At 60.3% G+C, this 57,671-nt stretch carries 42 protein-coding genes and 1 tRNA gene (1 of these 43 running past the window's edge); 14 read left to right on the forward strand and 29 right to left on the reverse strand.

Annotation, left to right across the window (positions count from 1 at the left end; genetic code table 11):
- Positions 1–273: 273 nt before the first annotated feature.
- The 10 genes from ACTQV3_RS03480 to ACTQV3_RS03525 all read right to left on the reverse strand — a co-directional run bounded on the left by ACTQV3_RS03480 (position 274) and on the right by ACTQV3_RS03525 (position 11,858).
- Positions 274–741, reverse strand: a complete 468-nt coding sequence (locus ACTQV3_RS03480; protein WP_427719507.1) for a YfcE family phosphodiesterase — start codon at positions 739–741, stop codon at positions 274–276.
- A 94-nt stretch (positions 742–835) separates the two neighbouring features.
- On the reverse strand, positions 836–1,552 hold the full coding sequence (locus ACTQV3_RS03485; protein WP_441067355.1) for a LytR/AlgR family response regulator transcription factor: 717 nt from the start codon (positions 1,550–1,552) through the stop codon (positions 836–838).
- Between the two features lie 72 nt (positions 1,553–1,624).
- Positions 1,625–2,968 carry a histidine kinase gene (locus tag ACTQV3_RS03490; RefSeq protein WP_427794496.1) on the reverse strand — a complete coding sequence of 448 codons (1,344 nt, stop codon included), beginning with the start codon at positions 2,966–2,968 and terminating at the stop codon, positions 1,625–1,627.
- On the reverse strand, positions 2,965–4,152 hold the full coding sequence (locus ACTQV3_RS03495; protein WP_441067357.1) for a glycosyltransferase: 1,188 nt from the start codon (positions 4,150–4,152) through the stop codon (positions 2,965–2,967). Before ACTQV3_RS03495 ends, ACTQV3_RS03490 begins: the two co-directional genes overlap by 4 nt.
- Positions 4,153–4,322: 170 nt before the next feature.
- Positions 4,323–5,582 (reverse strand): MFS transporter, encoded by a 1,260-nt coding sequence (locus tag ACTQV3_RS03500; protein WP_427728898.1) that lies wholly within the window; start codon positions 5,580–5,582, stop codon positions 4,323–4,325.
- Positions 5,583–5,683: 101 nt separating this feature from the next.
- Positions 5,684–6,628: a zinc dependent phospholipase C family protein gene (locus ACTQV3_RS03505; RefSeq protein ID WP_441067359.1), complete on the reverse strand. Its 945-nt coding sequence runs from the start codon at positions 6,626–6,628 to the stop codon at positions 5,684–5,686.
- Between the two features lie 92 nt (positions 6,629–6,720).
- Positions 6,721–7,455 carry a LytR/AlgR family response regulator transcription factor gene (locus ACTQV3_RS03510; protein WP_427728894.1) on the reverse strand — a complete coding sequence of 245 codons (735 nt, stop codon included), beginning with the start codon at positions 7,453–7,455 and terminating at the stop codon, positions 6,721–6,723.
- A gap of 39 nt (positions 7,456–7,494) precedes the next feature.
- Positions 7,495–8,880, reverse strand: coding sequence for a sensor histidine kinase (locus ACTQV3_RS03515; RefSeq protein ID WP_441041729.1), 1,386 nt, complete (start codon positions 8,878–8,880; stop codon positions 7,495–7,497).
- A 117-nt stretch (positions 8,881–8,997) separates the two neighbouring features.
- On the reverse strand, positions 8,998–10,275 hold the full coding sequence (locus ACTQV3_RS03520) for an amidohydrolase family protein (RefSeq protein WP_441067361.1): 1,278 nt from the start codon (positions 10,273–10,275) through the stop codon (positions 8,998–9,000).
- A gap of 131 nt (positions 10,276–10,406) precedes the next feature.
- Positions 10,407–11,858 (reverse strand): APC family permease, encoded by a 1,452-nt coding sequence (locus tag ACTQV3_RS03525; RefSeq protein ID WP_441031882.1) that lies wholly within the window; start codon positions 11,856–11,858, stop codon positions 10,407–10,409.
- A 723-nt stretch (positions 11,859–12,581) separates the two neighbouring features.
- Here ACTQV3_RS03525 and ACTQV3_RS03530 point away from each other — a divergent pair.
- A complete protein-coding gene (locus ACTQV3_RS03530) occupies positions 12,582–13,214 on the forward strand; it encodes a C39 family peptidase (protein WP_441067363.1) in 633 nt (210 codons plus the stop codon).
- Between the two features lie 311 nt (positions 13,215–13,525).
- On the opposite strand, the gene arcC is transcribed toward ACTQV3_RS03530, so the two are convergent.
- Positions 13,526–14,488, reverse strand: coding sequence for a carbamate kinase (gene arcC / locus ACTQV3_RS03535; RefSeq protein WP_006235166.1), 963 nt, complete (start codon positions 14,486–14,488; stop codon positions 13,526–13,528).
- Between the two features lie 602 nt (positions 14,489–15,090).
- On the opposite strand from arcC, the gene ACTQV3_RS03540 reads away from it, so the two are divergent.
- The 3 genes from ACTQV3_RS03540 to ACTQV3_RS03550 all read left to right on the forward strand — a co-directional run bounded on the left by ACTQV3_RS03540 (position 15,091) and on the right by ACTQV3_RS03550 (position 17,638).
- Positions 15,091–15,507 (forward strand): DUF3830 family protein, encoded by a 417-nt coding sequence (locus tag ACTQV3_RS03540; protein ID WP_154518619.1) that lies wholly within the window; start codon positions 15,091–15,093, stop codon positions 15,505–15,507.
- A 2-nt stretch (positions 15,508–15,509) separates the two neighbouring features.
- Entirely contained in the window at positions 15,510–16,034 is a 525-nt protein-coding gene (locus tag ACTQV3_RS03545; protein ID WP_368138240.1) for a hypothetical protein, read from the forward strand.
- Positions 16,035–16,306: 272 nt separating this feature from the next.
- Positions 16,307–17,638, forward strand: a complete 1,332-nt coding sequence (locus ACTQV3_RS03550) for an ATP-binding protein (RefSeq protein ID WP_441535750.1) — start codon at positions 16,307–16,309, stop codon at positions 17,636–17,638.
- A gap of 371 nt (positions 17,639–18,009) precedes the next feature.
- On the opposite strand, the gene nifJ is transcribed toward ACTQV3_RS03550, so the two are convergent.
- The 4 genes from nifJ to ACTQV3_RS03570 form a co-directional block, all read right to left on the reverse strand.
- The gene (nifJ, locus tag ACTQV3_RS03555; RefSeq protein ID WP_441067367.1) at positions 18,010–21,549 is read right to left on the reverse strand and encodes a pyruvate:ferredoxin (flavodoxin) oxidoreductase; all 3,540 of its coding nucleotides are present in this window, start codon (positions 21,547–21,549) and stop codon (positions 18,010–18,012) included.
- 477 nt (positions 21,550–22,026) lie between these two features.
- Positions 22,027–22,965 carry an FHA domain-containing protein gene (locus ACTQV3_RS03560; protein ID WP_441067369.1) on the reverse strand — a complete coding sequence of 313 codons (939 nt, stop codon included), beginning with the start codon at positions 22,963–22,965 and terminating at the stop codon, positions 22,027–22,029.
- Between the two features lie 3 nt (positions 22,966–22,968).
- A complete protein-coding gene (locus ACTQV3_RS03565; RefSeq protein WP_441067371.1) occupies positions 22,969–24,810 on the reverse strand; it encodes a serine/threonine protein kinase in 1,842 nt (613 codons plus the stop codon).
- Positions 24,807–25,709, reverse strand: coding sequence for a hypothetical protein (locus ACTQV3_RS03570; protein WP_441067373.1), 903 nt, complete (start codon positions 25,707–25,709; stop codon positions 24,807–24,809). The genes ACTQV3_RS03565 and ACTQV3_RS03570 overlap by 4 nt, the downstream gene beginning before the upstream one ends.
- 164 nt (positions 25,710–25,873) lie before the next feature.
- Between ACTQV3_RS03570 and ACTQV3_RS03575 the strand changes: the two genes are divergently transcribed.
- The gene (locus ACTQV3_RS03575; RefSeq protein ID WP_079268190.1) at positions 25,874–26,314 is read left to right on the forward strand and encodes a GNAT family N-acetyltransferase; all 441 of its coding nucleotides are present in this window, start codon (positions 25,874–25,876) and stop codon (positions 26,312–26,314) included.
- Positions 26,315–26,762: 448 nt separating this feature from the next.
- Here the strand turns inward: ACTQV3_RS03575 and recR are convergent, their stop codons facing one another.
- The 3 genes from recR to dnaX form a co-directional block, all read right to left on the reverse strand.
- A complete protein-coding gene (gene recR, locus ACTQV3_RS03580) occupies positions 26,763–27,359 on the reverse strand; it encodes a recombination mediator RecR (protein ID WP_099432550.1) in 597 nt (198 codons plus the stop codon).
- 13 nt (positions 27,360–27,372) lie between these two features.
- Positions 27,373–27,693 (reverse strand): YbaB/EbfC family nucleoid-associated protein, encoded by a 321-nt coding sequence (locus ACTQV3_RS03585; protein ID WP_427719331.1) that lies wholly within the window; start codon positions 27,691–27,693, stop codon positions 27,373–27,375.
- A gap of 221 nt (positions 27,694–27,914) precedes the next feature.
- The gene (gene dnaX / locus ACTQV3_RS03590; protein ID WP_441067375.1) at positions 27,915–30,410 is read right to left on the reverse strand and encodes a DNA polymerase III subunit gamma/tau; all 2,496 of its coding nucleotides are present in this window, start codon (positions 30,408–30,410) and stop codon (positions 27,915–27,917) included.
- Positions 30,411–30,525: 115 nt separating this feature from the next.
- On the opposite strand from dnaX, the gene ACTQV3_RS03595 reads away from it, so the two are divergent.
- From ACTQV3_RS03595 to pknB, 7 genes are all read left to right on the forward strand, one after another.
- On the forward strand, positions 30,526–31,251 hold the full coding sequence (locus ACTQV3_RS03595; RefSeq protein WP_427719328.1) for a hypothetical protein: 726 nt from the start codon (positions 30,526–30,528) through the stop codon (positions 31,249–31,251).
- A 144-nt stretch (positions 31,252–31,395) separates the two neighbouring features.
- The gene (locus ACTQV3_RS03600) at positions 31,396–33,249 is read left to right on the forward strand and encodes a serine/threonine-protein kinase (RefSeq protein ID WP_427794091.1); all 1,854 of its coding nucleotides are present in this window, start codon (positions 31,396–31,398) and stop codon (positions 33,247–33,249) included.
- Positions 33,246–34,253, forward strand: a complete 1,008-nt coding sequence (locus tag ACTQV3_RS03605) for an FhaA domain-containing protein (protein WP_427719325.1) — start codon at positions 33,246–33,248, stop codon at positions 34,251–34,253. The genes ACTQV3_RS03600 and ACTQV3_RS03605 overlap by 4 nt, the downstream gene beginning before the upstream one ends.
- Positions 34,254–34,259: 6 nt before the next feature.
- A complete protein-coding gene (locus tag ACTQV3_RS03610) occupies positions 34,260–34,676 on the forward strand; it encodes an FHA domain-containing protein (RefSeq protein WP_055250779.1) in 417 nt (138 codons plus the stop codon).
- Positions 34,673–36,451, forward strand: coding sequence for a Stp1/IreP family PP2C-type Ser/Thr phosphatase (locus ACTQV3_RS03615; RefSeq protein ID WP_441535751.1), 1,779 nt, complete (start codon positions 34,673–34,675; stop codon positions 36,449–36,451). Before ACTQV3_RS03610 ends, ACTQV3_RS03615 begins: the two co-directional genes overlap by 4 nt.
- Before the next feature lie 16 nt (positions 36,452–36,467).
- Entirely contained in the window at positions 36,468–39,338 is a 2,871-nt protein-coding gene (locus tag ACTQV3_RS03620; protein WP_441067379.1) for an FtsW/RodA/SpoVE family cell cycle protein, read from the forward strand.
- Positions 39,339–39,471: 133 nt separating this feature from the next.
- Positions 39,472–41,421 carry a Stk1 family PASTA domain-containing Ser/Thr kinase gene (gene pknB / locus ACTQV3_RS03625; RefSeq protein WP_427795137.1) on the forward strand — a complete coding sequence of 650 codons (1,950 nt, stop codon included), beginning with the start codon at positions 39,472–39,474 and terminating at the stop codon, positions 41,419–41,421.
- A 595-nt stretch (positions 41,422–42,016) separates the two neighbouring features.
- Here the strand turns inward: pknB and ACTQV3_RS03630 are convergent.
- The 11 genes from ACTQV3_RS03630 to ACTQV3_RS03680 all read right to left on the reverse strand — a co-directional run bounded on the left by ACTQV3_RS03630 (position 42,017) and on the right by ACTQV3_RS03680 (position 55,770).
- Positions 42,017–42,934, reverse strand: a complete 918-nt coding sequence (locus ACTQV3_RS03630) for a toll/interleukin-1 receptor domain-containing protein (RefSeq protein WP_441067381.1) — start codon at positions 42,932–42,934, stop codon at positions 42,017–42,019.
- Positions 42,935–42,958: 24 nt separating this feature from the next.
- Positions 42,959–44,728, reverse strand: coding sequence for a GmrSD restriction endonuclease domain-containing protein (locus ACTQV3_RS03635; RefSeq protein ID WP_441067383.1), 1,770 nt, complete (start codon positions 44,726–44,728; stop codon positions 42,959–42,961).
- On the reverse strand, positions 44,721–45,164 hold the full coding sequence (locus tag ACTQV3_RS03640; protein WP_441067385.1) for a hypothetical protein: 444 nt from the start codon (positions 45,162–45,164) through the stop codon (positions 44,721–44,723). The genes ACTQV3_RS03635 and ACTQV3_RS03640 overlap by 8 nt, the downstream gene beginning before the upstream one ends.
- Positions 45,161–47,992 carry a DNA methyltransferase gene (locus ACTQV3_RS03645; RefSeq protein WP_441535752.1) on the reverse strand — a complete coding sequence of 944 codons (2,832 nt, stop codon included), beginning with the start codon at positions 47,990–47,992 and terminating at the stop codon, positions 45,161–45,163. The genes ACTQV3_RS03640 and ACTQV3_RS03645 overlap by 4 nt, the downstream gene beginning before the upstream one ends.
- A gap of 510 nt (positions 47,993–48,502) precedes the next feature.
- A tRNA-Arg gene (locus tag ACTQV3_RS03650) sits at positions 48,503–48,578 on the reverse strand.
- Between the two features lie 135 nt (positions 48,579–48,713).
- Positions 48,714–49,112, reverse strand: coding sequence for a DUF956 family protein (locus ACTQV3_RS03655; protein WP_117646410.1), 399 nt, complete (start codon positions 49,110–49,112; stop codon positions 48,714–48,716).
- Positions 49,113–49,232: 120 nt separating this feature from the next.
- Positions 49,233–50,153: a PTS system mannose/fructose/sorbose family transporter subunit IID gene (locus ACTQV3_RS03660; protein WP_154518429.1), complete on the reverse strand. Its 921-nt coding sequence runs from the start codon at positions 50,151–50,153 to the stop codon at positions 49,233–49,235.
- 16 nt (positions 50,154–50,169) lie between these two features.
- Positions 50,170–50,988, reverse strand: coding sequence for a PTS mannose/fructose/sorbose transporter subunit IIC (locus tag ACTQV3_RS03665; protein ID WP_441067398.1), 819 nt, complete (start codon positions 50,986–50,988; stop codon positions 50,170–50,172).
- 18 nt (positions 50,989–51,006) lie between these two features.
- Positions 51,007–51,996 (reverse strand): PTS sugar transporter subunit IIB, encoded by a 990-nt coding sequence (locus ACTQV3_RS03670; RefSeq protein ID WP_154518426.1) that lies wholly within the window; start codon positions 51,994–51,996, stop codon positions 51,007–51,009.
- Positions 51,997–52,374: 378 nt separating this feature from the next.
- Complete coding sequence (locus tag ACTQV3_RS03675) at positions 52,375–52,794, reverse strand: hydrogenase maturation nickel metallochaperone HypA/HybF (protein ID WP_441067400.1); 420 nt, start codon at positions 52,792–52,794, stop codon at positions 52,375–52,377.
- A 198-nt stretch (positions 52,795–52,992) separates the two neighbouring features.
- On the reverse strand, positions 52,993–55,770 hold the full coding sequence (locus ACTQV3_RS03680) for an FAD-dependent oxidoreductase (protein ID WP_441067402.1): 2,778 nt from the start codon (positions 55,768–55,770) through the stop codon (positions 52,993–52,995).
- 189 nt (positions 55,771–55,959) lie between these two features.
- Between ACTQV3_RS03680 and ACTQV3_RS03685 the strand changes: the two genes are divergently transcribed.
- Both ACTQV3_RS03685 and ACTQV3_RS03690 read left to right on the forward strand, forming a co-directional pair.
- Complete coding sequence (locus tag ACTQV3_RS03685) at positions 55,960–56,622, forward strand: TetR/AcrR family transcriptional regulator (RefSeq protein WP_441067404.1); 663 nt, start codon at positions 55,960–55,962, stop codon at positions 56,620–56,622.
- Positions 56,623–56,684: 62 nt separating this feature from the next.
- Positions 56,685–57,671 carry the 5' portion of a DUF5692 family protein gene (locus ACTQV3_RS03690; RefSeq protein ID WP_154518417.1) on the forward strand. Its footprint extends 21 nt past the window's final position, so only the first 987 of its 1,008 coding nucleotides appear in the window; its start codon is at positions 56,685–56,687; its stop codon lies off the right edge, out of view.

Consider the following 57,671-nt stretch of genomic DNA (forward strand, 5'->3'; position numbering starts at 1 on the left):
GGGTTAAGTTTGCTGCTCTACAGTCCTGCGCAAGACGGAAAGCACATTAAGTGCTTTCCTTTGCGTGCGGAACTCGCGACAAACTTAACCCGCGCCAGCCGGCCCCGGAGACCCTCCCTGCCGTCACTATGTTCGAAGACTTTGTTGCTCGCCGCTTCGCGGCTCGGGACCCCCGTGCTCCTCGGCGGGGTTGCCTGATGGTTGTTGTTGAACTTCGGCCTTTGGCTCAAAGAAAAACGGGGGATGCAATCTGCATCCCCCGTTTTTTTGCGTTTACTCTAGGTCAATAAATTTGGTGCTGAGAATCTTGCCGTCCTTGACGAGCATTCTGGCCATGGTGGGGCCCCGGGTGCCCCTGGGGTAGCTGGCGCTGCCTGGGTTGAGGACCAAGCAGCGGCCCACCTGGGCCTCTTTGGTTACGTGAGTGTGACCGTTGATGGCTACGTCCACGGATCCCACCGGGAGGTCTTCGCGGTAGTGGGCTACGGCAAACTTAAGGCCCTCGTAGCTAAAGAGCGCCAGACGGTCCACTTCGGGGCCGTAATCACGGTAGTAGTCGTTATTGCCCAGAACCGCTCGCACAGGGGCAATGGTTCGCAGATGTTCGTAGTCCATCTCCGACGTAAGATCGCCGGCATGGATAATCAGGTCCGCGCCGCTCAACTCATCTAAAAGCGCGGGCGACAGATAACCGTGGGTGTCCGAGATGATGTCGATACGCTTGGCGCTTGCACTGTTCATGGGATCCCTTCCGCAAAACGATTTGGTGCATTCATACAAAAAGCCCCGCGGCTCCGCAGACGATTTTGGTCTACAGGGCTGCGGGGCCGGTGTGCTAGAGGCTCAGGGCCTTCTTGAGCGGTACGACGCGACGGCGCGAAACCGGTACGCGTTCGTCGACGCCCGTAATGCCCAGCTGGATAGCGCCCGAGGGAACCGTCTCGACGTCGGTAACACACGCCAGGTTAACGATATAGCGGCGGTGAACGCGGAAGAAGCCAAAATCACAGAGCTTGGCCTCGAACTGTGCCAGCGAGGTCGTCGACAAAAAACGGTCGTCGACGGTATAGATACAGGAGTAATCGTCCTTGGCCATAATGAAGCGAATGTCGTCCACGGGGATGAGCACCTTGCGGCCGCCCTTCTCCACCGGGATGCGCTCGATGGTCACCTTGCTGTCCGCAACGGGCTTCGTGCGCTGCATGACCTTCTCGATTGCACGATCCAGGCGGGCTTCCTCTACCGGCTTCATCAGATAGTCGACGGCATCCACATCAAACGCCTCAACCGCATGATCGCTGTACGCGGTCACAAACACGATCGCCGGCGGATTCTTAAGCTTATGCAGCGCCTCGGCAAGTTGCAGACCCGAAGCGCCAGGCATCGAAATATCGAGGAACACGGCATCAACGCGACTCTCCATAAGCATCTCGATGGCGGAGCGAACGCTCGACGCTTCTGTGATCGTGCCGATCTTGCCCGTCTGCTCGAGCAAGAAGCGAAGTTCCGAACGGGCCGGGGCCTCATCATCCACAATCATCGCACGCAGCATGGGGATAAAACCTTTCGTCAACTAACTACGTCGGGCATACGCCAACCGGCGTTAAGCCCGTGACCAATTATTCTACTCTTGAATGTCGAAGATGCTCTCCGACAAATCGAGATGTAGGAGCACTTTAGCGCCCTTACCCGGCGCCGATTCGACGCGCGTATAGGAGTGCGGCCCATAAAAGCGATGAATGCGCTCCGAAATATTGTGCATGGCAACGCCGGCGCCGCCACCCTGCGGGGAGCTGGCGTCGGGGCGGGCAGAGCGCTCGTCAAACAGTCTGGCAGCGATGCCCTCGTCCATGCCCACACCGTCATCGGCCACCGAAATCAAAATCGCATCGTCACCATCCCTGCGCACCGTCACGTCAATCTTCAGCGCACTGGCATCACCCATGCCGTGACGCACGGCGTTCTCGACAATCGGTTGGATCACAAATGCCGGAACCAGCGTGTCCTCGACGTCCTCGGACACGTCAAAGGTCGCCAGCACGCGATCCTCGCCAAAGCGCGCCTTCTCAAACGTCAGGTAGCGCTTGGTCTGTGCGACCTCGCGCGACACGGGAATGAGCGAGCCCGAATTGTCGAGCGTTGCGCGATAGAACGAGGAGAACTCGCGCAGCAGCTCGCGGGCGCGCAGCGGGTCGGTACGCGTAAACGATGCGATGGTGTTGAGCGTGTTGAACAAGAAGTGCGGGTTAATCTGCGCCTGCAGGGCACGCACCTCGGCACGGGCCGTGAGCTCCTTTTGCACCTCGAGCTCGTGAATGGCGAGCTGCGTGGACAGGATTTCGGCAAAACCCGAGGCGAGCGCATACTGGGTACGGTCGACGGCACGCGGGGTCTTGTAATAGAACTTGAGCGTGCCGACGGTGCGGTCGCCCACCTTGATGGGTGCGATGATGCCAGCGGGGACCTGGTTGTGTGAGCCATCCGAACCCACCACGTCCACCACGCGGTTGAACGACTGGACGATACCGTGTTCGATGACGTAGCGCGTGGCGAGCGTATGAATGGGAGAATTGGGCAGCAGCTTTTCCTCAAACTCGCCCGCGCAGGCCAGTACGTTGCTCTCGTCGGTAACGGCAACTGTCATGGCGCGTGTCTCGGGCAAAATGCGCTGGCACACCAGACGTGCTGACTCCTGCGTCAGACCGCCTTTAATGTCCTCGAGCATGGCCGAGGCCACCGAGAGCGTCTCCTCGGTGTACTGCGAGCGAACCGAATCGGGATTGAGCGTCAAAAAGATAAAGATACACAGGAAGATGCATAGCAGCGTACAGGCGACCACGGTCGCGATTGGCTCGATTCCAGTCGCCAGGGCAAAAACAAAGTACACCAGCACACAAATGGCGCAGGATACGGCAATGATGCGAAAGATTGACATTGAACTATCGCGCTGGGCGCGGCGGTCGATCATTCAGTCCCCTCCAGGATGCTGGTCAGCTGGGCGTCACGCCAGAGCCCATCCATAATCTTGGGCCAGAAGCTCTGGAAACGCAGGTAGCTTGCGGCGTTTTGGCGTGCGTAGGTCCTGGCCTCGTCAATACCGTGGCGCCAAATGCGTAGGTATCCCTCGTGCTCGCGGGTAAACATGCTGCGGACCATGGCAGTCTTACGCACGCGATCGTCAAGCTCGCGCGAAATCCACGGGCCCGGATAGGGCATGAGAGACGCGGCTGTAACGGGAACGAGCTCTTTCTGATGCGCGGCAAACGTTAGCTTGGCACGTTCGTAGTACCAACGGTACACGTCCTGCATAAAGCGCGGCGAGCGTTTCTCGGACTCGGGCGGCAGATGGCGCACGGTCCACTCGTTATCAAACCATACGTCGTAGCCAAACATGCGCATATTAAAGAGGTAGTCCAGGTCCTCGCCACGAGTGATAAACGGGTCAAATGCCACGCGGGTAAAGGCGCGGGCATGGAGGGCCATAAGGCCGCCGCACACATAGTTTGAACGCGAAATACGGGTGCCCGAGAGCGCCTTTTTCATCCAGCGATTGAACTCAATACGCTTGGTCCACCAACGGTGGCAGATGCCCACCTTGTCCGTGGGGGCCAGCGGCGATCCGTCTCGATCGTAAAAGTAGCCGCTCTTAACCAAGATTGGCAGGCCCTGACGCGTCTGCTGCCCCAACGCGTAAGTCGCGCGTTTCATAAAGTCGGCATCGATGACAGTCTCGTCGTCATCCAAAAAGATGACGGCATCGTGACCCAGCACGGCGGCACAGGCAAGTCCCATATTGCGGATGGCGCCATAGCCGCGCAGGCTCACGCATTCTCCCGAACCCTTGGGCGCAATCTGCGCTACGCGGTCGGCGATACGCGATGCCTGGGTATTGGTGACTACGGTAACTTTGAGCGTAGGGTGCGCCTCGACGATTTCGCGTACGCGCTTCGACACATCCGCCGTGGCCGAGATGGGACAGACCACCAAAAGGATGATTCGCGGAATATCGCGTACCTGCTCGAGCGAAGCAAGACAGTGATCGAGCTCGGGATTGGCGGCGTTGAGATTCGTCGAGTGGTCATAGACACCGGGAGCGTTTGCATGGGCATCATCGCCCGCCCAATATGTTGGAATCACAACCGTGGCGTTCATGCCTTCCCTCCCTGCAACACAAAAACGAGGCGCCGCCAAACACAGGCGACGCCCCGCGACCTAGCTGATTCCATCATACCCACTTGGGCAAATCATTGCTCGCAAGTCGCAATGTTTATTGCGGATAACCCCAAAAGAGTACCGCAGACAGGCACAATAGCCGCTCGCTCCTATGCGGCATGCTCTGCCGCTCGAGTCATGCGAGACAGGCGGGCCAGCAGCATAAAGCCAACGACCAGCAGCACAGCAATGGAAAGAACGCCCAGCGACGGGTTGCCGGTCAGCGAGGTGACGACCGACACCAGAAAGGTGCCCATAACGCTTGCATAGCGCCCAAAGATGTCAAAGAAGCCGTAGTACTCGTTGGACTTTTCCTTGGGGATGATGCGGCCAAAGTAGCTACGGCTGAGTGCCTGCACGCCACCCTGGAACAGGCCGACCATAATGGCAAGCACCCAGAATTCAAAGGCGGTCTTGAGGAAAAACGCGGCGAACAGCACAATGCCCATGTAGGCGGCGACCGCCACCAGGATCATGTTGAGCGTGCCCACGCGTCCGGCGAGCTTGCCGTAGATGATGGCGGACGGAAAGGCCACGAACTGTGTAACGAGCAGGGCCAGTACCAGCTGGGTCGAGTCGATGCCCAGAGCCGAACCGTAGCTGGTTGCCATGGAAATGACCGTGTGCACACCGTCGATGTAGAAGAAGAACGCGATCATGTAGACCAGCACGGTCTTGTTGTGGGCGATCTCGCGCATGGTGTGTACGACCTCGGAGAACACGCCGCCCACGATGTGGCCGATGGTGTCCTCGGGACCGCGCTCGCGACCGTACTTTTGCTTATAGGTGCGAATGAGCGGCAGGGTAAAGATGAGCCACCAGGCACCAGTGATGACAAACGACAGACGCGTTGCCAGCATGGTGGGGACGCCAAGAGCGGGACCACCCATGATAAGCGCCAGGCAGATGATAAACGGCACAGTGGAACCGATGTAGCCCCAGGCATAGCCCGAGCTGGACACGGCGTCCATGCGCTCGTCAGTGGTAATGTCGGGCAGCATGGCGTCATAGAACGTCATAGAAGAGTTAAGGCCGATGGTGCACAGCACGTACACGGCCAAAAATGCCATGGCAGACATTGGGATAGCCTGCGCCAGGCAAAGCACCAAGCCCGTGAGGAAGAAGCCCAAGAAAAACTTGATCTTGTTGCCGGCGTAATCGGCAAGTGCGCCCAGAATGGGCATGAGCATGGCAATGACCAGCGAGGCAATCGTCTGCGCGCTACCCCAAGCGACCACCAGGTCGGCCGAGGAAGCACCGGTATTGATGGCGTTAAAGTAGATGGGCACCACCGAAGTGTTGAGCAACACGAGGGCCGAATTGCCCACATCGTACATAACCCAGTTACGCTCGAGCTTGGTGTATTTCATGGACAGGGACCCTTCGTATTCGCCCGATATGCAGTCAGTTCATCGTACCCCAATTGCACAGAGGCACCGGTAAGGATTCGGCAAAGGGACACGCACGAACCCTACTCCTCGCGGTCGAACTCTTCGTCAGCGCCGAGCACGCGACCGCTGTAATTGACGTGGTTGGTCACGGCCTCCATATCGCCGGTCTCGATAAAGCGGGTGACCGTGCACTCGTAATCGACCAGCGCGCGGTCAAAGACCTCGGGGAAGCTCTCGTTCGAGACCTCATCGGTAAAGGGATTCTTCCACGTCAGATGGCCCAGATTGCCGGTGCGCTCGGGCGGCTCGGTCGTCACGCGGTGAGCAAGGCCATCGAGCAGGGAGTAGTCGTGTACTAGGCCCTCGACCAGGGCAATTGCACGCGTCTTGACCGAGCCCGCCGGTTCAATGGCGCGATAGAGCAGCTGCATGTCGGCAACGGCGGCACCGTACTCCCCCGCTGGGATATAGATACCGTACACACGCCCGGCAACATAGCTCATCAGCACGCCGGCCACGCGATTGATGCGGTCGGTGGTGACAATCTCGCCCGCCGGCGGATAGTCCTCGACCGTGGCCCCGTCGCGCTTGAGCTGCAGCATCAACACGTCCAGGTCACTTTCGAGCACCGCATGGACCTGGCTGCCCGAATCCCCCAGCTCGGGATCGGACTCGACAATGCCAAACTGCTGCTCGTAGACAAAGGGGTGGGCATTACGGTCGAGCACGTAGTGCGACAGCAGGCCCAGCGCAAAGGCGCGGCCCAAGTTGGCATCGCGCGGGAGCAGATGGGACACGCCGTCGCGCAGGCACGAGAACTGGCGCGACATGCGCGAGCGATGCATGGCCTGCGCCAGCAGCGTGCAGTCGGAAACGCGCGGCGTCAGGATGTGGAAGAAAAACGGGTCGGGACCCTGGTTGCCCAGGATAAAGGCAATGCGTTCCTCGTCGGACGTAATGACGCCCTGCGGCAGACGATCGATGCTTTCCTCGCCAAACAGATGATGCGTAATAAGCGCAGGCATAATGATCCTTTCGATTTCATTCGATGTCACCCATTATGCCCACCGCGCGGCCATGCCAAACCCGCGTCGGCAAACGATGGCATGCGGACCGTCTACACAAGCCCCAGGCGCGCCTTAACCTCGGCAGCGCGACGACGGGACACGGGCACCGTCGAGGTTACGCGATCGAGCCTGAGTTCCATAAGACCCGTAGAACCGATCTCGACATTGTGCACGTCTTCCAAATTGACCAGATAGCTGCGGTGGACACGGATAAAGCCCTCGGAGGCCAGGCGCCGCTCGAGCGATGAAATCGACTCATTGATCAGATATGTTCCCTCGGCGCAGACGGCGTTGCAAAAATCGGCGCGCGCCTCAAAGTAGCAGACATCCGCCACGGGAATGAACACCTTTTTACCCCCACGATCCACCGTCAGGCGCAAAGGCTGGTGCGGAGCATGGACGACACGGCGTGCGCCCAGGGCGGTCTCGATCTTATCGAGCGCCTTTGACAGGCGAGCATCCTCGACCGGCTTTACGATGTAATCGACGGCATCGAGGTTATAGGCATCGGCCGCATACTCGGCAAATGCCGTCACAAACACCACGACCGGCGGTGTCTTTAGGTTCTGAAGCGTCTCGGCAAGCTCAATTCCCGAGCGACCGGGCATGGTAATGTCTAAAAACAGCACGTCGGGCTTGTTCGACAGAATCGATTCCACGGCTTCGGTGACATTGCCCGCCTCGGCAATCTGGCCCACACGCGCATCCTTTTCCAACAGATAACGTAGCTCAGCCCTAATTGGAGGCTCGTCATCAACCACCAAGATATTCCAGCCTTCGGACATATGCGCTTCCCCTCTTTTTTCTCTCAATCCAACCGCGTGCTACACCGTTAGCGGCGCCGGCTCATGCGGCTCGCCGTTCAACTCAACGATGACCTGCGTTCCCACGCCCTCCTGGGACTTCACGCGCATGCCAGAATCTTCTCCGTAAAAGAAATGGATGCGCTGAAGCACGTTGAAGAGCGCCAGGCCGCAGCCTCGCTTGACGGAGCCGTCGGCGGTAATGCTTTCGGGCTCCTCTCGGCGATGCTGCTCAAACAGATGCGCGCAGACTTCTTCGCTCATACCGATGCCGTCATCTTCGACGATGATCTCCAAGCCGTCATCGGTCTCAAAAGCCCTAACACGAATGGAAAGCGGCTCGGTCTCGCGCTGCGCATGCTTGATGCAGTTTTCGAGCAGCGGCTGCAAGATAAACGGCGGCACCAGGCTGTCGCGCACCTCAAAGTCGATGTCGACCGAAACGCGCAGACGGCCGTCGCCATACCGGGCCTGCATAAGATTGATATAACGGGTGCCCTGTTCCACCTCGTGCTCGAGCGTGGTGAGCGTATCGGAGTCAGAAAGCGTCTGACGATAGTAGTTGGAAAAGTCGATCAGCAGCGATCGTGCCTTGTCGGGCTCGGTTCGAACGAGCGAAACGATCGTGCTAATGGTATTGAATAGAAAATGCGGATCGACCTGCGACTGCAGAGCGCGGAGCTCAACGCGGGCCGTGAGCTCATCTTGGCGCTCGAGCTCAAAGCTGGCGAGCTGCGTGGAAATGAGATCGGCGAAACCCGAGGCAAGCGCCGTCTGGCGCATATCGATGCTGCTCAGGCGGGGGTAATACAGCTCGAGTGTGCCCACGCAATGACCACGCACGCTAAGCGGCGCGACAATACCGGCACGCAGACGGGGAAAATAGCCGCCCGTCTCATTGGAGGCATCACGCGAAAACACGCTCTGCTCGCCCGTCTCAATCACGTTGAGCGTGGTCTTGAGCACTACCGGGGTTCCGGCAGGGCACTTTGCCGAGTCCTCGCCCCAGCTTGCCAGCACCTGCCTGCCGTCAGTAAAGCAGATCGCAGAAGCGATGGTCTCGGACAGGATGATTTTAGAGGCACCCAGGGCCGCTTCGGGCGTAAGGCCGCGCGACGTGTAGGCAAATATTTTTGATGCGATGGCGAGCGTGCGGTCGGTTGCGCTCGATGTGAGGTCATCGGGGACCACAAAGACATACGAGAAGAAGAAGCACAGCATGACCAGGCCGGCAATAACGACAACGCCTGGAACGGGATTGGGATTATCGGTTAAATCCCAGATAAGCAGCAAGATAAGCGCCGGAACGACAACACCGAGTAGGATGGCCTGAACCACATGCTGGGCCGTACGAAAGACCTTGGTAGAGTTGTAACTCTTGCCCAGATTCAGCCTGTTTAAATCCACCGTCATCCCCTCTTGTCCGTAGTACCGATAGCAATAAAGAGGGCCGCAAGCGACCCTCTCCATTGCATTATGCAATCAAAAACTGTGTTTTACATCCAGCCATCGACAAACGGTAGCTTAGGCGCTGTACTTGTTTGGCTCGCCGAAGGTGCCGGCCTCGACAATCCAGCCGTCCTTCATGATGACGTCCATGTTGTCGGTGTTGAGCACGTGGATGTCGGCGGCGACGTCACCGTTGACGACCAGCAGGTCGGCGCACTTGCCGGCCTCGATGGAACCGGTCTCGTCCTCGATGTGGCACATCTTGGCACCGTTGAGGGTGGCGCAGGTGATGGTCTCGACCGGGGTGAAGCCGATCTTGTCGACGAACTCGTACATCTCCTCGATGGAGCAGGTGCCGTACGGGGTGACGAAGGAGAAGGAGTCGGAGCCGATCGTCATGACGACGCCGCGCTTCTTGGCCTCGCGCAGGCAGTCATAGTTGCGCTGCAGCTCCTTCTCGACCAGGGTACCCTCGTACTTGTCGTGCAGCTCGGGGACGTAGACGGGAGGATAGGTGGCGTACCAGGTGGGCAGGAAGGCGATCGTCGGGGTGAAGAAGGTGCCCTGCTCGGCCATGAGGTCCATGGTGCGCTCATCGATATCGAAGCCGTGAATCAGCTGCTCGCAGCCAAAGCGAACGGAATCGTAGGCGGCGGCGTGGTTGTTGTAGCAGTGGCTCCACACGGGGATACCGACCATCTTGGCCTCTTCGACCACGGCCTGGATCTCCTCGGAGCAATAGTGCTGGTCGCGACCGGAGTCCCAGCGCCAGATGCCGCCACCGGTAGCCCAGATCTTGATGGCATCGGGGTTCTCGCGCAGGCGACGACGGACGGCCTTGCGCAGATCCCAAGGACCGTCGACCTGGTCGCCCCAGGGATGGGATTCCTTGTTGAGCTCCTGGGTGCAGTGGTGGGAGTCACCGTGACCGGCAACACGGCAGAAGCCGAGGCCGGTGGCCAGAACGCGCGGGCCCTTAAAGACGCCCTTGTCGATGCAGTCGCGAATCTGGATACCAAAGCGGCCGATCTCGCAGACGGTGGTGAGGCCGTGGGTGAGGCAGTCGTAGGCCTGCTTGACGGCGACGGCCTGCTTCTCGAGGAGCGGCTGCATGACCCAATCGGTGTCATCGTCGGTCAGGTTGCCCGAGAAGTGCAGGTGGGTGTCGATCAGGCCGGGAAGGACAGTCTTGCCGGCGGCGTCGATAACCTCAACGCCCTCGGGAAGGTCCTGCATAACACCGGCGTACTCGATCTTGCCGTTATCGTTGACGAGAACGAGGGAGTTCTCGACCGGCTCGGCACCGGTACCGTCGATGAGCTTGCCGCCAACGATTGCATACTTAGTGGACATGGTTCCTCCTTATGGATCCATATAGTGGGTGAGGCCGTGTTGGGTTAAGGCCTCACAAAGCTACCCAAGTGATGCCGGGTTCGGTACGCGGGAGAGAGGGCACCGCGCACCCAATCCGCCCCGGCTCGGCGTTACTTTTTACGGGAATTGGTGAAAGCCATGAGAGCCAGGCCAATAGCCAACCAGCCGATCACGATGCTCCACTCCACCATGTTGAGGGAGGCGGGAGAGAACGGAATCACGAGCAGGCCGATGATGATGGCGCAGGCAGCGATGGCGAGGCTGATGCCAAACTTGCCGCCGGGCACCTCGTAGGGACGAGGTAGGTCGGGCTCGGTGAAGCGCATGCGCAGGCAGGCAAGAGCGACCATGCCGCAAGAGAAGATGAAGGCGAGAGCCGACACATTGGTCAGAGGGATGAGCATGTTCTTGCCCAGGAACGGACCGACGACGGTGATGATGGCCAGAACGACGCAGGCGAGCTTGGGAGCGCCGGAATTGGGATCGACCTCCGCAAACTTCTCGGGCAGCTGGCCCTTGCGGCCCATGGCGAGCATAATGCGGCTCGTGGCGCCGTAGAAGGAGTTCATCGGGCCCATGGGTCCAAGCGTGGCGATGACGAGCATGGCCAGGTACAGGAGCATGTTGATGCCCTTAAGACAGGCAAGCGCGGGAACCGGGCTCTTAACAAACTCATGCCAGTCAAGGATAGTGCCGAACGAGTAAATGCAGACCATGTAGAAGCCGCCGGCGGCCAGCAGGGCCAGGGAGATGATCTTGCCGAACTTGTTCCAGTTAAGGCCCTCGGCTGCTTCCTCAGCCTGCTGAGGAATGGTGTCGAAACCGGCGTAGAAGAACGGGGTCAGAACCAGGACCGACACGATACCGGCGAACAGGCTGGTGCCCTCGGTGGCGGCCTTACCGCCGCCAGCACCGGCGACCTGGGAGAACACAGGCATGGCGTTGTTCGGCGAGCCGGTGAACAGCGAGACGCCCATGGCGAGTAGCATGCCGCAGAGCAGGGCCTTGGTCAGGAAGGCTTGGAGCTTGGCGGCCGAGCTGGCACCGCGGAAATTGAGGAAGATGACGTAGACTGCAAAGCCGAGCGCGATCAGCGTCGGGAACAGGTAAACGTCGGCGCCCAGGATGGTGTAGAGCTTGATGGCGCGCAGCCACTCAAGACCGGGCAGGCTACCGAACATCTCGGACACGAGAGTCGAAATGGCAATGGCCTCCCACGGGCACAGGATGCCGTTGCCCAGGGCCAGGAGCCAACCGGTAATGTAGCTCATTGTACGGCCAAAGCTACGATCGACATACTCGACGATGCCGCCCGAGATGGGGATAGCAGCCGTAAGCTCACCGAAAACAGCTCCGACGGGCACGAGGAAGATTGCACCCAAGAGGAATGCGATCATAGCGGGAACGGGACCGCCGCCCACGACCATCCAGTCGCCGACCTGCAGAACCCAACCGGTACCGATGATGGCACCGAAACCGATGGTGAAGAAGTTCCAGAGCGAAAGCGTTTTCTTCATGCCGCCGGTATCCTCGACTGCAACTTCTGCGTTCTTGTCCGCCATTGTTCCCCTCCTTTCCTTTCTGACGCCCCTTGGCGTCACCCCTTGCACGGCCTGTTTTGCCGCGCACTTTTTATTTCATGGCTTTAAGATACGGCCTTGGCACAGCAACGCCACTCGTAGCTCGACCGAAGGCAGAACTGCAAAACGAGCGGCGCCGTTTTTGGGACGAACGGCGAGGGGCGCCACTCAGTGCGGGCGTCCGTTTTGATGACGCGACTCAATCGCTCGCGGAGGGCGTCGCTTTATGACGCCAGGCTCGCTCCCGTCCATGCCGCTTACCGAGGTTTTGGTGTATGTCCTCATTTGCTGCACGTCTTTTTTGTAGGATGGACGGGTTATACATGAGACGAGGCGGTGCAAATGGCATACGAATACAACGGCGGCGAACGACAGCGAAACGTTCGCCTTGCCGGGCGTACCACGCCAGCATCCAGGAGTGTTTCTGACAACGACGGGCCGCAGCGTCCGCAGGATCGCCCCTTGTCGTCTATGCCGCAGAATACCAGCACGCGTCAAGCGGATCGCCCACGCTCGGGCACCCGTCAACGCCGGGCCGAAGTGCCTCGGCGGCAGAAAATCGATCGGCGAAAGTCTGACAACCACATCAGCCGTTTCTTTTCGAAGCCCCGCGGCGGACGCGGCGCAAAGCAGCCACGGCCGCTGGGACGCGGCCGGGCCGCCAATCCGCAGATTCATCGTCTCTGTCTTGCCCTGTGCTCCATCATGGCATGTCTGGCCTTTGTGTATCTGGGGTCGTGTGCCTCGCATGGCTCTGCCGGCCTAGAGCCCACCGCCGAGGAAAAGCTCCTCAAAGCCCCAGTCGCACCCGGCTACTCGTTTGCTTTTTCGACCCCACGTTCGCAGTGGAGTGCCGGCACCATGCCGCATATCTACCAGATCGACCCCGCATGGTCGGAGCTGCCCTACGCCGGTGGAACCATCCGCCAAAACGGCTGCGGACCCACCTGCCTCACCATGATCTACATCTTTAAAACGGGGCGCACCGATATGACGCCGGTCGATATGTGCGCCCTTTCCGAGGCGGGCAACTATGCCCCCACCGGTGCCACCGAGTGGTCGTTTATGACGAGCGGCGCCGCGCAGCTGGGGCTTAACGGGACGCAGCTCTACAACGACCGAGACTCGATGGCCCAGGCCTTGCGCTCGGGTGCTCCCGTAATCGCCGTCGTGCGTCCCGGCATGTTTACCAACGTGGGTCATTACATCGTCCTCTACGGCATTGACGACGCCGACCAAATCGGTGTCTACGATCCCAATTCGCCCAGCCGTAGCGCCCGCCGTTGGGGCATCGTAGAAGTCCTCAACGAAATCGAAACCATGTGGGCCTACTACTAGTCATTGGGGACAGACTTAAATGGCCAATACTAGTCATTGGGGACAGACTTAAATGACCAGCCATTAAATGACTAGCCACTGGGGACGGTCTTTGCAGACGACCGCTCGCGCTGCCGAAAAGGACTGTCCCAAGATGCCGGCAGAAAAGGAACGTCCCCAAGTGCCGGGTTTCCGCGGTCTTCAGCGCTTCTCATGAACAGTCACCTCAATAGCAAAAGCCCCGCAGTCGGAGCGGACTGCGGGGCTCATGAAGAGAGGCTAGTTTGTGGGCGCTTTGCCTGGCGCCCACAAGAGAGGCAACAGAGTAGAGGCTACTCGTGGATGCGGGTACCGGAGAGGCCGGCCATGGTCTCGGCGGCCTTGTCCAGGGCGCCGATAATGCAGGTGCGGCCCTTGCGGGAACGGGCGAACTTGATGGCAGCGCGGACCTTGGGCTCCATGGAACCCTTACCGAACTGGCCCTCGTCGGCCAGGCGCTCGGCCTCGTCGGCGGTGAGGTCCTCGAGCTCCTCCTGGTTGGGCTTGCCAAAGTTGATGGCGACATGCTCAACGGCGGTCAGCAGGAACAGAACGTCGGCGTCGCAGTCCTCGGCCAGCAGCTCGCCGCCCAGGTCCTTGTCGATGACGGCGGGAACGCCCTTGTAGCAACCCTTGTTCTCGTAGTCGCGGACGACGGGAATGCCGCCGCCACCGCAGGCGATGACGATGAACTCGTTGTCGAGCAGGTTGAGGATGGAGTCGGCCTCGACGATCTTCTTGGGATCGGGGGAGGCGACGACGCGGCGCCAGCCGCGGCCGGAATCCTCGACGAAGACCTTGGAGGGATCCTCGGCCATGAACTCCTTGGCCTGCTCCTCGGTGTAGAAGGGGCCGATCGGCTTGGTCGGGTTCTTGAACGCGGGATCGTCGGGATCGCACTCGATCTGGGTGACGACGGTGGCGGCGTGCCAACGCTTATAGCGCTTGTGCATCTCGCGGCCGATGCCCTGCTGCAGGTGATAACCAATGTAGCCCTGGGACATGGCGCCGCACTCGGGCAGCGGCATCTCGGGGGTGCCGATGGCGTCGTGGGCAGCGGCGAAGGCATTCTGGATCATGCCGACCTGCGGGCCGTTGCCGTGGGTGATGATGATCTCGTTACCCTGCTCGATGAGACCAAGGAGTGCGTGGGCGGTGTTGCTCACGGCCTCGATCTGCTCGACGGGGTTGTTGCCGAGGGCGTTGCCGCCAAGGGCGACGACAATACGATCGGGCTTGCCAAGAGGCTTAGACATTGCTGGAATCCTTTCTGTAAAAGGCCTACATCCCATTAATAACCCACGTCCGTGCAATACGCGAGTTTATTAAGGTTTATATTCTCTTTATCGCTCATTTTATTCATTTTGAAAACAGTTGAACGGTGAACGGTCGTTTTTACCCGTTCAGCGTAAAGATGCCCAGCTCAAGCATATCTAAGCTATTTACGTGCGACTTTATTTTGATATAGCAGGGATTAGACCAGATTATACAAACTATATCTTTGCTAAACACAAAACAGACAGCGCAATATCTTACTCGCACTATACGAGATTCTATACATTTATAAGACGAGTATGCAGCCCTGCAATAACATGGCGTTTTTCATCCAACTTAAGGAATAGACAAGTGTTCATACCGCGCGTCGGCCGGCAGCCGGCGAGCCGTCTCGTCGATTGCCGCTTCCAGAAATTCAAAAACTGATATTGCGCGCGCAATTACGGCATGGTACTTTAGCGAAGAACAGCGCGGGCTGGGGCGACAGAGATCTGTCGTGAAGTTTGGGTTCGGCGACCCCACTGCTGTCTTCTCCTTATCCGCCAGCGAACCCCTTGAGCGACGGATTGAGGAGGTCCTTACTATGACAAAAATGCTCAAGATCACGCTGAATGGCGAGACGTTTCTCGCCGACATGCTCTGGGACAAGGCTCCCGAGGCGTGCAAGCTGTTCGAATCGTCCTGTCCGGTCGAGTCACGTATCTTTTCGGCCAAGATCTGCGATGCCGAGGTAACCTATCCCGTATCGGGCCCCATCGCCAATTACGAGCACATCGAGAACCCCGTCTTTCACGAGCCAGCGGGCGCCGTGAGCTGGTATGGCGGCTGGTCGTCAATTTGCATCTTCTTTGACGTGTGCGAGCCCTTTGGCACCTGCAACATGTTCGCCCGCATCTGCGAAGCCGACCGCGAGCGCTTTGCCGCCGCCTGCCGCAATGTCTGGGACAACCAGGGCATGTACATTAAAAACGAAATCGTCGAGATCGAAACGGAGGCCTAAAGATGATGGATATCAACACCCTGCTCGCACTCGACCTTGCCGAGTACACCACTGCACTTGAGGCCCTCGCTGACCAAATGATGCTCGAAGAACCCCGTGACATCGACTACATGCGCCGCCGCAAGCTCGACACCGGCCGCGAATTCGCCGTCTGGAACTTCACCGTCGGCTACTGTATGAACGCCGCCGACGCTCTCTCCCTCCTGCGAGCCCAGGCCAACGAAAACGCCAACGACGGCACCGCCGACCTCGCAACGATCAACAACAGCGCCGCGCGCCTGTGCGACTGGTTCTCGGGCGCCTTTGACGTCACCGGCAAAATGGATGACACTACGGCAATCCTCGCCCACAGCCGCGACCTCTACGCCCAGGTAGAGACTCACGAACAGTTCGCGGCCCTCACCCGTGCCACTGAGCGCTATCTGGTCCAGCTCCAATTTTGGGTCGACCGCCAGATTCCCTGGCCGGCTATTAGCGACCTCGTCCACGGCTACCGCCTACGCACAGAGAGCGGCGAGACAAGGTAAAAACAGCCAGGTAGCACCAACATAGTCCCACCACGGGACCCAAAGTAAGAATCAGAGGGCTGGAGACGCACGCAACAGCGTCCCCAGCCCCTTCGCAAAGTAGAGCGCTGTTTCAGTGGCTTTGAGACCTTATCGGACCTTTGCTATCTTCCAATTTTTGTATATTTACGACGTTATTATCTGCCAATTTTTGTATGATTTTAGGCGATTCTATCTGTCAATTTTTGTCATTTGGGGGTTTAATGCTACGCCGTAAGGTCACTGATAGGCTTTTGAGCTGGAAGAATAACTCCAATAAGGCATTACTTGTTACTGGTGCGCGTCAGATCGGCAAGAGCTATGCGATTCGCGCGTTTGGAAAAAGCAACTACGCTTCGTATTTTGAGGTCAATTTACTACTCGATATCGAAGCAAGGAATGCACTTGTTGGCGCAAAGAACTCCGTTGACTTTATCAACCGCGTAGCCCTTCTTGCGGATGCGCCGCTTGTTGAGGGCGATACGCTTGTCTTTGTCGATGAGATTCAGGAGTATCCGCAGATCGTTACACTCATGAAGGCGTTGGTCGAGGATGGGCGCTTTAGCTATGTCTTCTCGGGGTCTATGCTTGGGACTGAGTTTAAGGGGATCTCTTCTTTTCCGGTGGGGTATGTAGAGCACATTGTTATGCGCCCGATGGATTTTGAAGAGTTTTGTTGGGCAAACAGCGTTAGCGAGAATGTGCTTGCAGGCATTCGCAGCTGCCTTGTCGAGAAACATTCTGTCGAAAACTATATTCATGAGGCGATGCTCAAGAACTATAGAGCTTATATCGTTTGCGGCGGCATGCCGGAGGTCGTTCAGAATTATATTGATTCGGGTTATTCGCTCGTGAGCACACGTGAGCTTCAAACTCAGTTGGTCGATCAGTACAAAAGCGATATCTCAAAATATGCATCGACTCGAGCGTTTAACGTTCGGTCGATTTTTGAGCAAATTCCCGTTCAGCTTGAGGCGGAGTCTCATCGCTTTGTTGTTTCGTCTCTGGGTGAGGGAGCTCGCCTTAAAAAATATGAGCAGGATTTCCTGTGGCTTGTTAACGCAGGTGTTGGATTGATGGTCGCCAGGGTGATGGAGCCACGGAGTCCTCTCAAGAGGACGGAGAAAACGACAGCCTTCAAACTATACGAGTCTGATACAGGCATGCTCTCATCGCGATACCCCGGTAGCACTGCACGCGCTGTCTATCTTGATATGAAAACTCCCAACCTTGGTGGTCTCTATGAGAACGTGGTCGCGCAGGAACTCGTTGCCCTCGGGGCGGATGCATGGTACTACCAAACGCGTGAGGTCGGTGAAGTTGACTTTGTGATCGAAGGCGCCCACGGGCATGTTGTCCCAATCGAGGTCAAATCGGGCAAGAAAGTTCGAGCGCATGCGGCCCTCGATCGTCTGATGAGTGTAGGCGAGTACAAAATTCCCGAGGCCGTTGTACTGAGCCACGAGAATCTCAGCAAAGAGGGCAAGGTTCTGTACGTTCCAATCTACATGACGTTTTGTCTCGATGAGTTTATGGAAAAGGATGACCCCAATAACGATTTCTCGTTCGCACCCATATCTCTCTAGCCATTTGAATCCGCAATCCAGCCCCGCCCACGCATCAATGCATTTCCCAAGGTGCTGCGCGTTTCGCGGCAAAGCCGCGAAAAAGCAAAGGGATAAGAAGCGGCAACAGCCAAAACCTCCATCCATCCCCAAAGTGGCGCGAGGTTTCGCGGCAAAGCCGCGAAACAGCGAAGGGGACAAAAGACCCCCTCAGCCACGTCCTTCATTCAGCCCCACAATCCGAGGACGTAGTCGTAGCAGGATCTGAGGGCTAACCTTCGCGGACATTCCGCAGGACGAAAGAACCCCCGCCGCACGTAGTGCGCAGCGGGGGTTCTTTCATGTCCGAGGACATCCGCGAAGGTTAGCCCTCAGATCCTGCGGTGGGAGACCTAGGCCTCGTTGTACACCGTCTTGAGCTTCAGCAGGTGAGCGTAGCGGTCCATAGCGGCCTGCTCGTTCTCCTTGAAGAGCTCCTCGGCGCGCTCGGGGAAGGAACGCGTCAGCGAAGCGTAACGGGCCTCGTTCATCAGGAACTCCTGATAGCCGCCCGCGGGCTCCTTGGAATCGAGCGAGAACTTCTTGCCGGCAGCAGCCTCGGGGTTGAAGCGGAAGAGGTTCCAGTAACCGCACTCGACAGCCTTCTTCATCTCGGCCTGGCAGTTCTGCATGCCGCCCTTCTTGATGGAGTGCATCTCGCAGGGGCTGTAGCCGATGATGAGGGACGGGCCGTCGTAGGCCTCGGCCTCGTGGATGGCCTTGAGAGTCTGAGCCGGGTTGGCGCCCATGGCGACCTGCGCCACGTAGACGTAACCATAGCTCATAGCGATCTCGGCCAGAGACTTCTTCTTGGTCACCTTGCCGGCAGCGGCGAACTGAGCAACCTGGCCCAGGTTCGAGGCCTTGGAGGCCTGACCGCCGGTGTTGGAGTAGACCTCGGTGTCGAAGACGAAGACATTGACGTTGTGGCCAGAAGCCAGGACGTGGTCCAGACCACCGAAGCCGATGTCGTAGGCCCAACCGTCGCCACCGAAGATCCAGAAGGACTTCTTGGTGAGGTAAGCCTTGTCGGCGAGGATCGCCTTGGAAGCGTCGCAGCCGCACTTCTCGAGCTCGGCAACGTAGGCGGCGGCAGCAGTCTTGGAGGCCTCGGCGTCGTTGACGGAGTCGATCCAAGCCTGACCGGCGGCCTTGAGCTCGTCAGACGGACCGTCTGCGGCGATGAGCTCCTGGGTGGCGGCGATCAGCTTATTCTGGACGGCCTCGTAACCGATGGCCATGCCCAGACCGTGCTCAGCATTGTCCTCGAACAGGGAGTTGTTCCACGCCGGGCCGTGACCGTCCTTGTCCTTGCAGTAAGGAGCGGTGGCAGCGGGGTTGCCCCAAATGGAGGAGCAGCCGGTGGCGTTGGAGATGAACATGCGGTCGCCGGCGACCTGGGTCACCAGACGTGCATAAGCGGTCTCGGCGCAGCCGGCGCAGGAGCCGGAGAACTCCAGGTAGGGCTGCTTAAACTGGCTGCCCTTGACGTTGGCCGCGATGAGCTCCTTCTTCTCGGAGACGTTCTTGACCATGTAGTCCCAAACGGGCTGCTGATCCATCTCCTGCTCGGTGGGAGCCATCTCGAGGGCGCCCTTGGGGCAGACCTTGACGCAGTTGGTGCAGCCCATGCAGTCGAGCGGGGACACAGCCATGGTGAACTTCATGCCCTTGGCCTTGGGACCCATGGCGTCGAGCGTACGGGTAGCCTCGGGCGCAGCGGCAGCCTCGTCCTCGGTCATCGCGAACGGACGGATGGTGGCATGCGGGCACACATAGGCGCACTGGTTGCACTGGATGCACTTGGTCTCGTCCCAGTGAGGAACGACCACGGCGACGCCGCGCTTCTCGTATGCGGAGGCGCCCAGCTCAAACTGGCCGTCGGCACAATCGACAAAGGCAGAAACGGGCAGGCTGTCGCCATCCATGCGATCGATGGGCTCGAGCAGGTTCTTGACCTGCTGGGCGATAGCGGACTTGGTCTCCTCGGAAAGCTCGACAGGAGCGGCGTCCTCGGCGGTAGCCCAGTCGGCCGGAACCTCGAACTTACGGAAGGCGGTAGCGCCGGCATCGATGGCCTTGTGGTTGGCGTCGACGATGGCCTGGCCCTTCTTCATGTAGGACTTGGTAGCCGCGTCCTTCATGTACTGCAGGGCGTCCTCGGCGGGCAGGACCTTGGCCAGCGCGAAGAAGGCGGACTGGAGCACCGTGTTGGTGCGCTTGCCCATGCCGACCTTGGCAGCCAGGTCGATAGCGTCGATCAGGTAGACGTTGACGTTGTTGTTCGCGATGTAGCGCTTGGCCACGGCAGGCATGTGCTCGGCGAACTCCTCATCGCTCCACTGGCAGTTGACCAGGAAGGTGCCGCCCGGCTTGACGTCGCGGACCATCTTGAAGCCCTTGACGATGTAGCTGGGGTTGTGGCAAGCGACAAAGTCGGCCTTGGTCACGTAGTACGGCGAGCGGATCGGGGAATCACCAAAGCGCAGGTGCGAGACGGTAACGCCGCCGGTTTTCTTGGAGTCGTACTGGAAGTAGGCCTGAACGTACTTGTCGGTGTGGTCGCCGATGATCTTAATCGAGTTCTTGTTGGCGCCGACGGTACCGTCGCCACCCAGACCCCAGAACTTGCACTCGATGGTGCCGGGAGCTGCGGTGTTGGGCGCATCCTCGGCCTCGGGCAGGCTCAGGTTGGTCACGTCATCGACAATGCCGATGGTGAACTCGCGCTTGGGCTCGTCCTTCTTGAGCTCCTCGAAGACGGCAAACGCGGACGCGGGAGGCGTGTCCTTGCTGCCCAGGCCGTAACGGCCGCCGACGACCTTGATACCCGTCTTGCCGGCCTCGTAGAGAGCGGAGACGACGTCCTGGTAGAGCGGCTCGCCGATGGAACCCGGCTCCTTGGTGCGGTCCATGACGGCGATCTTCTGGACGGTCTCGGGGAGAACGTCCACGAAGTGCTTGATGGAGAACGGACGGAACAGGCGAACCTTGACCAGGCCGACCTTCTCACCGTGAGCGTTGAGGTAGTCGATGACTTCCTCGAGCACGTCGCAGAAGGAGCCCATGCACACGACGACGCGATCGGCATCGGGAGCGCCGTAGTAGTTGAACAGGCCGTAATCGGTGCCGAGCTTCTCGTTGATCTTCTTCATGTAGCCCTCGACGACGGCAGGGAGCTCGTCGTAGACCTTATTGCAGGCCTCGCGGTTCTGGAAGAAGATGTCGCCGTTCTCATGGCTGCCGCGGGTGTGCGGGTGCTCAGGGTTGAGCGCGTGGTCGCGGAAAGCCTGGACGGCGTCCATGTCGCACATCTCGGCAAGATCCTTGTAGTCCCACATGGCGACCTTCTGGATCTCGTGGCTGGTGCGGAAGCCGTCGAAGAAGTTGAGGAACGGGGTCTTACCCTCGATGGCGGCAAGGTGAGCCACCGGCGAGAGGTCCATGACCTCCTGGACGTTGCCCTCGGCGAGCATGGCGAAACCGGTCTGGCGGCAGGCCATGACGTCGGAGTGATCGCCAAAGATGTTCAGGGCGTGGGAAGCGACGCAACGCGCGGAGACGTGGAAGACGCCCGGGAGCTGCTCGCCCGCGATCTTGTACATGTTCGGGATCATCAGGAGCAGGCCCTGAGAAGCCGTGTAGGTGGTGGTCAGAGCACCGGCGCCCAGCGAACCGTGAACGGTACCGGCTGCACCCGCCTCGGACTCCATCTCGACGACCTTGACCGGGGTGCCAAAGATGTTCTTGCGACCCTGGGCCGCCCACTGGTCGACATGGTCGGCCATCGGGCTGGACGGCGTAATGGGATAAATTCCCGCTACCTCGGTGTACGCATACGAAACATATGCGGCCGCCTCGTTGCCGTCCATAGACTTAAACTTACGCGCCATATACCCCTCTCCTCTCATATAGGTATACAGGCCCCGGCGATTACCGGGATGTTGGCGTGATGGGATTTTCGCTGTTGCTTCCAGTCATCTGACAGGCGGACTCAGCAGCAGGTACATGGCGTGGAGAGAAGGCATGCCGAGGCGAGGAGGGCTGCACGCGCTCCACAGGCCCAGCTACCCGTCTTGCACATGATCGAGCGCCGCAAAGGCCGCATGCCGGATGCTCCCGGGCACGCCCCGGTGATGGGAAGCGCCCGCAACGGAAATCCGCATGCGGGTTTATTGTACCCCGCCGTCAAGTGTAATTTCGACAAATATAGGCGGGCGGTAAAGGTTTACCCCGAGCGACCATCAAGGACAAAAATAATCCTTCCGTCACCGAGGGACCAAATGGCAGTTGCGGTGAAATAGGGACTGTTTTTGCCGGCCGTAGCCTTAAACAGTCCCTATTTCACCGCAACTTATTTAGGAGATGAGTCAGAGGGCGCCGAGGAGGATGGCGTAGGCTGTGGATTCTCCGAGCCTGAGCTCGTCACCGGGGTTGAGCTGAGCGGAGCGGCCGGGCTCGACCTGGGTGCAGACGTTCGTCGCGCCGTTTACCACCACAGTTCCGTTGGTGGACGACAGGTCCTCGACGTACCAGACATTTTGGTCATCGCACCACACGTGGGCATGGCGAGCCGAAACGTCATCGCCCACATCGGTGATATCGCCCTCCCCCGTCGCCAGCGCGCCGATCTCGACGCCCTCCTCACTCGGCTGAATCCAGCGCGGGGCGCTCACCACGTAGCCGTTTTGCACGCGCAGCAGTCCCAACGGGTGCGCAGGCGCCGCCTCGCGCTCGCCCGTGACCGTCGAGGTGCTCAGCGAGCGCGGCGTCGACGTGGCGCCGCCACAGGTCGCATGAGCGTAGTCGAGGGCATAGGTCACCGACGAGCGGACATCTGCCGAGCAGCCCACGGCGACAAACAGCACCAGGATGGCCTCGGCGCGCTCGGCGGGCATGAGCTCAGCCGCCTGCGACAGGCGCTCGAGCGCATTGCGATAGAGATTCGTGTCCTGATGGCATTCCTCGAGTGCCCGCACCATGGGCTCGCCAGCGGGGCCGCACACCATGTTGGTCACGGCCGCGGCGTCCATGGGATTGCGGCGGCGCAGGGCCAGCTGCGATATAATGCGCGCGGCCGAGGTGCCGTAATCGGCAAAATAACGTTCCTGCAGCGTGCCGACCGGCGCGCGCACGATAAAGCGCGAAACCCAAGAGCGGTCGGCAGCACGGCTCTGCGGACTACGGCCGTCGACGAGCGGGCGGCTCGAGAGCACCAGGCCGCACAGTTCGATATGGCTCAGGTGCGCTGCGTGCTTAAAGATGTCAAACATTGCCCCGCACGGGGTGAGCTCAGCTTGAGAAGCCATGGCTTAGCCCTCCTTGGTCGCAGAGATAGTGTCGGATACTTCGGCCGGCCCGCCAAAGGCGCGAGCAGCCGCGGCTCCGCCGGCAAGCGGTGTCGCCATGGAAATTTTCGCACGTCGCGCTGACACGACGGGAAGCTCAAAGGCAAACCCCATCGCCAGCAAAAACCACGTGAGCGCATAGGTTGCAATTAGGGCGGCAACGAAGCCGCTCGCTACGGCGCGCTGGGAAAACACGGTGCATGCAACCGCGATCAGCACCGGAACCTCGCAGGCAGAAAGCACCAGTACGCCATGCAGGAACCCCGTGCGACGATCGTGTGCCATGGCGCCGGCAGCGATGCCCACCATGCCCGGCGGTGCCAACGCCAGTGCGGCGATAATGGCCGGCAGCTTCCCGGACCACATAAGCGGTCCCACGACGAGCGTCACATGGGCACCCGACGCCAACAGCGCAGCTGATACCACGACCACAGCCCAAATCACGCCGCATACCGCCGTCGCACCAACCATCACCGCACGCCGGGCTGTATGCCCCGATACCTCCATCGGGCACGGCAAGAGCGGCTCGGCGCGAAGCGAGCGGGCGACATTTTGCGCATAGTGGTCGCAAAATGCCGAGAGCGCCGCCTCCACCGCAGCCGGCTCGGGACGATCTTCCTGATGGCAGGACAGGCAGGCCATGACCACGTCGAACAACTGGGCATCGACAAACGCCAGCGCATCGCGCAGATCCTCGGAATTTGGATCGAGCCCCAGCTGCTGAGCCTGTTCGGCCGCGGCAAGTGCCACATCGGGCTCGCGTCGCAGCAGTTGCGTCAAGTCGCAGCCGGGCGCGTGGGCGCCAACGGGATAATCGGGCAGCGTATCCATCTTGAGGCGATAAGGGCTGGCGATATCGCACGTCTTTTTGCGCGAGCCCGAAGTACCCGACGCACCCGGCGCTACTTCGTACGGCGCGACACCGGCGATGAGCTCGTAGACCGTACTCGCCGCTGCATAGACATCGATTGCCGGCGACATGCGAAGCATGCGCAGGTCGGGGATATCGTCGGTGAGCATCTCGGGCGGGGCGTAGGCCACCGTCGCGCGGCGCAACGTGGCATAGCGCTCGGTAAACGACGCCTTGCCGCCGGTGCCGGCCACCGCAGAGGCGGGCTCGAGCGCCAGCGAAGAGCCAAAGTCGATCAAGCACAGGTCGAAGGTGCCTTCGGCAAGCTGTCGGTCGAGCGGCAGGCGCGCCGTGCGCACCATAATATTAGCGGGCGAGATATCGCGATGGACGAACCCCTCGCCTACCAAGCTCATGCGGCAGAGCAGATCGAACAGGTCGCGACCCAGGCGCGCCGCCACGAGCGGCGACAGACGCCCGGCCTCGTCCACGGCAAGGCGCGAGCGCAGGCGAGCGAGCGTCTCGCCCTCGACCCACTCCATGACAATCGCGGGCACGCCGTCAACCTCGCCCCATCCATACAGGCGGGGAAAGCCTCTAAGGCCCGAAAGGGCGCGATGGCATTCGTATTCCTCGCGAAACGCCGCCTTGAACTTGGTGACCAGCGCCTCGTGGGCGACATCGTCATCAAATTCGTCGCGCGTTGGCAAGATGAGCTGCTTGAGTGCCACGGCCTCGCCCTGCGCGTTGACGGCACGCGTCACACGGCCGATACCGCCGCGGCGCATGGTGGCGTCATCGGCAAACAGCATCGTAAAACGGCGCAGGTAGGCGGGAAGCTCGTCCGGGCCCAGCGCAATGGCGGGCTCAAACCCTCCAACGCGCGCCAGGCGCAGGCCCACCATAGGGTCGCGATTTAGCGCGCACGATGTGCCAAAAGCAAGGCTATTCGTCATAGGGCGATCGCCGCCACTTTGGTATTGAAGTTGTTGAGCGCGACGTCGTCATCGCCGTAATGCCCCACCCATTGGCACAGATTGGTGTAGCAGCCCCATAGGTTGGCGTATTGCTGATACCACTTTGACTTGGGAGAAAACGTTTGCCGGCCAAACTCGGCACGGATGACAAACATATCGCTGGCCAGGCTGTCGCACGGTCCGGTATCGCCTGTTGCGTTATAGGTCGAAACCACGCTATTGGCGCGGGCGACATAGCCATCGAGCATGTTGTATTTGGTCACGAGCCAGCTGTGAATACTCTCCTCCTCGGCAGCCGAGAGACCACCCGAGTCCGTGTCGCCGCCGGCACCGCCGTCCGTCGAGCCATCACTCGAAGATCCACCGCCAGAGGCGGAGCCCGAACCGGAACCGCCGCCCGACGAATCGGAGCTGGAGCCAGACGAACCCGAACCGCCGGGCTTGCCTGTCTGTTGGGCATCCTGCCCCTTCTGCTGCTCGGCCTTATTGACGACAGAAGCCACACTGTTGTTGGAAAGCTTCGTAATGACCTTGTTGTTGGTAAGCACGATAGTCTTGCCGTTTGCCAGCGTGATCTCGTTGGACGCCCGCTCGCCCTCGTCCGCGGGATCGACGCCAAACACGGTGCGCCCGAACACGCTCGCCCACGCATATCCGGTTGTCGTTCCCAAGTCGCTTTTGGCCTTGCGCCCAATATGCAGCTCGCGCTCAGCATGCGCCTGTACCATGGACGGCACCGTCATACCATAAGCCGAAACACCGGCTATGACCAGCACGAGCGAGCAAGACAGCAGCACGTACGCCCGAGGCGCCAGGCCCAGCCGGCGTCGCATGCGCACCGCGGCGCCATGCTTTGTCTGAGTGCTAGCGGGCCGCATGCGTTCTCCTCCAACAAAAACACGCCGCTTAAATCGGGAGCATTCGTAAAACAGTTTCAGTCCCGGCAGTAATGTCTGCCGGGACTGTTCTTGTATAAATTGAAGCCGTATGTATATGATTAAACAGACCGATAAACTTGAATAGGTCGAATAGATAATAATTTATGGAGGTTGTAATGGTAAGAATAGCAACTGTAAATGATGCGGAGCAATTAAACATCTTAAACAACGAATTTAATGGTGAGGGCGATACAAGCATAGACAATATTAGAAATTCCCTTATGAATAATAAACAGGAAGTTGTTATCGTTGCTGATGAAGATGATATGTTAGTTGGATTTGTTTGTGTTCAGCTTAAAAAATCGTTCTGCTATGATGAATATATGCCTGAAATTACAGAAGTGTATGTTAAACCAGCATACAGAAAAAGAGGCTTAGCGAGTGAGATGATTACTTTTGCAGAGGCTTATTGCAGTAAGAATTATCCACTTGACAAATATGAACTTCTAACAGGACAAGAAAATCTTGTTGCACAAACTGTATATAATAAACTTGGATATGTAGATGATAATGAACTTCATTTATCAAAAAGAGTGAAGAAGTAAGTCAAATTAAGATTTGTCGAACTGATACTAAGGGCGCACTTCTATACGGGTTAAACCCGTATGTGCGCTCTGCGAGACCGAACAGCTCGGCCCCCTGAATATCTGGGGTGCGTCACTGCGTTCCGTACAAGGGGATCCATCCCTTGCGCCGCTATGCGGCTATCCTTACATGAAAAAAGGCGTGATCACTTTCGTCACGCCTTTTGCCTATTTAACTGTCTTACGAACACCCCGCTAAAGCGGCGCATTCTTTCATATCCACATTTGAGTGTATCAGCGAACCCAAAAGGTTGTGCAACGAATGGGCAAATACGAGGTGCGAGTGGACCCATCCACGCGATAAGCGGATGAAAAGCAGGTTTGTTGCGCAACAAATGCATGAACGCGTGCCCAATTATGAGCGCCCCGTGCGGCAGGCCGACGGGACATGCCGCGGAGCTGACGCCGCCTAGATCGCACGACGGGCCTCGATAGCACGGCCGAGCGTAAGCTCGTCAGCATACTCCAGGTCGCCTCCCACGGGCAGGCCGCTCGCCAGACGCGACACCTCGACGCCCAGAGGCTTGATGGTGCGGGCAAGGTAGCTCGCCGTGGTCTCGCCCTCAATGTTGGGGTTGGTGGCGATAATGACCTCGTGGATGTCCTCGTGGCCCAAGCGCGCCAGCAACTCGCGGATGTGCAGCTGCTCGGGGCCGATCTTGTCCATGGGGCTGATCACGCCGCCCAGCACGTGGTAGAGGCCGTGGTAGCTGCCCGTGCGCTCAATCGCCTGGACATCGCGCGGCTCACCCACCACGCAGATGCGGGTGGTGTCGCGCATCGAGTCTTGGCAGATGGAGCACTCGTCAGCGGTGGCGTAATTAAAGCAGCGGCTGCAAAAATGCACTTCCTGCTTAACCTCTAGAATGGCCTCGGCCAGGCGGCGCGCCTCCTCGGCGTCGGCCTCGAGCAGGTAGTAGGCGATGCGCTGGGCCGATTTGGGGCCAATGCCCGGCAGACGGCCCAGCTCATCGAGCAGTTTTTGCAGACTATGGTTGGCACTCATATATGTGCGCGTCTTAGAACGGCATGCCCGGGATGTTGAGGCCGCCGGCGATGGCGCCCATCTGCTTGTTGGCGAGCTCGTTGACGCCGCGGACGGCCTCGTTGACGGCAGCCATAATCATGTCCTGCAGCATATCGACGTCCTCGGGATCGAGCGCATCGGGGTCGATGGTAAGGTTGACGAGCTCCATCTCGCCGTTAACGGTCACCTTGACCATGCCGCCGCCGGCAGAGGCGTCGACGGTCTGGGACTTGAGGTTCTCCTGCGCGGCGGCAAGCTGCTCCTGCATCTTGCGGGCCTGCTTCATCATCTGCTGCATGTTCATACCGGCCATGATGGCTCCTTTACGTGTGGTCGCGCGACAAGCTGCAAGGGCAGCCGGGCACGGCGGGACTTTCAAACTCAAAAATCGTACCACGGCGCGGGGCAAACGAGCGGGGCGGTCGCGCTAACTCAGTCGATGTACATGTCCTCTAGCGTGACGCGCCGCCCAAGACTATGCAAGGTCGAATTATGCAAGGTCTCACAACTCGGCGTATACACCCGCCCGCATAGTTACTCCACCGGCTTGAAGATGGTGGACTGGCCAAAGACACTACGTATGAGGGCTTTGGCCTCGTCCTCGGTCTGCGGGATGCCCGGGGCTGCGCCCTGGTGACCGAAAGGACTGCCAGCACCGGGGCTGGACTCCCAAGGGGCAGCGAGGGCGTCGTCACTTGCAGGAGCGGACGTCGCAGCCGCGGGAGCTGCGGCCGAAGCGGCAGGGCTGGGCGCAGGCGCCGCGGCAGGCACGTCGAACGGAGGAAGATCTTCCCCGCTCGCATCGCCGGCGAAGCCGCCGACCATGGCGTCGTCGTAGGGTACCTGCTCGGATTCCCATGGCGCAGCCTGCACAGACGGCTGAATCTTGGGAGCAGACGCGCACTCGGGCGCTCGGGGCGCGGGCTCGGTCGGGAGCTTGCCCGTGGCAGGAGCACCGGCAGGGTTGTCGGAGCGCAGCCAAGGGGCCTTGGCCAGGTCGGATGACTTGGGTGCAGGCGCGGCAGCGGGCTTGGACGCGGGGATCGGAGCAGCCGGTTTGGGCACGGCGGGTTCAGTCACCGACGGGATCGGTGCCGCTACCGGTGCCGCTTTTGGCTGCGTCGCGCTGGCGCTCAAGGATGCAGGGGCCGCCGAGGACACGGGTTGCGGGTCCGCAGATGCCGCAGCCCGTGCAGATGGAGAAAGCTCCTCATGTTGAGGAGCCGGCCTGACACCCCCATCCAGGACATAGTCGACGGTGCGACGACCGAAGACCGCACTGACTGTCGGCAAAAACACCGCCTGTGTATCAGCACGCCCGAGCATCTTGATAGCAAATGCCGTAGGGAACGAGACCGTGAGCTTAGAACCATCGTCTGCCGTAGCGCGAGCGTTCAACAGGAGAGCCGCATAAGAAGGTTGTTGGGCCTTGACGCGCTCGACGACCTCGACCCATTTGCGCTGGAGCTCGCCGGCATCCTCGACCGCAGGGGTCTCGGCGGCGCCGGCGGCAGCAACCTGAGCGGCAGTGTTGGGCTGGGGCTTAGGCGCCGGCGCAGCGGCAGGTACGGGAGCCGAAGCGGCGGTGGGCTGGGGCATCGGAGCCGGGGCAGGCTGAGGCGCAGGCGCAGCGGGCTTGGGGGCCGGAGCGGGCTGGGCCGCCGGAGTGGCGGCGCCGCGATCCCAAGGCATGCCGCCCTGGCGCGCGGGCGTAGCAGTGGGAGCGGCGGATGCCACAGGGGCAGCAGCTCGGGCACCCGAAATCAGCGTCGGTTGTTGTGTCGCCACAGGTGCAGCCGCGACAGCCGCAGGCGCAGCACCAGCAGCAGCCACGCTCGCCGGCACCGCGGCGTTGGCGACCATGGCCTCCAAGCGTGCCACGCGCTCGGCCAGGGCCTCAATGGTCAGATCGGCCTCGGGACGTGCCAGGCGCGTGCAGGCGATCTCGAGCACCAGGCGCACGTCGCTCGCACCCCTCATCTCCAACGCGGCATCGTCGAGCACTGTCAGCACGCGGGCCAGACGGTCGGCCGGATGCCCGCCAAAGGCAGCAGCCTCGGCAGCAAGCGCCTCAGCCTGCTCGGCCCCGCCCTCAAACAGCTCGGCACGGGTACCGGCAACGCAGGCCACATACACGTCGCGCACGTGCGCCACCAGGTCGCGCGTCAGCTCAAGCAGGTCATTGCCCTCCTCGACCTGTGCGCGAATGAGCCCATAGAGTTCAGCAATATCACGCTCGGCGATGGCGCGGGCAAACTCGCCCAGGATCTGGTCCGAAACCTCGCCCAAAAGCGAGCGGGCATCGTCCGCATGCACGGCGCCGTTGCCAAAAACGCTCAGCTGCTCCAGCGTGGAAAGCGCGTCGCGCATGCCGCCCTTGGCATGGCGCGCCACGATGGCCAGCGCCTCGTCGTCGTAATCGAAGCCCTCCTGCTCGCACACGTAGGACAGGCGATGCTCGATATCCTCGTTGCCGATGCGGTGGAAATCGAAGCGCTGGCAGCGCGAGAGGATGGTCTCCAGAATCTTTTGCGGATCGGTGGTGCACAACACAAAGATCACGTGCGCCGGCGGCTCCTCGAGCGTCTTGAGCAGCGCGTTAAACGCCGCCGTCGTGAGCATATGGACCTCGTCGATAATATAGATCTTGTACTTGCCACGCACCGGGGCAAAGTTAACGGAGTTGATGATCTCCTCGCGCACATTGTCCACGCCCGTACGGCTTGCGGCATCGAGCTCGTAGACATCGGGGTGGTTGCCCTCGGCGATGAGCTCGCACTCTTCGCAAGTGCCGTCGGGCATGCAGCCGCTTGCGCCCTCGGCGCGCGCCGCCTCGGCATTGCGGCACAGCAGCGCCTTGGCCAGAATGCGCGCCATGGTGGTCTTGCCCGTGCCGCGCGGTCCGCAGAACAGGTACGCGTGGGACAGGCGTCCCTCGGTGATGGCGTGCTCGAGCGTCGAGACGATATGCTGCTGGCCCACCACGGAGTCGAAGGTGAGCGGGCGATACTTTCGGTACAACGATTCCATGGGTGCTCCCCCGGGTATACTGAGTCTTGTTGCCGCGACGGCCATGCGGTCGCACGGCATACTGCACTCATAATAACCCGTACGGCGAGCCCGCCGCGATAGGAGTCCAAAGAGCATGGCAGACGCAGAGAGCAACCTCGTTCCCTCCGAAGCAGCCGACCAGGTCGAGGTCGCGCTCGAGAAACAGGCAGCAGCCGACGACGGCATCCTGTACCTCAACGAGTATCAGTACGAAAACGACCTCGTCACCGACTTCGCCCGCTTGGTCGCCTCGCCCAGGCGTCGCGGCTCGCTGTATGTCGCCGCGGCAATTGCCGCGCTGCTCGGCATCGGCATGTTGGTGGCCGGCGGCAACTGGATCAAGTTTGGCGTCGTCCTGATCGTGTTCGGCGCCTTTTTGGCCTGGTGGAGCAAAAACCTGCACCACACGCTCGCCCGCGACTTTATCGACGCCGTCGAGGCCGACAAGTCCATGGGTGGCCGCTATCGCCGCGTCGCCGCCAACGAGGACGGCTTGATGGTTTGGGGCAAGAGCGGCAAGTCGCAGTTCTTCCCGTTTGAGAAGCTCGACCACGTACTCGACGGCGAGCGCATCTTTGTTGCCATGTTCGCAGACCAGGGCGTGACGATCCCCAAGGACACCTTTGTTCGCGGCGACGCCGAGCAGTTTGGCTCCTTCCTTAAGGCGCGCATCAACAAAAAGCTCCGCATCGAGACCAAGAAGAAGAAAATGAAGGCCGAGAAGGCTGCAGCCGAGGCCAAGCAGGGAGACAAGGCAGACAAGCCCCAGGACAACAAGGGCAAGCAGTGCAAGCAGAAGAAGGGCAAGAAGAAGCGCTAAGGCCAAGTCAGACAGGCAGCCTCGCATCCCGCTATCCTCCCCATGCACCAGAGCGTGCTACACTAGCAGCATCTATGCCACCGCGAATGGCTCGGCACCGCGCCCGCCGCTCGCAAACGAACTTTAAACGCACGAGGGTTGGCCATGCCGCTTTTCTCGCAACATACCGCCCGGTTCTCGCCGGACGTCCCTTTGGAGGGCACCAGCTCTCGCGAGCTGCTCAAGCGGTACCAGCCGCTCGAGACGCTTGCGACCGGCGGTTTTGGCTCCATCGAGATTTGCCGCGACACGCACCTGCGCCGTCGCGTGGCCATTAAGCGCATCCCTCTTATCAACGGCTCCGGCATGCCCGCCAGCGACATCATGGATGTACTGCGCGAGGCACATACCGCCGCCATGCTTCAACATCCCAATATCGTGCAGGTTATCGACTTTACGCATGACACCGCCTATGCCTACCTGGTCATGGAGTATGTCGACGGCATGTCGCTGGCCGAGTTTTTGCATCGCGTGGACGGCCACTCGCTCACCTTTGACGAGGCAGCGACCATTGCCGACGCGTTGGGTCAGGCGCTCACCTTTGCCCATGCAAACGGCGTGCTTCATCTGGACATAAAGCCCGCCAATGTGCTCATTGACCACTCGGGCAATGTAAAGCTCACCGACTTTGGCATGGCGCGGCTGTCATCTGCCGGCGGCTTTGGCGGATCGCGCGGCGGCACCATCGGCTACATGCCGCCCGAACAGCTCGATATCGAGACCGGCACGGTCGACGAGCGCGCCGATGTCTTTGCCCTTGCCTGCGTGATCTACGAGGGCCTGTGCGGCAGCGCCCCCTTTATGGCGGCAACGCCTGCCGACTCGCTCGACCGCATCATCGGCGGCGCCACCTATCCCAGCGAGCTGATCCCGCACTTTCCCCCGGGAGCCGAGGCAGCGCTCATGAGCGCCCTCTCCCCTATGCCGCAAGACCGCCCCGATAGCATCGAGGCATTCTGCGACCAACTCCTTGCCGGCTTGGGGAGCGTGCGCGAAGGCCGTCGCAGCTTGGAGCAGATGGTAAGCGAGCTTTCGGACGACGAGCACGCGGCAGACGATATGGAGTCGCTGCCTTACGAGGATAACGCCATCGAAGTCGACCCCGCGCTCGGTTGGGCGGGCACGCGCTGGAGCTGCGCGCGCGATTACACCATGCGCGGTATCTCGGCGCTAACGTGTGCAACCTTCAGCTTTTTGCTTATGCAGACAGCGGGCGTCGCGGCGCTTCCCGGGCTGGTCGCCGCGGCCATCGCTATTGGCGCGGCGGCAGGCTTGGCGCCGCAGATCGGCTCGGCTATCTCGGCCGTGGGCTTTTTGGTGCTCATGGCCAACGCCACCATGCAGGCGCAGGGCATCCTGTCGATGCTGCCGGTCGCGGTCATTTTTGCCGCCGCCATGTCTGGATGGTGGATTGCCTGGGGACGCACCGAAGCGGCCGCGAGCGCGGCACTCACCTGCGCGCTTGCGCTAGGTTGTCTAACCGGCGACGCCATCCTTGCCGCCGGGGCCGCCGCGGGCTTCGCGGCGTTTTGGCTCGGCCCGGCAAGCGCCGCTGCCGCCACGGGTATAGGCGCGCTTTTTGCCCGCCTGGCCGCAGCTGCCCTCCCTACGGGAGGCGTGCTGGGGCTTGGCAATGTCGCCGCAGCGCTGGGCGACGCGTTCCTCTGGGCCGCCTTCGCACTGATCGCAGCAGCAGCCGCGGCAACGTCGCTGCTGCTCAATGCCCATGCCAAGCGCGCCGAGCAGGGGTCAAACCTCGCCGCCATCGTCGCAATTGCCGTCGCCGGTATCGGCTCGGCCGTATCGTTTTGTCTTGCACACCATATGGAAATTGCCAGCCTTGCGGGCACGGTCGTCGCCAAGGCGGCGGTTGCGGGAATCCTATCCTCTATAATCGTTGGGATATGCCTGTATTTGCTCGGATACCAAAGAACCTATACGGAGAGTGATCTTTCGTGAACTTCCTGAACATCTTCGAGGACCACGTGGCCGGCATCTTCGGTGCCACCCGTGCCCCGTTCTCCTTTAAGAAGCTTGCCAAGCAGGCTGCTCGCGACATGGAGGATCAAACTCTGGTGATCAACGGCGTCAACACCGCGCCGGCGCTCTATACCATCCTGATCGCCACCGATGACGATCCCATGCTTGCCCCGTTCTATCCCGAGCTTTCGCGCGAGGTGCGCGAGTTTGTGAAGGCGCAGGCCGAAAAACGCCGCTACGTCTTTGTCGGCGAGCCCCTTGTTCGCTTTATGATCGACCCTCAGCTGCGCGCCGGCAAGTTCTCGGTCTTTGCCGAGAACGTCGACGCTCCCACGCTCGGCCGTCTGTACGAGGAAGAGCGCGCCTATCAAAATGGCCTGGGACAGAACAGCTCGGCCACAAGCCGTGCCGCAAGCGCCCCCCGCGCCGGTCAGCAGCAGTTTGCATCGCCGCAGCAACACCCGGCCGCCATGCCCCAGCAGCAGCCGACACCCCGCGCTGCCACTCCCGACCCGCTCGCTGTGGCCGACCCCTTTGCACCCAATGTCCCCGATCCCGCAGCCCCCATCCCTGTGCCGCAAACCGTCTCGCGCGACGCACTTGCCGGTATGGGCGGAGCGGCTGCCACTGGCGCCGCCGTGGGCCTTGGCGCTGCGACCAGCATCGCCTCCAACATGGCAAGCCCCCGCGCCCCGCAGCGTCCGCTCGCCCAACTCGTCGACGTCGTGAGCGGCGAGAGCCACAACATCACCTCCGCGCAGGTGACCATCGGTCGTGAGCGCTCGGTATCCGACATCGCCCTGCGCGACCCCAACGTGTCGCGCCGTCATGCCCAGCTCACCTTTACCGGCTCTGACTGGTCGATCGAGGACCTCAACTCCACCAACGGCACGCTCGTCAACAACCGCCGCATCACGCGCTGCCCGCTGCGCAACGGCGATCTGCTAACGTTTGGCCTGAGCACCTTTGAATTTAGGGGTTAATCGCTTATGAACATCGATATCGTCCTTTTTGCAGGCCGCATCGTACTGGTCGTCCTGCTTTATATCTTCTTGTTCGCCGTCATGAAGACCGGCGTGGGGCTCGTGCGCGGCCAGCGCCGCGACTCTGCCATCTGGACGATCGATGTGGACAAGGGCCCGCGCGGCATCCGCGGTATTCACGTGGATATGCTTGGCCCCGTCATCGTCGGTCGTTCGCCGTCATCTGACATCTGCATCAACGAGCCGTTTGTCTCTGCCTCGCATGCGCGTTTTTCGCTGCAGGGCCCGGCACTTATTATCGAGGACCTCAACTCGCTCAACGGCACCCTTGTTAACGGCCGCCAGCTGGTGGAGCCCGCAACGCTGCGCGAGGGCGACGAAGTCCAGATTGGCGACGTGGTCATGAAGGTGAACCGTCGATGATCGACGAGGAGAACAAGTCCGCAACCATGTCCGAGGCACTGGCTGCCCCCGCCGCCGTGCCGGCTCATGCCGCCCCGGCGGGCCCTGCGCCCGTGGAGCCCGAGGACACCGTGTTCTCCCTGCCTCTTTCGCATGTAACGCAAGACCATCCAATGCCCATCGATGGCCAGGATGAAGATAATTCCACCGATGCCCCCATCGGCGCGCACGCCGTTGCCGATCAACCTTCGGCACCGGAAACTACACCTGCGCCGGCCCACTTTGCCGAGTCTGTCGCCGCGGCAATCGATGAGAGCGCCGCGGTGTTTTTGGCCCCCGAGCCCACGGCACCGGTGTTTCCCGTAGTTCCAGCACCCACCGCAGCGCCCGAGCCCGCAGCCGTCGCCCCGCAAGACGAAGAGCCTGCCGACAACACAACCGAAGTGCCCGCCACGTCTAAAGTCGACGACCCGAGCAACGAGGCCAACGCCGTCTCGCCCGGCGACACGGCCGAGATTGATGTCGCCGCCGTGGAGGCCAAGCTCAAGGACCCTGGTTCGACCATGAGTTTTGAGCCGCTGGCCGACGAGCGCATCGAGACCGATTCGACCTACGATGCCGGCACCACCACGCAACTCATGTGGGGCGCCCGCTCCGATGTTGGCTGCGTGCGTCCGCACAACGAGGACTCCTACCTGGTACAGTCGCCGCTATTTTGCGTGTGCGACGGCATGGGTGGTCACGCCGCCGGCGAGGTAGCCTCATCCATCGCGGTCGAGACCATCGCCAAGACGGCGCCACAGGCTGCCGACGCCGCGCGCCTAGCCGCAGCCGTCGAAGCTGCCAACGCCGCCGTCATCGAGGCCGCACTCAACGGCCTGGGCAAGCCCGGTATGGGCTGCACGGCGACCTGCGCCTATATCGAAAACGACATGCTCGCCATCGCCCACGTGGGCGACTCGCGCGCCTACCTGCTCCACGAGGGCACGCTCATCCGCGTGACCCGCGACCACTCCTATGTGGAGGAGCTCGTGGACGCTGGCGAAATTACGGCCGACGAGGCGCGCGTCCATCCCAACCGCTCGGTTATCACACGTGCGCTGGGTTCGGACCCCGCCATGTATGCCGACCACTTTACCCTGCACATCGAAGAGGGCGACCGCCTGATCCTGTGCTCGGACGGCCTTTCGAGCATGATTCCCGATAGCGAAATCGAAAACATCGCCACGCAATCGTCTACGGCGCAGATTTGCGTCGACAACCTGGTGGACGCCGCGCTCGCTGCCGGCGGCCACGACAACGTGACGGTAGTCGTTGTGGACCTGGTCGACGACGGCGTCATGCGCGAGGCGAAGCGTGTTCGCCGCCGCAACGTCACCATTGCCGCCATCCTGGGCATCGCTTTTGTGCTGGCGGCAGCCATCTGGGCCTACGCGGGCGTCACCGGCTCGTATTACCTGGGCACCTACAAGGACACCGTCGCGGTCTACCGGGGCATTCCCGGCAAGCCGCTCGGCCTTAAGCTGCACTGGCTCGAGAGCACGACCGCCATCAAGCTATCCGACCTACCCGAAGACACGCAGAATCGTCTGAAAGCAGGCATTCCGCAAACGAGTGTCGACGACGCGCAGGACACTATCTCCAAGTACCGTCATCAGATCGATGAGGAACAGACCCGCCAGGTGATCGACGCGCAAACGATTCGCGACAACACCGACCAGGAATCGACTTCCAAATCGAATTCCGAAAAAACCGCCGAACAGTCCGCCGAGGCCGAAGCCTCCGATAAGAATTAGAAAGGGAGTGCCGCTTATGAGTCGCCGCAACACCGAAATGCTCTTGCTCATCGCCTCGGCGTTCCCCGTCATCCTGCTGTATGCGATGTACGTGCTCACCGCAGGCGCTTCCATCTCGTTTGAAACGCTCGCCGTGCCGATCGGTCTTTTTGCCGCCTTCGCCGCGGCGCATATCGCCGTGCGCATCCTGGCGCCCGGTGCCGATCCGGCCATCCTTCCCATCGTCTTTGTGCTTTCGGGCATCGGCATCACGTTCGTAACGCGTCTGGCACCCGCCCTCGCCATCTCGCAGCTCGTCATTCTGTTTGTCTCGGTGGCACTGATGGTGGGCACGCTCGCGATGATCAAGAATCTCGATGTGGTCATGCGCTACAAGTACACCTTTGGCATCATCGGCATCATCTTGCTGATGCTGCCCATCTTTATCGGCACCACCATTTCGGGCTCCAAGCTGTGGATTCGCATCGCCGGCTTCACCATCCAGCCCGGCGAGTTCGCCAAGATTTTTATCGTATTGTTCTTGGCCGGATACCTAGCCGAGAACCGCGAGCTACTCTCCATCTCCAATCGTAAGATCTTGGGCCTCAAGGTCCCGCGCCTGCGCCTGCTGTTACCGCTGTTCGCTGTGTGGGGTGTATGCCTTCTGGTCGTTGTCTTCGAGCGCGACTTGGGCTCCGCCGTGCTGTTCTACACCATCTTCTTGCTGATGCTCTACGTCGCCACGGGACGTTTCTCGTATGTCGTCATCGGCCTTGCGCTTTTGGCAGTGGGTGCCGTGGGCGCCTACAAGTTCCTGTCGCATGTCCAGGTACGTTTCCAGATCTGGGCCGACCCCTTTAAGGATGCCCAGGGCCAGGGCTACCAGATTGTGCAATCCCTTTTCTCGTTGGCTGACGGCGGTCTTATCGGCGTTGGCATCGGTAATGGCATGGCCAATAACATCCCCGTCGTCGAGTCCGACTTCATTTTCTCGGCCATCGGCGAGGAAATGGGCCTTTTGGGCGGCGGCGCCGTACTCGTCCTGTTTATGCTCTTTGCCGTGCGAGGCCTGACCACGGCCGCCCGCGCTAAGTCCGACCTTGCCGCATTTAGCGCCACGGGCCTCACGGCCGCCATTAGCTTCCAGGCCTTCTTGATCGTTGGCGGCGTTACCCGCCTGATTCCGCTGACCGGCGTCACCCTGCCCTTTATGAGCCAGGGCGGCTCCTCGCTGCTGGCGAGCTTTATCATTGTCGCGCTTTTGCTGCGCGCCGGCGATGAGGCCACCGGTCGCGAAGCCGAGCTCACCGGTACCGGCACCATGGCCGCCATCACTGACGACCAGGTCGCTTCTGCCGCGGCGCATGCCGGCACGCGCTTCGCTTCTTCGTCTTCCTACGGCCGTGGCAGCCACTCCACCGGCTCGCGCATGCGTCGTCGCCTGCTCGATACGCCCGAATCTGGCGTGCTCGGCCGCGTGGCGCTCGCTAACCGCCTAACCCGCGCGGTGTTTGCCTTTACGGCCCTGTTCGCCATCCTCATCGGCAACCTCACCTATGTCCAGGTCATCAAGGCCAAGGATTACCAGGATATGCCGACCAACAATCACACCATCGCCCGTTCCAAGTACATCCAGCGCGGCTCCATCATCACGTCCGACGGCGTGACGCTGGCCGAATCGCTGCAACAGGAGGACGGCACCTACGTACGCTCCTACCCTAACGGCAACCTGGCCGCCCATGTGGTTGGCTATGTGAGCCAGCAGTACGGTACCGCCGGCATCGAGAGCGTGATGAACGACACGCTCACCGGTTCCAAGGATTACTCCAGCTGGAACAACGCCATCGCGTCGCTCGCGGGCCAAAACCAGCCGGGCAACACCGCCAAGCTCACCATCGACTCCCGCATCCAGACGGCTGCCGAACAGGCTCTCAAGGGCTTTAAGGGCGCCGTTGTGGTCATGGACCCGCGCACTGGCGCGGTGCTCGCATGCGCCAGCTCGCCCACCTACGACAACACCAACATCGACGCCCTGCTGCAATCGGGCGGCGGTGAGGACAGTTCTATGTACGACCGCGCCATGGACGCCCTCTATACTCCGGGCTCCACGTTTAAGGTCGTCACGCTTTCGGCGGCACTCGAGTCCGGTGCAGCGACGCTCGACACCACCTATAGCGCTCCGGCCGAGATGGAGATCGGCGGCGCTGCCGTCACCAATGCCGACGACATCGGCTACGGCACCATCTCGCTCCGCCGCGCGTTTGCCGTGTCGTCCAACGTCGCCTACGGCCAGCTGGCCCGCGACCTCGGCGCCGAGACGCTCGTCAACCAGGCGAACGCCTTTGGGTTTGGCCAGTCGCTCGGCCAAGACTTCTCCACCACGCCCTCCATCATGCCCGACCCGTCGGTGATGACGGAATGGGAGCTCGCCTGGGCCGGCGCCGGCCAGCCCGTCGGCATGGACCACACGCCGGGTCCGCAGACCACCGTCATGCAGAACGCCGTTATCGCGGCGGCCATCGCCAACAGCGGCGTCGTCATGGACCCGTTCTTCGTTGCCCAGGTGCTCGCCCCAGACGGAACCGTGGTCAAGACCACGCAGTCCCGCTCACTGGGCCAGGCCGTCAGCGCCACCACGGCCGAACAGGTCAAACAGGCCATGCTCGACGTCGTTCAATCCGGCACCGGCACCGATGCCCAGATTCCGGGCGTCAAGGTTGCCGGCAAGACCGGCTCTGCCGAGATCGTCGGCACCAAGGTCAACTCGATGTTCGTCGGTTTTGCGCCTTACGATTCACCCACGGTCGCCATCTCGGTAGCCTTGGAGGATTACGACAAGCACGACGTCGAGGCGGCAAAGATCGCCGGCATCGTCCTGACCGCGGCGCTTGCCGCCCAGGGAGCGTGATGCCCGTGATTGATGCGCAAGCATGGGGCGTGCCGCGGCCGATAACACTAGCGGCAATGCGCCACACGGCCCCAGCGGCCTCAAATTTGGTACTACACACATCGTTGAGCGAATAGTCATGTTAGGAGCAGGAATGGAACAGAGGGTCCTCGGGGGAAGATACCTCCTCAAGGATAAGGTAGGGACAGGCGGCATGGCGACCGTCTACCGTGCACAGGACCAGGTCCTCGACCGCACGGTAGCTATCAAAATCATGCTGCCGCAATATGCCGGCGACGCCACCTTTGCTGCACGCTTTAAGCAGGAGGCCCAGGCAGCCGCCGGCCTCTCCTCCCCCTATATCGTCGGCGTCTACGATTGGGGCAAGGACGGCGACACCTATTACATCGTCATGGAATACCTGCGCGGCACCGACCTTAAGAGCGGCATCAAGAGCCACGGCGCCCTTGATCCCAAAAAGGTCGCTCAGATCGGCTCGCAGATCAGCTCCGCACTTTCGGTCGCCCACAAGCACGAGATCATCCACCGCGATATTAAGCCGCAGAACATCATGGTGCTGCCCGACGGCAACATCAAGGTCATGGACTTTGGCATCGCGCGCGCCAAGAACAGCCACCTTACGCAGGACAACAACGTTTTGGGCACCGCCCACTACGTAAGCCCCGAGCAGACCCGCGGGCAGGATCTAGGCCCCACCTCGGACATTTACTCGCTGGGCGTCGTGATGTACGAGTGCGCCACCGGCCGCGTGCCTTTCGACGGCGACGATGCCATCTCGGTCGCACTCAAGCAGGTCAACGAGCTGCCCGTGCCGCCGAGCCAGATCAACTCCGGTGTCGATGCCGATCTTGAGCGCATTATCCTCAAGTGCATGGAAAAAGATCCGGCTAACCGTTTCCAGACGGCCGACGAGCTGCGTCAGGTGCTCAACAGCTACCTGTCTGGTCGCGCCGTCAACGTGCCGGAGCCTACGCGCGTTATCGGCGCCGTTGGCGACCTGGGTGCCACCAAGACCCGAGAGCTATCCGACCAGACGCGCGCCATGGTACGCCCCGTCTCGGGCGTGAGCGGACAAAATAACGCTCGCAGCTCCGTCTCGGGTTCAACCGGCTCTTACGCCACCGAGCAGCCCAAATCCAACAAGAACAAGATCATCGCCGCCGTAGTTGCTGCGGTAGCCGTAATCGGCGTCATCGTGGCCTTTGCCACCGGACTCTTTGGCGGCGAGCAGGTCCCGGTTCCCGATGTGTTGGGTAAGGACCAGGAGACCGCCGTCGAACTGATTAAGGATGCCGGCCTTGACGTCGGAACCATTGACCAGAGCTACAACGACGACGTCGACGAGGGAAAGGTTGTCGAGCAGACTCCTAACGGTCACACCAAGAAGCCCAAGGGCACCAAGGTGAATCTGGTAATCTCCAAGGGTCCCAAGCCCTCCGAGAAGGTTGATGTCCCGCAGCTCGTTGGTCTGACCAAGGACCAGGCAGAGGCGGCGCTGGCAAGCGTCGGCCTTAAGGGCAATGCCACCGAGGAAGCCAACGAGGCCGAAAAGGGCGAAGTCTTTGAACAGGGCACCGATGCGGGCAAGGAAGTCGAGAAGGGCACGACCATTTCGTACAAAGTCTCGAGTGGACCCGACACCACCTCCGTTCCCGATCTGACCGACATGACCGAGGCTCAGGCACGCAACGCCCTCGATATGGCCGGCTTCGGCGTCGATGTGACCTACCAGGAGAACGATTCCGTCACCGAGGGCACCGTCATTAGCTGGAACCCCAGCGGTAAGCAAAAGCCCGGCGCCACGATTACCGTCGTCATCGCCAAGAAGTCCGGCAAGGCAAACGTTCCGGGCAACCTGTACGGCAAGAGTATCTCCTCCGCCGTCACCGCGCTCAACAACGCCGGATTCTACAACATCGCATTCTGCGATCAGAACGGCAACCCCGTGAGTGGTAACGAAAACGCCACCGTGACGGGCGTCTCCCCCACTGGCAAGCAGTCCACCGACAGCACGATCACGCTGACGGTTTCGATTTCTGGCTCTGGCACCGATTCAGGCGACGATTCCGGCACGACCAACTAGTCATCGAGACATTGCCCACAGCAGCTGATGCCACAAACATATTCGCTCACAGGCGCCCGCTTGCTCCCCCAGCAAGCGGGCGCTTTCTTTATCCGAAGCAGTGAAAACTACGGTATGCCTTTAAACCAGAAGAGCCCGGTACCGCAGTGGTACCGGGCTCGATATTGCTCTGGTGCCCCCAGGCGGATTCGAAAACTCCCCCGCGGGGAAATCGGTGACGCGGGTGTCGACGGCCCGAATCCGGCGAGCGCGACATGGCCTGCAGGGGACTGACCGAGCACTCGGAGAGCGCCGGTTGAGCCGACGCCGAGAAGACGCGATCGACAGGGGGCGTCGCACGACGGCGCTCGGCGACCCGGCGCGAGAGGCCCCCGCCCGGCGACCACGGAGGAGCGATGGCGACTACTGGAAGCCATCGAGCGAAGCCGCTCGGCGAACGGGGCCGGTGTGAGCGGAGGCGGACGAAACGCGGCCCCGGGGAGCGTTGCCAGGGAGCCGCAGCGAGAGCGGCGCCATGCGTCGCGGGCCCCGCCCATAAGCGGGACCCATCAGCCGCGAGGCCAATTGTTATGGCGGTCCTACGATGGAAGCCGGTCTAGAAGTCTATCGTCCCCGCAACGTCCTCGACGTTCTTTCGATAGGCTGACCGAGCAGCCTCTTCGCGAGCTTGGCGTTTCCGTTCCCTCTCAAGATATTCGGCCTCAAGTTTGTTAGCTTCTTCCACGCACAAGACGAGGGTGTCACGGTGATAGTCCCTAACTTCTTCGACGGTGGTCCCATTAAGGATTATTTCGTCGCCGACGACCGATGCGATATGGGGCCTATGCATGGTGGTAAATCTTGGCGGCAAGTCCCAGGACTTCAAGAAGAGCTCGCGCCACAGAGAGCTGGGGCGTCTCGACAATCGGAATGGCACTTCGTACAGGGCACTCCCCCTCGTTCCATCGTTCCTCGGTTCTCCCACCTCATCGACCACAATACCGACAATTCTGATGGGCTCAGAGCCCTCGCCCTCTTCTTCGCGTTTTTTCGAAGATGTCTGAGCGATGCGGCGCTTGGGCGCAACCGACGGCTTCTTCTTGACCCCATAAAGGGTCGCAAGCAAATCGTTATAGCCACGAGACTCGACTCCATCGCCCAAGTCGACCGCCAATTTCCCCTTGAGGAAGGTCGGGAGACATTCCTCGACGCCCCCTTCCTTTATTACCGGGATAAACTTCCTCTCATTATGCCCAGAGAACAGTTCTCCGCTGATGATATGGCCCTCGTATCCAACCCCACCGATTCTCGCATCGGCCTTCTGCTTATATGCTGGGGTGCAGACAATAAGAACATAGTCCGATGATCTGACCGACTGCTCCATGAACTGAGGCAACCTGTCACCCAGTTCGAGATCATATTGGTCCAGGACTGCATCGATCCCGTCCGACAGAAGGCGGTTGGCCAGCGCCTTTACCCATTCGAGGTGTTCTTCGCTTTCCCATGCGTAGGATATGAAAACCTTAGTCAACATGACCCCCAAAGACTAGTCCGTAATCTACAGCCGCTCATATGCCCTCTTCACGAACTCACCCATTAGCCTCCTGCGCTGACCGAGGAAGTCCTCGTAATCAAGCTCTTCGAACCCGAGGGGCAGGGCGTGTTCCTCGCAGTTGCGGCGGTATTCGTCCTCGCCCAGGGCTTCACGGTACCTCCTGACGTACTCGCTCGGCGCGTCATCCGAGATGTAGATGTTGTTCTGGTAGTCAACGAGGGTGAAGTTACCTCGGTTGCTGCGCTGCGAAAGGTAACCCTTGGCCCTCAGGTAGTTATCTGGGAACAGATGGTGCTTGTCCAGGGCCTTCTTGGAGCCCGACGAACCGGTAAGCAGCAGCTGAGAAAGAGGGGCCGTGCTGAACAGTGCCTTGGCACCGAGCACAACCTGAGCCGCGACGAAGCCCCACCAGGTCGGACCCGTCGCCTCGTTTGCATCAAGGGAGCTGGGCAGCGTAATGGAGAAATAATCGTCCGTCATGATGGCGGCAAGCCTACGGTCGAAGTACGCCTGAAACTCGTCGGCAGTATCAAGGCGCGAGACGTCGTTAAGCTGCTGCTCGAACTCGGATTCGAAGGACCCCACATAGAGCCCCGTTATGGCTGCGGCGAAATACCAGCGCCGCACGAGCCCGCGCACAGCCAGTGGCTCCATGTCGAACTCATAGCGCCCGATAAGGTAGAACGCATAGCAGAACATGAGCGCGTTGCCCGACCCCACCTGGTCGGAGCAGACGTAGCCCGCCTCCGCCAGCGTGTTGATGAAGGCGTGCCAGTTGTTCAAGTCAAGCACGAGATCGAGAGCACGACCGAACGTGGCAAAGTTCTCGGCCCTCGTCTCGGGCGTCGTTTCCTTTGTCTTGAGATCTCGCCCGCGAAGAATCTGGTAGGCATAACGCAGGCGACCCCTCTTGAACCCCACGCCCACCGTGGCGCGAATGATATGCGTCGGCGAGACGGTCATGAGCGGGTTGTACGAGGTGCCCTTTGCGGGCGCATGGCTCATGGCGCAGAACTCCTCTATGCGCTCCCTCATGGCAGGTTCGTAGACCGAAAGCAGGGTCATGATGAAGTCATCCTGCTTAAGCGCCTGCCCTTGCGAGTTCACACGCACAAAGATGTCCGATACGGTCTCCTCGTCCGCCGATTCGGAAATCTCCAGCGTCGGCAGAAGATAACGCTCAAGCCCGAGCAATGCGTTGAGCCCACTCTCGACGGCATCCTCGCCGCCATCGTCGAGCTCGGGTTCGCCCTTTTTGGCATTCGCCTCGTTAAGGCGTTTGATGAACGCTCTGCGATAGGCGCTCAGCTTGTTGTCGTGGTTCGCTGCAAAAGCCTCGGATACGTCCGGCACATAGTGCGAATCCCTCTCGGTCGAGGCGTCGGCATTCTTGAATGAGCGTGCGATGGGGTCGTAGGCGATCTTCACCGTACGCTCCCTGAAGTTCTTGTCTCGCACGGGTACGCCGTACAGAGAGCTCAAGAGGGCAGTGAGCCTCTGCTGCCCGTCGATGACAAGGGACTTGGGAACGGCATACACCTTTTGGTTCGAGCCTATGGCAGACTTCTTGCCCGCATTATCGCTCGGAGAGTCCCACAACATCACATAGCCGATAGGGTATCCGCGGAGCATGGAATCAAGCAAATCACGGACCTTTTCGTTTCCCCACACGAAGGGTCGTTGCAGATCGGGCAGGCCGATCTTGCCCGTCTGAACATCCTTCAGGATGTTACCAACCTCTAGCGATATGGGGGTATAGATGGAGTTAGGCATTGGCGGTATTCCTATCTCTACATTTGTATAACTCGTCGCTCAATTCTTGATTTCTGTCGATGAAGGAGCAGAGCAGCTCACGGTCAATCTGGTATTGATAGTTGGGGCGTTCTTCGTCCTTGGCCTTAACCTTCGTTCGGAGCTCCTGTCGCCCATCATGCGTCACCGGAAAACTGTGAATGATTCTGTTCCTCTCATTTCCAAGATCACAGAGCAGTTCCAGGATTCTTACATCCTCTTCGTTCACAAGCCATTTCTTTCCTTCGTCCTTGAGCCGCCCCGTCGTCATGTCGGTAAGCTCATACCAATTGGGAGCCCCGGCGTGCATAAGATTCTCTACAAAGAAGGAGACGTTCGAGTTGAATACGTATACCGCCTCCCCAAGAAGGGTCAGGTATTCCTCGTCAGGCAGGGAGAAACGCGTGGGGTGGATCATTCGCTATCACCGACCTTCTTGGCGTACAGGTTGAAGAGATGGGCGACTATCTTCTCCTCGTCCCCACCGAAGTCGACGCCATAGGCGGCTTCGACGGCGGCGTCGAGCGCCTCGTGCGCTGCCATCAGCTCGGGGAAGAACGTCTCGTTCTTGGGATCGTACATGTCCGCGAGCGTTGCACCTTCTTGAGCATCCCGGGCGTCGAGCACGGCTTGGGCGCAACGCTCGACTTCCTCGCGTTGGGATTCCGTGGGCTCGGGCCAGACGAAGTTGTTGTAGACGATGCCTCCCGAGTAGCGGTAATCAGATTTGAGACGACCTGCAACCGTGCGCATCCATGCATTGTGAAACTGAGACTGAAGCACGCCAAAGTGATAGAGGGAGGCGTTAGGGATAAGGAACACCAGGTCACTGCAGAGCGTCTCTGGACCCACGAAACCCATAGGGATATAACGCCTACGCTCGGATGATACCTTGGGGACCACGATCGAGTTCCCCTTCGGCATATTTTCAACGTGAAAATGAGCTGGTCTGTCTGCGAGCTTTCGAGTTGGCACGCTTTTACTAGCCAAACGATATTCGCGAACAGCCTCGATGCGCTCACGACAGCGGGGAAGCTCCTTCAACTCCGCAAAGGTAGCGTCTCCAAGATAGAGACACCAGCGGCTTTCACCATGCAGGAATTCCCTGGAACCAATCCACCTGTGAAAGTACGACTCGGCTCCTGGTTCTTTATTTAGGAAATCAGTCTTCTCCTCATCGGCGAACAGGTAGAAGCCGCCGTCAATGGGCTTGTTTCCAATTCCGATTTTGGGAACATCACAAATAGGCTTATTCCGATTCCAAATAAATGCGTCTGGAGCATCGGAAAGGTATGCATTGATGCTCTTCGCGGCTTTCTTAACTTCAGCCGTATCGGGCGTGCCGTGGACATACAGTCTCTTCTCGCAGTTCTCCCGCGAGAAGCCCACGATGACGCAGAACACGTGGGCCTTATCCGCCGCCTCGTTGTCCCAACGGAACGTGTTGTGAGCGAAGTCGATGTGGATACCCAGGTCGTGCAGGGGTTTCCAGAGGTTGGCGACCTGCTCGCTCTGACATATCGAGTTGGTAGAGACCAGGGCGCAGCGCGTACGCTTTCCCTGCGTGAACCTCGCGGCCTTCATGTACCAGGCCCCGCAGTAGTCGATGTTGCCTGCGTTCTTCGCTCCGTCGAAGACCTCAAGAAGCTCTACCTTCTGCTCCTTGGACTGGTTGCGAGCACCCAGGAACGGCGGGTTGCCTACAAGATAAGTAAGGTCATCGGGGAACACCTCGGACCAATCGGTCTTGAGGGCGTTGCCCTCATGAAGGTTGCTGAGGCTCCTGAGCGGCAGGAAGTCGAAGTCGTAGCCGACATATATCTCCTGCGTCTTACGCAGCATCTGCTCCTCGGTGATCCACAGGGCAGTCTTTGCGACCGAGACGGCGAAATCGTTTATCTCGATGCCATACAGCTGGTCGAGGGAGACGCGGACGGGACTGCCCTGCGCAATGACGAGGGACGTCTGCCCCGCGTTGCCGGTCTCCTCGCTGAGCTCGTCTTCGATGATTCGGTTCTCGATGGTGCGCAGCTGCCGGTACGCCTCGGTAAGGAAGTTGCCCGAGCCGCATGCCGGGTCGCCGATGGTGATGGAGGCCACCTTGTCGTGCAGCCTCGCCAGGGTCTGCTTGCGCTTGGCAGCTGTCCTCTCACCCTCGGCCTCGTGCAGTTCATCCCACAGCTCGTCGAGGAAGAGCGGCCTGAGGCAGCGCTCAATGTTCTCGACGCTCGTATAGTGCATGCCCCCGGCGTGGCGCGTCTCGGGGTTCAGTGTGCCCTCGAACACGCCGCCGAAGATGACGCCCGAAATCTCGTGCCAGTCGAAGTCCTGGGACGCGTCGGTGATGGCCTCGAGGATCTCCGGGGTCATCTGCGGGACGATGATGGAGGAGTCGGCGAACAGACCGCCGTTCACGTAGGGGAAGGCTGTGAGGTCGTCGTCCATGTACTCGTCCCTCTGCTCTAGAGGCGTGTCGATTGTCTCAAACAATTCGACCAGTTTGCGGCGGAGCTTCGCGGGGTCCCCCTCGCAGTACCTGCCGAACGCCTGATGCGATTGCAGGAGGTCGGCGTCCTCGGCGTAGAGCAGGAAGATGATTCGGGTGATGAGCACGTTGAGGGAGCGCTGCTCCTCTTTTGCCCGCTCGTCCCTCTCCTCAATGTGGTGGTACTGCTTGGCGAGGGCATCGTAGAGCCTGGAGACGTAGGCCCCGGCCTCGACGGAGAGCTGCTGCTCCTTATGCAGGCGGCTCGTCTCGTTAGAGGTCAGGAAAGACAGGAGATACAGGCTGTCCTGGAGCTCTTCGAGGGAGAACTCTTGCACGGTGTCCTCGGGCCGCTCGTTGTCGAGGTCGTAGAGGCGGAAGGTCCCGAAGTTGCACGTCATCACCCAGCGGGGGCGCTCGGAGTACGGCAGGTGCCGCGCGTACCACATGGCCTGCTGGAGCGGCGTCTCCATGCCGCCGTTCCTGGGTTCGGGCTTGTCGAGGTCGATGCCCCACGACTTCTGCTCGCACAGGAAGTTGTGGTCGGAGACGAACACGTCGATGCGACGGCCTCTCACCTTCCGCTCGAAGTCGACGAAACTGTCTATGGTGTTGGACGGGATGCCCAGGACGTTGATGAGCAGGTCGACCCAGAACTTCTGCGTATCCTGCTGCTCGTTGTTGGAGCCTGCGGGGATGGCACCGAGGCGCTTCTTCCACCGTTTGACGAACTCCTTTGCCTCCTTCTTGCTGGCAGGCATACCGGACCTCCTGCGTCGTTGTCTCTTCCGGACAATTTTAAGGCGTAAGGGCAGTACTGCGAACGGAAGAGGCGAGTTTTCAAAGGCCCACGGCATCGGAGGATCCCGAATGAAACCCGAAAACGCCGGGGCCGCTGGAGACTCGCCCATACCGCTGCGATGTCACCCAAGATTCTCAAGGCCTTCCATGGCCGAAAGGCTTCTTATAAGCCTGTAGGCAGTGGGAAGCCTTGAGAACCGGACATTTGTGTGAAAATTCGGAGTGAAATATGGAGATGAGCTGTTGTCGTCATGGGGCTTTCTTGCACCCCTCTACCGTCCACTTCGCTCTATCTATCCAAAAACAGGTCAGACAATTTTTACCATCTGACCTGCTGTTTTTCTGGTGCCCCCGGGCGGATTCGAAAACTCCCCCGCGGGGAAATTGGTGACGCGGGTGTCGACGGCCCGAATCCGGCCTTTAGACCAGAAGAGCCCGGCACCGTAGCAGTACCGGGCTCGATGTTCCTCTGGTGCCCCCGGGCGGATTCGAACCGTCGACACCCGCTTTAGGAGAGCGGTGCTCTATCCCCTGAGCTACGGAGGCATGTTGTACTAGTGTAGCAGATTTACTGCATCGCCATACGTCGCATGACTAGACTTCGAAGTTGCGGTGGAATAGTTCCTGTCTGAAGCATCTAAAGCCGTATTTAGGAACTATTTCACCGCAACTTATGAGGAGCTAGTTGCCTTTGTGGAAGAGGTTTTTGATAACGGAGGGGATGCTCTTGGCGCCCTTGGCCGTCACATCGATAAAGTCGGGCGAACGCACGAGTTTATCCTCGTCGACGTACTTGCGAACTGCACGAAGCGTCTCTTTGTCGTCGCGCGTCGAAAACGTAAAATGGCCGTTATCCTTGGTAAAGATAGCAAAACGCGTGATCTTCTTAGTGCCGCGCAAAACCTCGGCGGCAATATAGTCGACCTCGTCCCACGGAATTTGAATAAAATCCTCGGGATTGCGCTCGTTGTAATACTCGAACGCCTTATTGCCCACCATCACGTTACCGTGGCTGGTAAGCCCCATCAGGCAGGTTGCCGGTGTTGCCAGATCGACCGTGCTGTTCTGAGATTGCGCCATGCGCGCCTCGCCCTCCAAATAAAACAATCGGACCGCATCCAGTGTACCCACCGGGTGCGGTCCGTTTCAATGGCTCAAAAGCCCTTGCCTAGCAACTCTCGGTCGTAAGCCGAAGCGCGCTTACATGAAGCCGCAAACGCGACCGATGATACCGACGGCGAAGAGAGCCAGAATGATGACAATCGGGCTGACCTTCTTCTTGAGCAGCTTGCAGACGAACAGCGTCAGGCACACGGCAGCAAGGCCGGGGATGAGCTGATCGAGGTTAGCCTGAAGCGTGGTGACCTTCACCTGATCAAGAGCGGTAGCACCGACGGAGTTGTACATCGTCAGCGCTTCCTTGATGCCCTCGGCACCGGAAGGCAGGTTAGCCCAGTCAATGAAGGCGCCGGCAGACTGCGTGACCTTGGAGACGACCGGGGTGAAGGAGATGGACACCCAGCGCTCGACCAGGGCGCCGATGATGAACATACCCAGGATGGAAGCGCCCTCGGTAACCTTGCCCATCAGACCGCCGGAGAGGTCCTTGGCGATGGAGGAGCCGACCTTATAGCCAAACTCCTGTGTGTACCACAGGAAGGCGTAACGGATGATGTTCCACGCGAAGAAGAACAGCAGCGGACCGGCGATGCTGCCGGACAGGGCCAGGGAAGCGCCCAGAGCGCCCAGGATCGGGCGAAGGGTGAACCAGAAGGCGGGGTCGCCGACGCCGGCGAGCGGGCCCATCATACCGACCTTGACGCCCTGAATGGCGACGTCATCGATCGGTGCACCGTTGGCGCGCTCCTCCTCGAGAGCGAGGGTAACGCCAATGACGGGGGCGGAAACATAGGGATGGGTGTTATAGAACTCCAGGTGGCGCTTAAGCGCGGAAATCTGGTCGTCCTTGCTGGTGTAGAGCTTCTTGATCGCAGGGATCATTGCGAAGCACCAGCCGCCATTCTGCATACGCTCGTAGTTCCACGAGCCCTGAAGGAACTGATGACGGAAGCAAACCTTCTTGCGGTCAGCCTTGGTGAGCTGAATCTTGTTCTCTGCCATATGTATCACTCCCCTCCTACTCGTAATCGTTCAGAATGTCGCCGAGCGGGTCACCGGAGCCACCGCCCATGCCGCCACCCTGCTTGGCCAGATCCTTGAGGCCAAGGTAGATGAGGGCAAGGGAGATGCCGATGAGGCCAAGAGCGATCAGCGTGAGCTGAGGGATGGCAGCAAGGACAAAGCCGAGGATGAAGAACGGCCAGGTCTCCTTGGTGGCCATCATGTTGATGACCATGGCGTAACCGACGGAAGCGACCATGCCGCCGCCGACAGCCATGCCGCCGGACAGCCAGTCGGGCATAGCGTTAAGCGCGTTGGTAACCGCCTCGGCCGGGATGATGCACAGAAGTACTGCCGGGATGGCGATACGAAGGCCCTGCATGAGGATGGCGGCGTACTGCCAGCGCTCGATGCCGGAGAAGTCGCCCTTCTCGGCGCAACCGTCCATGGCGTGAGCGATAGCGGTAGCCAGGGTACGGCAGATCATGGTCAGGAACAGACCAGCGACCGACAGCGGGACGGCGACGGCGATGGCGGCGGTAACGGCCTTGGACGAATCGGTGGCGCCACCGTTGAGGGCGAGTACCATGATGATCGAAGAAGCGACCGAGGCCAGAGCGGCGTCAGGCGCGACGGCGGCGCCGACGTTAGCCCAGCCAAGGGCCATCATCTGGAGCGAACCGCCCAGGAGGATGCCCTCCTGAAGGTGACCGGTTACGAGACCGATAAGCGTGCATGCCACGAGCGGCTGATGGAACTGGAACTCATCCAGAATGCCTTCCATACCGGCAAGCAACGCGACAATCGCAACAAGCAGAATAGTGATTGCAGACATGTATCGGACCCTCCTTTACTATGCTTGAGCGGCCAGTTCGGCCTTAGCTTTCTTCAACATGGCGTCGAGATCCTCGGAGGAATCCGAAGGAACCTTGCGGACCTCGAACTTGACGCCCTTGGCCTTGAGGGCCTCGAGAGTCTTAACGTCGTCATCGCCCATAGCGACGGCGTTGGTGACGACGACCTTGCCCTTGGAGTGAGCCATGGAACCGATGTTGACTTCCTTGATGTCGACGCCGGCCTCGATAGCCTTGAGCAGATCCTGCGGGTTCTCAAAGAGCAGCATGGCCTTGGTGTCACCAAAGCGCGTGTCCTTGACAACCTCGGCCATCTTCTTGATGGGCACGACGTTGGCATGGACTCCCGGAGGGGCAGCCTGCTCGATCATGGTCTTGCGGAGCTCGTCGTGAGCAACGCCGTCGGAAACCACGATGATGCGGTTGGGGTTGATCTGCTTGGTCCACGTGGTGGCCACCTGACCATGCAGCAGACGGGTGTCGATACGGACGTGGGCGATTTTGATATGCCCATCGCCGATGACCGTTCCCGGAGGGATGGCGCCTGCAGGAGCAGCGGCGGCCGTGGCCGGCTTCTTCTCCTCGGGCTCCAGAGACTCGGGCTTGACGCGCACGCCAGCCTTAGCCTCAGTCACGAGATGTTTTGCGATCGCATGTGCAGTGTTCTTTGCGTCAAAGCGCTGCGAATATGCCTCGATGAGCATAGGCAGGTTGACACCGGTGACGATAGCCCAGGAATCGTGGCCCTCGATGAGACCGCTGATCTGGTTGAACGGCGTGCCGCCCCACAGATCAACGAGGAAGAGCACCTGCTCCTGGTCCTCGAAGGAAGCGATTGCTTCCTCGACCTTGGCACGGAAGTCGTCGGGGCCCATGCTCGGCTCGAGCGAGACCACGGCCACAGACGGCTGATCGCCAAAGACCATCGAGCCCGTCTGCTTGATTCCGGCTGCCAAGTCCCCGTGGCTAGCAAGAACAATACTTACCATCACATAACCTCCTCTTTGTCTACGTATTTCCTACACGACATGAAAGGAGTATACCTGTTCGTCCTGTAAAATTATAGAGAAAAATGCGAATGATTGGATAATTTGTTTAAACGTCTAGGTTTGTTACAAGTTGATTACGTTACTGCTTTTTGACGGATTACACGCCAAGGCGTCACTTATCAAGCCATTCATTTTACAGATACAAGCAGGCTGGTCATTAATATCGATTTTAGGCAAGCGCGAATGCGCTTGTACTGCAGCTATTTTGTTTAAACAGACATAACTTGACTATTAGCGTGACTTATGCACTAACGTAAGTAGTCATTGGGGACGTTCTTAAACGACTAGTCAAACAAGAACGTCCCCAACGACTAGGGGCTAGGCGATGTGGAGAGGGTTGGCGGCGTCGACGGCGTCGGAGGGGTCATCGGGAACAGTGTCTGCCGGGTCCTCGTCGGGGGTCTCAATCTGCTTGATCATGACCTCCTGGCCCTGCAGCAGGTATGTCTCGCCGCTACCGCAATGGGGGCAGGTCTTGCCGTGCTCGACTGTCGCATAGTTACGGCCGCACGCCTCGCAATGCGTCACGGCCTCGACGGGCTCCACGATAAGCTCCGCGCCCTCGGTGATAGGCTTTTTATCTGCCGCCCAGCGCCAAGCGTCGAGCAGCAAGTCGGGAACGACGCCCGAGACCTCGCCCAGCAGCAGCGTGACGCTCGAAACGCGACTCACGCCATTGGCGCGCGCCACGTTCTCGACATCGCGAATAATGTGATAGACGATTCCCAATTCATGCAAGGTAGAAACCTTTCAGCAACGGTTGATGCGATGTCAGCCAAACGTCAGCGAGCGGCGATCCAGGTGCCCCAGGTTGCCCCGAAACAAGGCGTCCGCTGGGCTTTTTGCCCGCGGCGCCGCAGTTGAGGGGCAAGATGGGGTATCTGGGCGCCGCACAGCGTCGGCAGTGCCGCCGTTCGTTAGAACGGCGGAGCCTCATTACTTCTTCCCGAATTTGATCTTGATGGCACGCTTGAGCGCGTACTTGCCCAAGCTGGGGAGCTTTTGCTCGTATTTGACCATCGTGGAGCACTCGGGGCGGTCGCGATCCAGGTGGATGGCATCGAACGCGCACTTGGTAGTGCACAGACCGCAGCCGATGCACTTGTTGGGGTCGACGATCGAGGCGCCGCAGCCCAGACAACGGGCGGTCTCGGCGCGCACCTGCTCTTCGGTAAAGGTCTCGACGTACTCGCTAAACGGCGAGGCCTTCTCGCGCTCGCGGTCGACATGTGCCACCTCGCGGCTCGCGTTATCGTAGCTCTCGATCACGACATCGTCGCGGTCGAGCGCGATGTAGCGGCGCTGGTTGCGGCCGATGGTGAGCGTGGAGCCCGGTTGCACAAAGCGGTGGATGGACACGGCGGCCTCGTGACCGGCAGCGATGGCGTTGATGGCAAAGCTCGGACCGGTGTAGACGTCGCCGCCCACAAAGATGTCGGGCTCGGCGGTCTGGTAGGTCTGAGGATCGGCAAGGGCACCCTGGCCACGGCCAAGCTCCACCTTGGAGCCAGCCAGCAGGTCGCCCCACACGATGGACTGACCGATCGACATGACCACGCGGTCGGCGTCGACACGACGCAGGTCGTTCTCGTCGTACTCGGGCGCAAAACGGCCCTCGTCGTCAAAGACACGCGTGCAGCGCTTGAAGGTGATACCGCACACACGACCGGCCTCGTCCAGATGGACCTCCTTGGGGCCCCAGCCGCAGCTGATGTGGGCGCCGTCCTCAACGGCCTCGCGACGCTCCTCCTCGCTGGCGGGCATCTGGGCCTCGCTCTCCAGGCAGAACATCTCAACGTGCTCGGAACCCAGACGGCAGGCGTTGCGCGCGACGTCGATAGCCACGTTGCCGCCGCCCACCACGATGGTGCGGCCGGACAGCGCGTCGATCTTGCCACTGTTGACCTTGCGCAAAAAGTCGACGGCCACGGTCACGTCCTCGGCATCCTCGCCCGGAATACCGGCGAGGCGGCCGCCCTGGCAGCCAATGGCAACATAAAAGGCCTTAAAGCCCTGCTCGCGCAGCTCGTCGAGCGTCACATCGCGACCGACCTCCACGCCATAGCGGAACTCGGCGCCCATCAGGCGAATGACCTCGACCTCGGCCTCGATAACATCCTTCTGCAGCTTAAAGCTGGGAATGCCATAGGTGAGCATGCCGCCCGGGCGCTCGTTCTTCTCGAACACGACGGGCTTGTAGCCCTTCTCGGCCAGGTAGAAAGCGCAGGACAGGCCGGCCGGACCGGCACCGATGATGGCGATCTTCTGGTCGAAGCCGCCGGCGCGCGTCGGGGTCACCACAGGTGGGACATAGCGGGTCGCGGCATCCAGATCGCGCTGGGCGATAAACTTCTTGACCTCGTCGATGGCCACGGCCTCGTCCACGCGACCGCGGGTGCAGGCATCCTCGCAGCGGCGATTGCACACACGGCCGCAGATAGCGGGCAGCGGGTTCTCGCGCTTGATGAGCGCTAGCGCCTCGTCATAGCGGCCCTGCGCCGCGAGCTTCAGATAGCCCTGAACGGCAATGTGCGCGGGGCAGGCCGTCTTGCAGGGCGCGGTGCCGGAATCGTGTGTCTCGATGCGGTTGTCGTTGCGGTAGTTGGGCGACCACTTGGTGTGGTCCCACTTGGTGGCATCGGGCAGCTCCTGGCGCGGATACTCGGGCACCTGTCCGCCGGCCTTTTTGCTGCAGAGCTTCTGGCCGAGCTTGACGGCACCAGCCGGGCACACCTCAACGCAGCGACCGCAGGCCACGCACTTGTCCTTCTCGACTTTGGCGACATAGGCCGAGCGCGACAGGTTGGGCGTGTTGAACAGCTGCGAGGTGCGCAGGGCGTAGCACACGTTGACGTTGCAGTTGCAGATGGCGAAGATCTTGTTCTCGCCGTCGATATTGGTGATCTGGTGCACAAAGCCGTTGTCCTCGGCCTGGCGCAAGATGTCATAGACCTCCTCACGCGTCACATAATGGCCGCGGTCGGTCTCAACCACATAGTCGGCCATATCGCCCACGGCAATGCACCAGTCGGCGGGGTCGTCGGCGCAGCCCTCGCCCATCACACGACGGCTCGCGCGGCAGCTGCAGATGCTGGCGGCATATTTGCCATCGTATTTGTCGAGCCAATGCTCGATATGCTCGATCGGCACCGAGGTGCTCGAAGCATCGATAGCCTTCTCGACCGGAATGACGTGCATGCCGATGCCGGCGCCTCCGGGCGGCACCATCGGCGTGGCTTTGGACAGCGGCCCCTTGGACGCCTGCTCAAAGAACTTGGCATAGACCGGATGCTCCTCGAGCTGGTTCACGCGCATGTTGAGGAACTCGGCGGAACCCGGTACCAGCATGGGCAGCACCCACTGCTTGGCGCGCTCGGGATTTTCCCAGTTGTACTCGAGCAGACCCGTGTAGCTCATGTCGTCGAGCATCTTCTCGATCTGGGCCTCGGGCATGCCGGTGAGCTTGACCATCTCGGGCAGCGTATAGGGACGGCGCATCTTCATCTTGCAGAGCACTTCGGCCTGCTCGTCGGTTGCGGCCTCGGCAAACGACCAGTACTCGTAGCCCAGCAGCTCGTCGCGATGCAGCAGACGGTTGGTGCAATGCTCGCACAGCTTGACAATGGCCTCGCGCGGATGCTCCGGCAGCGGCGGCACGAACTCCGAACCGATGTCGGGCTCGGTGTAGCTAATTCCCGGTCCGTTGAGAATCATGGTTGTCCCTTCTCTTGCCGCAGCCCGACGAGGCCGCAGCGCCCCTCTTTTTTGCAGGCCGGGCATGCCCCCATGCCGTTCACCCGCCATTGTTGACATTATGTCAAAAATAGTATTGACGAACCGTCAACACTATTCAAGACTATTAGGCGAACGGTCGGGCCCAAACGGATGAAAGGCGGCAAGCGCATGAGCGATAACGCAGCGAACACCCCTGTGGCCGACGCCGTCCCCACGCCCGACAGCGCGGCAAAGCGCCTGACAGGTGACGAGCGCCGTCGCGAGATTCTCGCCGCCGTGCGCGCCGTGAGCTCCGAGCTGGGCGTGTCCCATCTATCCGTCTCGGCCGTGACCAAGCGAGCCGGCTGCACGCGCTCGCTGTTCTACCACTACTTCGTCGACATGGACGCCGCCGTCACCGCCGTCATGGACGAGGCAATCGACGGTTTTATCTCCGAGCTCGAGCAGTGGAATGCCAGCCGCATCGTCGGTGATATCGAGGGCGCACTCGACACCGTCGCCCCGCTCTTTAAGCGCCTGGTTGTGAGCGGCCACGAGCTGCCGAGCACGCTCATCTCGAGCAGCGGCGCGCTCTACGGCGGCTTTCTGCACAACGTGGTCCAGCGCGTGGCGCAATACATCTGCGACACCACCGTGGCGGACTTTGTCGCCCATCATGACCTGCGCATCGACCATGTCTACGAGACGTTTTACACCCTCATCATGGGGCTGTTGATGTACATCCGCACGCACCCCGATGTGCCCGACGAGACGGTTAAGGAGATTATCGCCTCGACACTCCACATCGAGGGCTACACCGCCAAGTATTCCGAGCGCAAGCCCAGGAACTGATGACATTTGGCCAAACTGCCCGCGATGGAAGAGGGGCCGCGGGCGTATGAAAGGAGAGCAGCATGCTGTTCGATGTTTGGGGTAGCGATACCCTTATCCACTGGGCCGGCTGGGCGATGGTCTTTATCGGCTTGATCGTACTCAACGAGGTCGGCCGCCGTACCAAGCTCGGCGCGGCCATCATCTTTGGCGTGGCTCCGCTGGCCATGACCATCTACTGCATCGCCATCGCCGTCGGCGTTTCGCAGGGTGCCGAGTGGGCGCTCACCAACCCCACCCATGTATACCAGAACAGCTGGTTCCATTACGCCAAGGTATACGCGGCGCTGGCCGGCTGCTGGGGCTTCATTGCCATTAAGTACCAGTGGGGCAAGATCGGCAAGGCGCATTGGTTCCGCGCATGGCCGTTTGTGATCGTCGCCATCAACATCTTGATCGCTGTCGTGTCCGACTTTGAGAGCGCCTATCACTTCTTTGTCCTGGGCGAGTCCACCTGGGTCACCTCCGAAGGTGCTACGCAGCTGGCCGGCTGGAACAACGTGTTCAACGGCATCGCGGGCATCATCAACATCTTCTGCATGACCGGTTGGTGGAGCGTCTACGCCTCCGAGGACAAGACCGACATGCTGTGGCCCGACATGACCTGGGTCTACATCATCGCCTACGATATCTGGAACTTCTGCTACACCTACAACTGCCTGCCCACCCACTCCTGGTTCTGCGGCTTTGCGCTGCTGCTGGCGCCCACCGTCGCCGCCTTTATCTGGAACAAGGGCGGCTGGATCCAGAACCGCGCCTTTACGCTGGCCATTTGGTGCATGTTTGCCCAGGTGTTCCCCTACTTCCAGGAGGAGTCCATCTTTGTGACGCACTCCACGCTCGACCCCGGCGCCGCCACCGCGGTCTCGATCGTCGCACTGGTCGCCAACATCGCCGCGATCATCTACGTCGCCTACCGTGCCAAGAAGCTCGGCCGCAACCCCTACAAGCAGGATGTCTTTGAGGGCACCAGCGATTGGGAGAAGGCCACTGCCCGTCGCGCCAAGGTT

This window comes from Collinsella sp. LCP19S3_A7, assembly GCF_052121995.1.
Classification (GTDB): domain Bacteria; phylum Actinomycetota; class Coriobacteriia; order Coriobacteriales; family Coriobacteriaceae; genus Collinsella.

Excerpts from the sequence above, each read along its gene's own strand:
- ACTQV3_RS03480 (WP_427719507.1), bottom strand. The coding sequence starts at position 741 with ATGAACAGTGCAAGCGCCAAGCGTATCGACATCATCTCGGACACCCAC.
- ACTQV3_RS03485 (WP_441067355.1), bottom strand. The coding sequence starts at position 1,552 with ATGCTGCGTGCGATGATTGTGGATGATGAGGCCCCGGCCCGTTCGGAA.
- ACTQV3_RS03490 (WP_427794496.1), bottom strand. The coding sequence starts at position 2,968 with ATGATCGACCGCCGCGCCCAGCGCGATAGTTCAATGTCAATCTTTCGC.
- ACTQV3_RS03495 (WP_441067357.1), bottom strand. The coding sequence starts at position 4,152 with ATGAACGCCACGGTTGTGATTCCAACATATTGGGCGGGCGATGATGCC.
- ACTQV3_RS03500 (WP_427728898.1), bottom strand. The coding sequence starts at position 5,582 with ATGAAATACACCAAGCTCGAGCGTAACTGGGTTATGTACGATGTGGGC.
- ACTQV3_RS03505 (WP_441067359.1), bottom strand. The coding sequence starts at position 6,628 with ATGCCTGCGCTTATTACGCATCATCTGTTTGGCGAGGAAAGCATCGAT.
- ACTQV3_RS03510 (WP_427728894.1), bottom strand. The coding sequence starts at position 7,455 with ATGTCCGAAGGCTGGAATATCTTGGTGGTTGATGACGAGCCTCCAATT.
- ACTQV3_RS03520 (WP_441067361.1), bottom strand. The coding sequence starts at position 10,275 with ATGTCCACTAAGTATGCAATCGTTGGCGGCAAGCTCATCGACGGTACC.
- ACTQV3_RS03525 (WP_441031882.1), bottom strand. The coding sequence starts at position 11,858 with ATGGCGGACAAGAACGCAGAAGTTGCAGTCGAGGATACCGGCGGCATG.
- ACTQV3_RS03530 (WP_441067363.1), top strand. The coding sequence starts at position 12,582 with ATGGCATGTCTGGCCTTTGTGTATCTGGGGTCGTGTGCCTCGCATGGC.
- arcC (WP_006235166.1), bottom strand. The coding sequence starts at position 14,488 with ATGTCTAAGCCTCTTGGCAAGCCCGATCGTATTGTCGTCGCCCTTGGC.
- ACTQV3_RS03540 (WP_154518619.1), top strand. The coding sequence starts at position 15,091 with ATGACAAAAATGCTCAAGATCACGCTGAATGGCGAGACGTTTCTCGCC.
- ACTQV3_RS03545 (WP_368138240.1), top strand. The coding sequence starts at position 15,510 with ATGATGGATATCAACACCCTGCTCGCACTCGACCTTGCCGAGTACACC.
- nifJ (WP_441067367.1), bottom strand. The coding sequence starts at position 21,549 with ATGGCGCGTAAGTTTAAGTCTATGGACGGCAACGAGGCGGCCGCATAT.
- ACTQV3_RS03560 (WP_441067369.1), bottom strand. The coding sequence starts at position 22,965 with ATGGCTTCTCAAGCTGAGCTCACCCCGTGCGGGGCAATGTTTGACATC.
- ACTQV3_RS03565 (WP_441067371.1), bottom strand. The coding sequence starts at position 24,810 with ATGACGAATAGCCTTGCTTTTGGCACATCGTGCGCGCTAAATCGCGAC.
- ACTQV3_RS03570 (WP_441067373.1), bottom strand. The coding sequence starts at position 25,709 with ATGCGGCCCGCTAGCACTCAGACAAAGCATGGCGCCGCGGTGCGCATG.
- ACTQV3_RS03575 (WP_079268190.1), top strand. The coding sequence starts at position 25,874 with ATGGAGGTTGTAATGGTAAGAATAGCAACTGTAAATGATGCGGAGCAA.
- recR (WP_099432550.1), bottom strand. The coding sequence starts at position 27,359 with ATGAGTGCCAACCATAGTCTGCAAAAACTGCTCGATGAGCTGGGCCGT.
- ACTQV3_RS03585 (WP_427719331.1), bottom strand. The coding sequence starts at position 27,693 with ATGGCCGGTATGAACATGCAGCAGATGATGAAGCAGGCCCGCAAGATG.
- dnaX (WP_441067375.1), bottom strand. The coding sequence starts at position 30,410 with ATGGAATCGTTGTACCGAAAGTATCGCCCGCTCACCTTCGACTCCGTG.
- ACTQV3_RS03595 (WP_427719328.1), top strand. The coding sequence starts at position 30,526 with ATGGCAGACGCAGAGAGCAACCTCGTTCCCTCCGAAGCAGCCGACCAG.
- ACTQV3_RS03600 (WP_427794091.1), top strand. The coding sequence starts at position 31,396 with ATGCCGCTTTTCTCGCAACATACCGCCCGGTTCTCGCCGGACGTCCCT.
- ACTQV3_RS03610 (WP_055250779.1), top strand. The coding sequence starts at position 34,260 with ATGAACATCGATATCGTCCTTTTTGCAGGCCGCATCGTACTGGTCGTC.
- ACTQV3_RS03615 (WP_441535751.1), top strand. The coding sequence starts at position 34,673 with ATGATCGACGAGGAGAACAAGTCCGCAACCATGTCCGAGGCACTGGCT.
- ACTQV3_RS03620 (WP_441067379.1), top strand. The coding sequence starts at position 36,468 with ATGAGTCGCCGCAACACCGAAATGCTCTTGCTCATCGCCTCGGCGTTC.
- pknB (WP_427795137.1), top strand. The coding sequence starts at position 39,472 with ATGGAACAGAGGGTCCTCGGGGGAAGATACCTCCTCAAGGATAAGGTA.
- ACTQV3_RS03630 (WP_441067381.1), bottom strand. The coding sequence starts at position 42,934 with ATGTTGACTAAGGTTTTCATATCCTACGCATGGGAAAGCGAAGAACAC.
- ACTQV3_RS03635 (WP_441067383.1), bottom strand. The coding sequence starts at position 44,728 with ATGCCTAACTCCATCTATACCCCCATATCGCTAGAGGTTGGTAACATC.
- ACTQV3_RS03640 (WP_441067385.1), bottom strand. The coding sequence starts at position 45,164 with ATGATCCACCCCACGCGTTTCTCCCTGCCTGACGAGGAATACCTGACC.
- ACTQV3_RS03645 (WP_441535752.1), bottom strand. The coding sequence starts at position 47,992 with ATGCCTGCCAGCAAGAAGGAGGCAAAGGAGTTCGTCAAACGGTGGAAG.
- ACTQV3_RS03655 (WP_117646410.1), bottom strand. The coding sequence starts at position 49,112 with ATGGCGCAATCTCAGAACAGCACGGTCGATCTGGCAACACCGGCAACC.
- ACTQV3_RS03660 (WP_154518429.1), bottom strand. The coding sequence starts at position 50,153 with ATGGCAGAGAACAAGATTCAGCTCACCAAGGCTGACCGCAAGAAGGTT.
- ACTQV3_RS03665 (WP_441067398.1), bottom strand. The coding sequence starts at position 50,988 with ATGTCTGCAATCACTATTCTGCTTGTTGCGATTGTCGCGTTGCTTGCC.
- ACTQV3_RS03670 (WP_154518426.1), bottom strand. The coding sequence starts at position 51,996 with ATGGTAAGTATTGTTCTTGCTAGCCACGGGGACTTGGCAGCCGGAATC.
- ACTQV3_RS03680 (WP_441067402.1), bottom strand. The coding sequence starts at position 55,770 with ATGATTCTCAACGGACCGGGAATTAGCTACACCGAGCCCGACATCGGT.
- ACTQV3_RS03685 (WP_441067404.1), top strand. The coding sequence starts at position 55,960 with ATGAGCGATAACGCAGCGAACACCCCTGTGGCCGACGCCGTCCCCACG.